This window comes from Endozoicomonas sp. OPT23, from assembly GCF_009653635.1.
In the GTDB taxonomy this organism is placed as follows: Bacteria; Pseudomonadota; Gammaproteobacteria; order Pseudomonadales; family Endozoicomonadaceae; genus Endozoicomonas_A.
The window spans coordinates 173,988-231,658 of record NZ_PPFD01000007.1 but is presented as its reverse complement, the minus strand read 5'-3'; the positions used below and the strand labels follow the sequence as shown (position 1 = coordinate 231,658).

The 57,671-nt window shown below is 48.5% G+C and carries 52 protein-coding genes and 1 other RNA gene (1 of these 53 only partly in view); 33 read left to right on the top strand and 20 right to left on the bottom strand.

Translation table 11 applies throughout. The features are described from left to right. The first annotated feature begins 355 nt into the window (after positions 1–355). The 13 genes from rpoE (at position 356) to acpS (ending at position 11,668) form a co-directional block, all read left to right on the top strand. Positions 356–940, top strand: coding sequence for an RNA polymerase sigma factor RpoE (gene rpoE / locus EOPP23_RS17970; RefSeq protein ID WP_153767382.1), 585 nt, complete (start codon positions 356–358; stop codon positions 938–940). A gap of 61 nt (positions 941–1,001) precedes the next feature. Beyond that, positions 1,002–1,688: a sigma-E factor negative regulatory protein gene (locus EOPP23_RS17965; RefSeq protein WP_194842666.1), complete on the top strand. Its 687-nt coding sequence runs from the start codon at positions 1,002–1,004 to the stop codon at positions 1,686–1,688. Positions 1,689–1,693: 5 nt separating this feature from the next. Then, positions 1,694–2,728, top strand: a complete 1,035-nt coding sequence (locus tag EOPP23_RS17960) for a MucB/RseB C-terminal domain-containing protein (protein ID WP_153767380.1) — start codon at positions 1,694–1,696, stop codon at positions 2,726–2,728. Next, on the top strand, positions 2,725–3,201 hold the full coding sequence (locus EOPP23_RS17955) for a SoxR reducing system RseC family protein (RefSeq protein WP_153767379.1): 477 nt from the start codon (positions 2,725–2,727) through the stop codon (positions 3,199–3,201). Before EOPP23_RS17960 ends, EOPP23_RS17955 begins: the two co-directional genes overlap by 4 nt. 101 nt (positions 3,202–3,302) lie before the next feature. Further along, positions 3,303–4,727 (top strand): DegQ family serine endoprotease, encoded by a 1,425-nt coding sequence (locus EOPP23_RS17950; protein ID WP_153767378.1) that lies wholly within the window; start codon positions 3,303–3,305, stop codon positions 4,725–4,727. 283 nt (positions 4,728–5,010) lie between these two features. Next, positions 5,011–6,810, top strand: a complete 1,800-nt coding sequence (lepA, locus tag EOPP23_RS17945; protein ID WP_370514814.1) for a translation elongation factor 4 — start codon at positions 5,011–5,013, stop codon at positions 6,808–6,810. 101 nt (positions 6,811–6,911) lie between these two features. Then, the gene (gene lepB / locus EOPP23_RS17940; protein WP_153767376.1) at positions 6,912–7,730 is read left to right on the top strand and encodes a signal peptidase I; all 819 of its coding nucleotides are present in this window, start codon (positions 6,912–6,914) and stop codon (positions 7,728–7,730) included. 121 nt (positions 7,731–7,851) lie between these two features. Next, positions 7,852–8,223, top strand: coding sequence for a DUF4845 domain-containing protein (locus tag EOPP23_RS17935; RefSeq protein ID WP_153767375.1), 372 nt, complete (start codon positions 7,852–7,854; stop codon positions 8,221–8,223). Then, complete coding sequence (gene rnc, locus EOPP23_RS17930) at positions 8,220–8,909, top strand: ribonuclease III (protein WP_370514813.1); 690 nt, start codon at positions 8,220–8,222, stop codon at positions 8,907–8,909. The genes EOPP23_RS17935 and rnc overlap by 4 nt, the downstream gene beginning before the upstream one ends. Continuing rightward, a complete protein-coding gene (gene era / locus EOPP23_RS17925) occupies positions 8,906–9,835 on the top strand; it encodes a GTPase Era (protein ID WP_153767374.1) in 930 nt (309 codons plus the stop codon). Before rnc ends, era begins: the two co-directional genes overlap by 4 nt. Further along, positions 9,835–10,551: a DNA repair protein RecO gene (gene recO, locus EOPP23_RS17920; RefSeq protein ID WP_153767373.1), complete on the top strand. Its 717-nt coding sequence runs from the start codon at positions 9,835–9,837 to the stop codon at positions 10,549–10,551. Before era ends, recO begins: the two co-directional genes overlap by 1 nt. Beyond that, complete coding sequence (pdxJ, locus tag EOPP23_RS17915) at positions 10,548–11,294, top strand: pyridoxine 5'-phosphate synthase (RefSeq protein ID WP_153767372.1); 747 nt, start codon at positions 10,548–10,550, stop codon at positions 11,292–11,294. Before recO ends, pdxJ begins: the two co-directional genes overlap by 4 nt. Continuing rightward, positions 11,291–11,668 (top strand): holo-ACP synthase, encoded by a 378-nt coding sequence (acpS, locus tag EOPP23_RS17910; RefSeq protein ID WP_153767371.1) that lies wholly within the window; start codon positions 11,291–11,293, stop codon positions 11,666–11,668. The genes pdxJ and acpS overlap by 4 nt, the downstream gene beginning before the upstream one ends. An 82-nt stretch (positions 11,669–11,750) precedes the next feature. Here the strand turns inward: acpS and EOPP23_RS17905 are convergent, their stop codons facing one another. Beyond that, complete coding sequence (locus EOPP23_RS17905; RefSeq protein WP_153767370.1) at positions 11,751–14,510, bottom strand: response regulator; 2,760 nt, start codon at positions 14,508–14,510, stop codon at positions 11,751–11,753. Between the two features lie 90 nt (positions 14,511–14,600). On the opposite strand from EOPP23_RS17905, the gene cysM reads away from it, so the two are divergent. From cysM to mazG, 4 genes are all read left to right on the top strand, one after another. Beyond that, positions 14,601–15,494 (top strand): cysteine synthase CysM, encoded by an 894-nt coding sequence (gene cysM / locus EOPP23_RS17900; RefSeq protein ID WP_153767369.1) that lies wholly within the window; start codon positions 14,601–14,603, stop codon positions 15,492–15,494. Between the two features lie 128 nt (positions 15,495–15,622). Further along, positions 15,623–16,984: a 23S rRNA (uracil(1939)-C(5))-methyltransferase RlmD gene (rlmD, locus tag EOPP23_RS17895; RefSeq protein ID WP_153767368.1), complete on the top strand. Its 1,362-nt coding sequence runs from the start codon at positions 15,623–15,625 to the stop codon at positions 16,982–16,984. Between the two features lie 193 nt (positions 16,985–17,177). Beyond that, positions 17,178–19,424: a GTP diphosphokinase gene (relA, locus tag EOPP23_RS17890; RefSeq protein WP_153767367.1), complete on the top strand. Its 2,247-nt coding sequence runs from the start codon at positions 17,178–17,180 to the stop codon at positions 19,422–19,424. After that, a complete protein-coding gene (gene mazG, locus EOPP23_RS17885; RefSeq protein ID WP_153767366.1) occupies positions 19,421–20,272 on the top strand; it encodes a nucleoside triphosphate pyrophosphohydrolase in 852 nt (283 codons plus the stop codon). Before relA ends, mazG begins: the two co-directional genes overlap by 4 nt. Positions 20,273–20,322: 50 nt before the next feature. Here the strand turns inward: mazG and EOPP23_RS17880 are convergent, their stop codons facing one another. The 5 genes from EOPP23_RS17880 to EOPP23_RS17860 form a co-directional block, all read right to left on the bottom strand. Next, a complete protein-coding gene (locus tag EOPP23_RS17880; RefSeq protein WP_370514812.1) occupies positions 20,323–21,495 on the bottom strand; it encodes a glutathionylspermidine synthase family protein in 1,173 nt (390 codons plus the stop codon). A gap of 3 nt (positions 21,496–21,498) precedes the next feature. Then, complete coding sequence (locus tag EOPP23_RS17875; protein ID WP_153767365.1) at positions 21,499–22,029, bottom strand: DUF1190 domain-containing protein; 531 nt, start codon at positions 22,027–22,029, stop codon at positions 21,499–21,501. 16 nt (positions 22,030–22,045) lie between these two features. Further along, entirely contained in the window at positions 22,046–22,495 is a 450-nt protein-coding gene (locus EOPP23_RS17870; protein ID WP_228550774.1) for a DUF350 domain-containing protein, read from the bottom strand. Between the two features lie 65 nt (positions 22,496–22,560). Beyond that, positions 22,561–23,469 (bottom strand): EamA family transporter RarD, encoded by a 909-nt coding sequence (gene rarD, locus EOPP23_RS17865; protein ID WP_370514810.1) that lies wholly within the window; start codon positions 23,467–23,469, stop codon positions 22,561–22,563. A 135-nt stretch (positions 23,470–23,604) separates the two neighbouring features. Further along, on the bottom strand, positions 23,605–24,135 hold the full coding sequence (locus EOPP23_RS17860) for a hypothetical protein (protein WP_153767364.1): 531 nt from the start codon (positions 24,133–24,135) through the stop codon (positions 23,605–23,607). Between the two features lie 197 nt (positions 24,136–24,332). On the opposite strand from EOPP23_RS17860, the gene EOPP23_RS17855 reads away from it, so the two are divergent. Beyond that, a complete protein-coding gene (locus tag EOPP23_RS17855; protein WP_153767363.1) occupies positions 24,333–25,229 on the top strand; it encodes a hypothetical protein in 897 nt (298 codons plus the stop codon). Here the strand turns inward: EOPP23_RS17855 and EOPP23_RS17850 are convergent. Continuing rightward, a complete protein-coding gene (locus EOPP23_RS17850) occupies positions 25,203–25,619 on the bottom strand; it encodes a GNAT family N-acetyltransferase (RefSeq protein ID WP_153767362.1) in 417 nt (138 codons plus the stop codon). The genes EOPP23_RS17855 and EOPP23_RS17850 overlap by 27 nt on opposite strands. Continuing rightward, positions 25,609–26,346 (bottom strand): tRNA (cytosine(32)/uridine(32)-2'-O)-methyltransferase TrmJ, encoded by a 738-nt coding sequence (gene trmJ, locus EOPP23_RS17845; RefSeq protein WP_153767361.1) that lies wholly within the window; start codon positions 26,344–26,346, stop codon positions 25,609–25,611. Before trmJ ends, EOPP23_RS17850 begins: the two co-directional genes overlap by 11 nt. Before the next feature lie 192 nt (positions 26,347–26,538). Between trmJ and cydD the strand changes: the two genes are divergently transcribed. Together cydD and cydC are read left to right on the top strand one after the other, a co-directional pair. Next, on the top strand, positions 26,539–28,323 hold the full coding sequence (gene cydD / locus EOPP23_RS17840; RefSeq protein WP_153767360.1) for a cysteine/glutathione ABC transporter permease/ATP-binding protein CydD: 1,785 nt from the start codon (positions 26,539–26,541) through the stop codon (positions 28,321–28,323). Then, positions 28,316–29,989 (top strand): cysteine/glutathione ABC transporter ATP-binding protein/permease CydC, encoded by a 1,674-nt coding sequence (gene cydC / locus EOPP23_RS17835; RefSeq protein ID WP_153767359.1) that lies wholly within the window; start codon positions 28,316–28,318, stop codon positions 29,987–29,989. The genes cydD and cydC overlap by 8 nt, the downstream gene beginning before the upstream one ends. A 72-nt stretch (positions 29,990–30,061) precedes the next feature. Here the strand turns inward: cydC and EOPP23_RS17830 are convergent, their stop codons facing one another. The 6 genes from EOPP23_RS17830 to EOPP23_RS17805 form a co-directional block, all read right to left on the bottom strand. Further along, a complete protein-coding gene (locus tag EOPP23_RS17830) occupies positions 30,062–30,991 on the bottom strand; it encodes a hypothetical protein (protein ID WP_153767358.1) in 930 nt (309 codons plus the stop codon). Positions 30,992–31,050: 59 nt separating this feature from the next. Beyond that, the gene (gene maiA, locus EOPP23_RS17825; protein ID WP_153767357.1) at positions 31,051–31,695 is read right to left on the bottom strand and encodes a maleylacetoacetate isomerase; all 645 of its coding nucleotides are present in this window, start codon (positions 31,693–31,695) and stop codon (positions 31,051–31,053) included. After that, on the bottom strand, positions 31,692–33,020 hold the full coding sequence (gene fahA, locus EOPP23_RS17820; RefSeq protein ID WP_153767356.1) for a fumarylacetoacetase: 1,329 nt from the start codon (positions 33,018–33,020) through the stop codon (positions 31,692–31,694). Before fahA ends, maiA begins: the two co-directional genes overlap by 4 nt. Positions 33,021–33,036: 16 nt before the next feature. Further along, positions 33,037–34,362, bottom strand: coding sequence for a homogentisate 1,2-dioxygenase (gene hmgA, locus EOPP23_RS17815; RefSeq protein ID WP_153767355.1), 1,326 nt, complete (start codon positions 34,360–34,362; stop codon positions 33,037–33,039). Between the two features lie 175 nt (positions 34,363–34,537). Beyond that, positions 34,538–35,854 (bottom strand): aspartate aminotransferase family protein, encoded by a 1,317-nt coding sequence (locus EOPP23_RS17810; protein WP_153767354.1) that lies wholly within the window; start codon positions 35,852–35,854, stop codon positions 34,538–34,540. A 186-nt stretch (positions 35,855–36,040) separates the two neighbouring features. Further along, the gene (locus EOPP23_RS17805) at positions 36,041–36,931 is read right to left on the bottom strand and encodes a LysR family transcriptional regulator (protein WP_153767353.1); all 891 of its coding nucleotides are present in this window, start codon (positions 36,929–36,931) and stop codon (positions 36,041–36,043) included. Positions 36,932–37,095: 164 nt separating this feature from the next. Here EOPP23_RS17805 and glaH point away from each other — a divergent pair, with 164 nt between their 5' ends. Both glaH and lhgO read left to right on the top strand, forming a co-directional pair. Next, complete coding sequence (gene glaH, locus EOPP23_RS17800) at positions 37,096–38,043, top strand: glutarate dioxygenase GlaH (protein WP_153767352.1); 948 nt, start codon at positions 37,096–37,098, stop codon at positions 38,041–38,043. A gap of 94 nt (positions 38,044–38,137) precedes the next feature. Next, positions 38,138–39,382: an L-2-hydroxyglutarate oxidase gene (gene lhgO / locus EOPP23_RS17795; protein WP_370514809.1), complete on the top strand. Its 1,245-nt coding sequence runs from the start codon at positions 38,138–38,140 to the stop codon at positions 39,380–39,382. A gap of 57 nt (positions 39,383–39,439) precedes the next feature. Here the strand turns inward: lhgO and EOPP23_RS17790 are convergent, their stop codons facing one another. Together EOPP23_RS17790 and EOPP23_RS17785 are read right to left on the bottom strand one after the other, a co-directional pair. Continuing rightward, positions 39,440–39,889: a hypothetical protein gene (locus tag EOPP23_RS17790; protein ID WP_153767351.1), complete on the bottom strand. Its 450-nt coding sequence runs from the start codon at positions 39,887–39,889 to the stop codon at positions 39,440–39,442. 36 nt (positions 39,890–39,925) lie between these two features. Beyond that, positions 39,926–40,843, bottom strand: coding sequence for a LysR family transcriptional regulator (locus EOPP23_RS17785; protein ID WP_153767350.1), 918 nt, complete (start codon positions 40,841–40,843; stop codon positions 39,926–39,928). 114 nt (positions 40,844–40,957) lie between these two features. On the opposite strand from EOPP23_RS17785, the gene EOPP23_RS17780 reads away from it, so the two are divergent. Beyond that, positions 40,958–42,409, top strand: a complete 1,452-nt coding sequence (locus EOPP23_RS17780) for an NAD-dependent succinate-semialdehyde dehydrogenase (protein WP_153767349.1) — start codon at positions 40,958–40,960, stop codon at positions 42,407–42,409. A gap of 63 nt (positions 42,410–42,472) precedes the next feature. On the opposite strand, the gene EOPP23_RS17775 is transcribed toward EOPP23_RS17780, so the two are convergent. From EOPP23_RS17775 to EOPP23_RS17765, 3 genes are read right to left on the bottom strand one after another with little or no spacing between them, the layout of a single operon-like run. Next, positions 42,473–43,075, bottom strand: coding sequence for a membrane integrity-associated transporter subunit PqiC (locus EOPP23_RS17775; protein ID WP_153767348.1), 603 nt, complete (start codon positions 43,073–43,075; stop codon positions 42,473–42,475). Further along, complete coding sequence (gene pqiB / locus EOPP23_RS17770) at positions 43,075–44,748, bottom strand: intermembrane transport protein PqiB (protein WP_153767347.1); 1,674 nt, start codon at positions 44,746–44,748, stop codon at positions 43,075–43,077. Before pqiB ends, EOPP23_RS17775 begins: the two co-directional genes overlap by 1 nt. Continuing rightward, positions 44,745–46,061, bottom strand: a complete 1,317-nt coding sequence (locus tag EOPP23_RS17765) for a PqiA/YebS family transporter subunit (RefSeq protein WP_370514807.1) — start codon at positions 46,059–46,061, stop codon at positions 44,745–44,747. Before EOPP23_RS17765 ends, pqiB begins: the two co-directional genes overlap by 4 nt. A gap of 465 nt (positions 46,062–46,526) precedes the next feature. On the opposite strand from EOPP23_RS17765, the gene EOPP23_RS17760 reads away from it, so the two are divergent. The 4 genes from EOPP23_RS17760 to EOPP23_RS17745 all read left to right on the top strand — a co-directional run bounded on the left by EOPP23_RS17760 (position 46,527) and on the right by EOPP23_RS17745 (position 51,282). Continuing rightward, positions 46,527–47,552, top strand: coding sequence for a TRAP transporter substrate-binding protein (locus EOPP23_RS17760; RefSeq protein WP_153767345.1), 1,026 nt, complete (start codon positions 46,527–46,529; stop codon positions 47,550–47,552). A 182-nt stretch (positions 47,553–47,734) separates the two neighbouring features. Next, a complete protein-coding gene (locus tag EOPP23_RS17755) occupies positions 47,735–48,361 on the top strand; it encodes a TRAP transporter small permease subunit (protein ID WP_153767344.1) in 627 nt (208 codons plus the stop codon). Then, positions 48,358–49,680 (top strand): TRAP transporter large permease subunit, encoded by a 1,323-nt coding sequence (locus EOPP23_RS17750; RefSeq protein WP_153767343.1) that lies wholly within the window; start codon positions 48,358–48,360, stop codon positions 49,678–49,680. Before EOPP23_RS17755 ends, EOPP23_RS17750 begins: the two co-directional genes overlap by 4 nt. A gap of 243 nt (positions 49,681–49,923) precedes the next feature. Continuing rightward, entirely contained in the window at positions 49,924–51,282 is a 1,359-nt protein-coding gene (locus tag EOPP23_RS17745; protein WP_153767342.1) for a L,D-transpeptidase family protein, read from the top strand. A 15-nt stretch (positions 51,283–51,297) separates the two neighbouring features. Here the strand turns inward: EOPP23_RS17745 and EOPP23_RS17740 are convergent, their stop codons facing one another. Next, complete coding sequence (locus tag EOPP23_RS17740) at positions 51,298–51,960, bottom strand: NUDIX hydrolase (RefSeq protein ID WP_153767341.1); 663 nt, start codon at positions 51,958–51,960, stop codon at positions 51,298–51,300. A 138-nt stretch (positions 51,961–52,098) separates the two neighbouring features. On the opposite strand from EOPP23_RS17740, the gene EOPP23_RS17735 reads away from it, so the two are divergent. The 6 genes from EOPP23_RS17735 to EOPP23_RS17710 form a co-directional block, all read left to right on the top strand. Then, positions 52,099–52,809, top strand: coding sequence for an isochorismatase family protein (locus EOPP23_RS17735; RefSeq protein ID WP_153767340.1), 711 nt, complete (start codon positions 52,099–52,101; stop codon positions 52,807–52,809). Positions 52,810–52,811: 2 nt separating this feature from the next. Continuing rightward, positions 52,812–53,978, top strand: a complete 1,167-nt coding sequence (gene pncB, locus EOPP23_RS17730; protein WP_153767339.1) for a nicotinate phosphoribosyltransferase — start codon at positions 52,812–52,814, stop codon at positions 53,976–53,978. A gap of 63 nt (positions 53,979–54,041) precedes the next feature. After that, complete coding sequence (locus tag EOPP23_RS17725) at positions 54,042–54,752, top strand: hypothetical protein (protein ID WP_153767338.1); 711 nt, start codon at positions 54,042–54,044, stop codon at positions 54,750–54,752. Positions 54,753–54,920: 168 nt separating this feature from the next. Continuing rightward, an RNA gene (gene ffs, locus EOPP23_RS17720) (signal recognition particle sRNA small type) lies at positions 54,921–55,017 on the top strand. Positions 55,018–55,204: 187 nt separating this feature from the next. After that, the gene (gene dnaX, locus EOPP23_RS17715) at positions 55,205–57,367 is read left to right on the top strand and encodes a DNA polymerase III subunit gamma/tau (protein ID WP_153767337.1); all 2,163 of its coding nucleotides are present in this window, start codon (positions 55,205–55,207) and stop codon (positions 57,365–57,367) included. Between the two features lie 73 nt (positions 57,368–57,440). Next, positions 57,441–57,671, top strand: partial view of a YbaB/EbfC family nucleoid-associated protein gene (locus EOPP23_RS17710; protein WP_153767336.1) — the 5' portion only. 102 nt of this gene lie beyond the right edge of the window; 231 of the gene's 333 nt are visible here — the first part of the coding sequence; it begins with the start codon at positions 57,441–57,443; the stop codon falls past the right edge of the window.

Genomic DNA, 57,671 nt, shown 5'->3' with positions numbered 1-57,671 from the left:
GCTACACTGCTAAAGCCATACAATGGTTTGCCGATGGTTGCTACGAAGATCGTTCTTCACAGGTGATCCAAACATCGGGAAATGCGGCCAAGTATATAGAATTTATGGCCAGCACTATAGTACGCTGTGATGATCCGAATCAGTTTTCAGTAAGGCTGTAATAATTTTTTCAAAACGTTCGGGAACTTTTTGGCCAAGACATGGTCTATATAAATGCAGAAAGAATTTGCGCCGCTGACAAAAGCTGTCAGGAGAGCATTGTAAGCTGTAACGGAGGCATCAAGCGCCGTAACAGTCTAGCAGCTGCTCATTCCGAGGTGGGTTTGCGTGCCAGTAGTGAGGGGAGGGAGCTCCCATGGTAGAGCATCCACAGTCGGACCAGCATCTTGTTGAGCGCGTGCAGAAAGGTGACAAGCAAGCCTTTGATCTGCTGGTGATCAAGTACCAACATCGCATTCTTGGTCTGGTAGGCAGTTATGTATCTGACTATCAGGAAGTACAGGATGTCGCTCAGGAAGCTTTTATTAAGGCTTTCAGAGCCATAGAGAAGTTTAGGGGAGACAGTTCATTCTATACCTGGTTGTATCGAATCGCTGTCAATACTGCCAAGAACCACCTGGTATCAAAGGGCAGAAAGCTTCCAGAGTCTGACATAGATGTACACGATGCCGATTTTCTGGATTCCGCTGCCTCATTGAGAGTGGTCGACACCCCTGAACGTAATCTGTACCGCGATGAAATCGAGCGCGTCATTCACGATGTTATTCGACGCCTGCCCGATGAACTGCGTACTGCGGTCATGCTGAGAGAGTTTGATGGGCTCAGCTACGACGAGATTGCCAATGTGATGGATTGCCCGGTGGGTACCGTAAGATCGCGAATCTTCCGTGCCAGGGAAGCTATCGACAAAGAGGTTGAGCCACTGTTGCGTCGTGGCTGATCAGTTTTCAATAACCGGTATCTTTATATAAGCCGGACGAATAGAAACCAGAGGTATGCCTATGAGTGAGAAGTCATCTCACAATCATGCCGAAGAACGGCTCAGGGAATCTCTATCCGCTGCAATGGATGGAGAGGCCAGTGAGCTGGAAATGAGGCGTGTGCTCGACAGGCTCGGTAACGATGACGAGTTGAGAGATACAGCAAGGCGATACCAGATGGCAGGCGATATGATTCGCCATGAAGCTACTGGCTTTATGAGTATCGATCTCTCCGCAGGTATTCGTGAACAGCTGAAAGATGAGACTGTCAGCACGGACACCAATCATTCGACTGTGTCAGAAAAAGCGGACAGTAAAGTTGTCACCCTGTTTAACCGTTTCTGGGAACGTACCGGACAGGTAGCTGTAGCTGCATCTGTTACCTTTGCGGTAATTCTGGGGGTTAAGCAATACAATGCGGAACCTGGCGCTGAATACCTGGCCGATGCTGGCAGTCAGTCAACACTGTATCAGCCCTTTCAGGTTAAGCCTGGCGGTTATGGAGCGTCCTCTATTCAGGCCGGTTATAACTCCAAACAGCATTCCAGTATTTCTTCTGAGCAGTTAGCGCAAGCTCAGGACGTAGCAACCCGGGCGATTAGAGAACGGTTCAGAGCTTATGCACTTCAGCACGCTGAACTCAGTACCATGTACTCGGGGCAGGCCAGTTTACCATTTGCACGACTGACTACTTTTGAGACCCAGTGATTTTTATGAAGGGAATACCCAAAGCCGGAAGGACTCTCGCATCTATCTTTTTCAGTTTTTTTCTGGTTGCCGGTCAGGCATCGGCAACCAGTCAGGCTGATACGCCCGAGCAGTGGCTTGAAGCCATGTCTGATGCCACCAGAAATCTTACCTATCGTGGACACTTTGTTTACCAACAAGGTGCTAATCTGGAAACCCTGAACATTATTCATACCCGTGAAACTGAGAAAGACTCTCAGCGGGAGCTTGAACGTATTCGCTATCAGGACGGTTTACCCAGAGAAATGATTCGTCGTGGTAAAGAAATTGTCTTTGCCACTGCAGGCAGAGAACCAACCCGTTTCGAACACGAATCCTTGATGCCCATGGTGGGGCGTTTCACGGGTAAAGAGTTCAGAAAGTTTTATGATCTGAAACCAGCCTCTCTGGATCGAATTGCCAATCGTGAAGCAGTGCAGTTACTGGTCATTCCTACAGACAGACATCGTCATGGTTACCAGTTATGGCTGGATCGTCGTACAGGGTTAATGCTTAAGTCGGTGATGGTCGATAGTGATGGTCGAATCATGGAACGAATTCAATTTACGGATCTGGAGTTTCCAGAGAAGCTTTCTGAAACTGAATTAACCCAGATGAAAGCGGTCAAGGCTGCTTCGGTCAATGAAAAGCTGGTAAAATTGACCGATGAGGATAACAGGAAACCGGCAGGGTGGAGCTGGAAATCCGGTTGGATTCCTGATGGCTTTAGCTTAAGAAGCCAGAGTCGTAGAAAATCACCGGTCAGTGACCAGACTGTTGATGCAGTAAACTACTCGGATGGACTGGCCAGCTTTTCAATATTTGTCGAGCCCGATGAAACCAGAGTGTTGAGTCAGGCGACCGAGCAAATTGGCAGTATGGCAGCGGTTTCAAAAGTGTTCAGGAGTGACAATAGTTTCTTTCATGTAACTGTTGTTGGTGAGATTCCTCTGGGAACGGCCGAGCGTATTGCAGTTTCAGTACGGCCAGAAGAGCAGAAGCAAACACAGGCAACTAAATGATAGAAGAGCAGGGCCGGGTAGTGGCTGTTGAAGAGGGTACGGTCTGGATTGAAACTGAACGTAAATCCACTTGTTCCAGCTGCAGTGCTAAAAATGGTTGTGGTCAACATCTGGCTGATAAGTATCGCACCAAAAACACACATTCCTATATCAGAGCAACCAGTGCACTGAATCTTGTTGAAGGTTCTTCCGTCGTTGTTGGTATTCCCGAAGCTGCTCTGATGAAAGCGTCGGTGCTTGCCTATCTTTTGCCGCTGCTGTTTATGATGGCGGCAATCTGGGGTGTTAACCTATCTGGAATGCATGAGTTGGTGGCTATCCCTGCTGCCCTTGCTGGACTGACTCTTGGTTTTGTACCTGCAAAAATCCTGGGTGGCAAAGCCAGTGATATCTGTAAAGTGAAAGTCATCAGACAGGTGGTTCAGCAACATGAGCCTGAGTTGATTCCGGTTCATCAGTCCTGGTCTGTCTGACGATTAATTAATAATTCCAACAATCCGCTAAACCTATTATTTTCATTCATAGTTCGATCTATTCGTGCACATGTTGAGGAATGTAAGGAGAAGTCACTTTTATGAACAGAATTAACTTTCTCTTCAGAAGCTTTTTTAGCTTACTGGCGATGTCGTTTATGACCCTTCAGCTGGCCAGTGCCGCCAGTGAGCTGCCCAATTTTGCTCAGCTGTTTGAAGATAACTCACCGGCTGTGGTGAACATCAGTACTTTGGCGTCCCCCAAAAGCAGGGGGGCTCAGATGTATGGTCCTGGTGGTGAAGAAATTCCTGAAATTTTCCGCCGCTATTTTGGTATCCCAATGCCGGATGCGCCTTCCGGTAAACCGCAACCAGCGTCTTTAGGTTCCGGTTTTATTGTTTCAAAAGACGGTTATATCCTGACCAATAATCATGTGGTGGAAGGTGCGGATAAAATTATTGTTCGCCTTCACGATCGCAGTGAGAAGGTGGCAGAGTTGATTGGTTCTGACAAGCGCTCTGATCTTGCGCTGCTGAAGATTGAAACTAAAAACAGCCTGCCTGTCGTTAAAATGGGAAACTCGGAAAAGATCAAACCTGGTGAATGGGTTGCAGCGATCGGTTCACCCTTTAACTTCGAGTACTCCATCACCAAAGGTATTGTCAGCGCGCTGAACAGAAGTCTGCCAAGCGATGCTTATGTGCCTTTTATTCAGACTGATGTCCCCATCAATCCCGGTAACAGTGGTGGGCCACTGTTTAATATGAAGGGCGAAGTGATTGGTATTAATTCCCAGATCTTTACCCGTTCCGGCGGCTTTATGGGGCTTTCCTTTGCAATTCCGGCCGAGCATGTTGAGTGGGCAGTCGCACAGCTGAAAGAAAAAGGTCATGTGACTCGTGGTTGGCTGGGTGTGGGTATTCAGGAAGTCGATCGTGATCTGGCAGAATCCTTTGATCTTGGCAAGCCTATGGGTGCCCTGGTTACTCAAATTGTACCTGGTGGTCCGGCTGACAAATCCAAGCTTCAGCCTGGTGATATTATCGTGAAGGTTGATGGTCGCGAGATCATCCGCTCCAGCACTCTGCCTATGGCCATCGGTACTATTACTCCAGGTGATAAAGCCGAGATCGTGCTGATTCGTCAGGGCAAGAAAAAAACTATTAACGTTGAAGTCGGTGAGCTGCCGGATGAAATGGGTCAGACTCCAGAGCGCCCCCAGCAGAAGACCAAGGGTAAAAACCGCTTAGGTATTCAGGCTGAAGACCTGAACGACGATTATCGTAACAAGCTGCGTTTGACTGAAAATGTCAAAGGTGTGGTTGTAACAGGTATTACCTCCGGTGTTGGACGAAATATTGGCTTGCGCCAGGGTGATGTTATTACTGATCTTAACAATACCCGTGTCGATAGCATCAAAGAATTCGGCAAGGTTGTAGCTGACCTACCGAAGAATCGCTCGATTTCCATGCGGGTGATTCGAGGTGGTCAGTCCGGTTATATCTCGTTTCGACTGAGTGAGTAACCAGACCAGTACCCGGACATACGAATTTATGGGCTGTTTGGCCACCGTAGGCGTCAAACAGTCATTTACTATTCAAGTATGTATGTCTTATACACTTATTCAGGCGATGGGCTGCCGGCAGGGGTGAAGTGATGCGATGAATGCTGTAGAATTTCTTTTATTTACAGCAGGTTCTCAGCGATTTTGACCAGATAATCGACCTACCTGCCAATTGAACCTATGTCCCCGCAACTGAGATTGATCTCTGAGCGGGGACTACTTTTTTGTAGTGAAGCAAATAATTGTGAGCGACTTAAGTCATATCCGTAACTTTTCGATCATTGCCCATATCGACCATGGCAAATCGACTATTGCTGACCGCTTTATCCAGACCTGCGAAGGTCTGAGTGATCGTGAGATGCAGGCTCAGGTTCTGGATTCCATGGACATTGAGCGTGAGCGCGGCATTACCATCAAGGCTCAGAGCGTTACTCTGGACTATAAAGCCAATGACGGTAAAATCTACCAGCTGAACTTTATCGATACTCCGGGACACGTAGACTTTTCCTATGAAGTGTCTCGTTCCCTGTCTGCCTGTGAAGGCGCACTGCTGGTGGTGGATGCGGCTCAGGGTGTTGAAGCCCAATCCGTAGCCAACTGCTATACCGCCATCGAACAGGGTCTGGAAGTAATGCCTGTGCTCAACAAGATGGATCTGCCGCAGGCAGAGCCGGAGCGCGTTGCCCAGGAAATTGAAGAAATTATTGGTATTGATGCCCATGATGCGGTTCGCTGTTCAGCAAAGAGCGGTCTCGGTATTGAGGATGTTCTGAACCGACTGATTGAAACCATACCGGCACCGGAAGGTGATATTGAAGGTGATCTTCAGGCGCTGATCATCGACTCCTGGTTTGATAACTACCTTGGCATTGTTTCCCTGGTTCGTGTCAAGAATGGTTCTCTGCGTAAGGGTGACAAGATTCTGGTGAAATCCACCGGCCTGACCTATGGCGTCGATAATGTGGGTATCTTTACCCCAAAAATGAATGCTACCGGTGAGCTGAAAGCGGGTGAAGTGGGTTATGTTATCGCTGGTATCAAGGACATTCATGGTGCTCCAGTCGGTGATACGCTGACTCGCGCAAAGACGCCTGATGTTGATGTGCTGCCAGGATTTCAAAAGGTTAAACCGCAGGTTTATGCCGGTCTGTTCCCGGTAAGTTCCGATGACTTCGAGAACTTCCGTGAAGCGCTGGAAAAGCTTAGCCTGAACGATGCTTCCCTGTTCTATGAACCAGAAAGTAGTGATGCGCTGGGCTTTGGTTTCCGCTGTGGTTTCCTTGGTATGCTGCACATGGAGATCATTCAGGAACGACTGGAGCGTGAGTACGACCTTGATCTGATTACTACAGCTCCAACGGTAATTTACGAAGTCGAATTGAAGAACGGTGATGTGATTGAGGTGGATAACCCGTCACGCCTGCCAGATCCATCGACCTATGAAGAAGTTCGTGAGCCGATTGTTCAGGCTAACATTCTGGTACCTCAGGAATATCTGGGTAATGTTATTACCCTGTGTGTTGAGCGGCGTGGTGTTCAGAAGGATATGCAGTTTACTGGCAGTCAGGTGGCTATCACCTATGATATGCCAATGAACGAAGTAGTACTGGATTTCTTTGATCGCCTGAAGTCGGTTAGCCGTGGTTTTGCTTCTCTGGATTACAGTTTTGATCGTTTTCAGGCAGCCAATATGGCGAAGCTGGATGTACTGATCAACGGTGAAAAGGTCGATGCTCTGGCACTGATTACTCACCGTGATCACGCGATCAGCCGTGGCCGTTCACTGGCAGAGAAAATGAAAGAGATTATTCCACGTCAGATGTTTGATGTTGCCATTCAGGCGGCCATTGGTGGACAGATCTGTGCCCGTACCACAGTTAAAGCCCTTCGTAAGAATGTAACTGCGAAGTGTTACGGTGGTGATGCTTCCCGTAAACGTAAACTGCTGGAAAAGCAGAAAGCGGGTAAGAAGCGTATGAAACAGGTGGGTCGTGTGGAAATTCCACAGGAAGCTTTCCTGGCTGTACTGAAGGTTGATAAGTAATTCAACAGGTGAATGGATTTACCCTTTGACTGCGGGCTGGTATCAACCGGCTCGTAATCTAATAACAGGTAAACTGAAAACAGATTCGAGAACAAACAACTATGGATATTAATTTTCCTTTGCTGTTGGTGCTTGCGGTATTGATTACCGGCCTGATAGCACTGTTTGACCGACTGGTACTGAAGCCAAAGCGTCGTGCGGCGGTTGCTACCTATAAGTCAGGTGCCGGACAGTCATTTGATCAGGGTGCTGCCGACAGTCTTGAACGTGAGCTAGGTATTGTTGAAACCGCCAAGTCGGTTTTTCCTGTATTAGCGCTGGTGCTGGTGCTGCGTTCTTTCCTGTTTGAACCTTTCCAGATTCCATCCGGTTCGATGATTCCAACCTTGCAGATTGGCGATTTTATTCTGGTGAATAAATACGACTACGGTCTTCGTCTGCCAGTGCTGGGTACCAAGGTTGTATCGGTGAATGACCCGAAGCCTGGTGATGTTATGGTGTTCAAGGAACCAAGAAATCCGAACATCAATTTCATCAAGCGGGTTATTGGTGTGCCAGGTGATCGCATCAGCTACAAGAACAAGCAGCTGGTGATTAATGGTGAGCCTGTTAAAGAAGAGTTTACTGCCCAGCTAAGAGACAGTTCGGGCAGCTACAAGCTGTTTAATGAAACCATCGATGGCAAGGTTCATACCATCCGCAAGGATAATGGTTTGCTGCGTCGTGATGCTGAAGGCAGCTGGATGATTCCTGAAGGTTACTACTTTATGATGGGTGATAACCGTGATCATTCCAATGACAGCCGTTATTGGGGCTTAGTCCCTGAGAAAAATATTGTTGGTAAAGCGGTTTATATCTGGATGCACTGGCCAAGCTGGAAACAGATTCCCAACTTTAAAAATAATGGCACAATAGAGTAACCTGATAACGAGACGTTGCCCGTATGGTTTCGGGCAATCAGAAAACCACTTTCAGCTCTATCCACAGAGCAGTAAGTGGTTTTGCTGTTTAAGATACAGAGCGAATAAAGGGAGCAGGCAAATGGCTTTGCGAAAACAGAAAGGATTATCCACTCTGGGTTTGCTGGTAACTATACTGGTACTCGGTTTTGTCGTAATGCTGGGCATGAAAATGAGCCCTGTTTATCTTGATGATTACGCAGTAGCCAAGGTGCTTAAATCCCTGGATAACCGCCCCGGCATCTCTGAGGCTTCCCGCTCGGAAGTGCGTGAGTGGGTGCAGAAGGGTTTGAGCACCAATCGAATTGATTTAAGCCGGGATGAACTGAAAATAACCCGGGACCGTAAGGACGGTGTGAGCGTCGATATCAACTACGAACGTCGTATGCACCTGATGTACAACGTAGATCTTGTTTTAACTTTTAAACATTACTGGAATGCTGAATCTCAGTGAAGACTGATGAACTTGCCCGCCTCGAAAAGCGGCTGGGCTACACCTTTAAAGATCGCAGCCGGCTTGAGCTGGCTCTGACCCATCGCAGCTGCGGCAGTCGCAATAATGAACGTCTGGAATTTCTCGGCGATTCGATTGTGAACTTTGTGATTGCCGAAGCTCTGTTTGAGCAATTTCCTGAAGCCCGAGAAGGCCAGTTGAGTCGCTTGCGAGCCCGTATGGTACGCGGTGTTACTCTGGCTGAAATTGGTCGTGAGTTTGTATTGAGCGATTGCCTGCGCCTTGGTTCTGGTGAACTCAAGAGCGGTGGTTTTCGTCGTGAATCCATACTTGCCGACGCAGTAGAAGCCATTATTGGTGCTATCTACCTTGATGCCGGAATGGAAGTTTGCCGCGAACGAATTCGCAGCTGGTTTACCGATCGCTTGGCTGGTTTGTCTGCAACCGACAACCAGAACAAGGATCCGAAAACCCGCTTGCAGGAGTTCCTGCAGTCGAGGCAGAACCCATTACCCAAGTATCAGGTCACCCATATTGAAGGTGATGCCCATGATCAGGTGTTTACCGTCATCTGTGAATTGGAAAGCCCTGAACTGAATGCTGAAGGCAAAGGTTCAAGTCGTCGTGGCGCCGAACAACAGGCCGCCCGTTTTGCTTTGGAAAAGCTCGGAGTAGAGAGTGCATGAACGCAGAAGTATCTGAAACCTCCGATGTTACCCGTTGTGGCTATGTCGCGATTGTCGGCCGTCCTAATGTCGGCAAATCGACCCTGCTGAACCATATTCTGGGTCAGAAGCTGTCGATCACTTCACGACGTCCGCAGACTACCCGCCACCAGGTGCTGGGTATCAAGACTGAAAACAATACCCAGACGATCTTTGTAGATACTCCGGGTATGCACAAGGTCGAAAAGCGTGCCATTAACCGCTACATGAACCGTGCTGCCACCAGTGCCCTGACCGGTATTGATGCAGTGGTCTTTGTGATTGATCGTCTGCAGTGGACGGAAGAAGATCAGCTGGTTCTGAATAAACTCAGTCATTTGAAATGCCCGGTTATTCTGGCACTGAACAAGGTAGACCGTGTTCAGGACAAAGCTGAAATGATGCCGTTTCTGCAGGAAATTGCCGCCAAACGTGACTTTAAAGCTATCATGCCTCTGTCTGCTCTGAATGGTCACAATCTGAAAGAATTGGAAGTTCTGATTGATGATCTGATGCCGGAAGGTATTCACTTCTTCCCGGAAGATCAGATCACTGACCGCAGCTCCCGCTTTATGGCGGCTGAACTGGTGCGTGAGAAAATCATGCGTCAGCTGGGTGATGAGCTGCCTTATGAAATGACCGTTGAAGTGGAAGAGTTCCAGCACGAAATGCGTCCGAAAGGTCCATTGCTGACCATCAGTGCAGTGATTCTGGTTGAACGTCCAAGTCAGAAAGCTATTGTGATTGGAGATAAAGGCTCTCGCTTGAGACAGATTGGTCAGGATGCCCGTCTTGATATGGAGAAGATGTTTGATTCCAAGATCATGCTGAATCTCTGGGTCAAGGTTAAAGGTGGCTGGTCTGATGATGATCGTGCCCTGAAAAGCCTGGGATACGATTTCAGCTGATGACTACACTGAGCGCAGCCTGGTTGCTGCACAGCAGACCTTACAAGGAGCGCTCAGTGATTGCAGAATATCTGGTGAAAGATCATGGTCGTGTGGCGATGGTCGTTCAGGGTGTTCGCAAAACACGTTCCCGTTCCGCTCATTTAATTCAACCTTTTACCTCCTCACTGGTCAGCTGGCGGGGCAGGGGAGAGTTGAAGTCACAAACTTCCAGTGAATTATCCCGCTCAGTTCAACTAACAGGTAAAGCGCTTTATTGTGGTTTTTATCTTAATGAGCTGATGTTAAGAGCGGTTCTTCCTGGCCAGCAGCTTGATGGTTTATTTGAGCTTTATGAGTGGATTCTCGATAAGCTCTCGCAAGCCAGTCAGCTGGAACCTGTGTTGAGGCTTTTTGAGCTGGAACTACTTGAGGTTACTGGTTATCTGCCAGACCTTGGGCATAGCGCTGCCGATGGCGTTCCATTGGCTGCGGATTGCTTTTACAGATTCAGTCCTAATCGGGGACTGTTGCCAGTGTATAAAAATGCAGCTACAGAAAGTTGTTTTTCTGGTGCATTATTGCTGGCTCTGGCTAACAGGGACTTTAGCCAGCCTGAATACTTTCAGGGCTATAAACAATTTACCCGTCGGGCTTTGCTGCCTTTGGTGGGCAATAAACCATTCAAAAGCCGGGAGCTATTCCGGGCGAGCTCCAAGGAGAAGTCAGCGTCATGATTCCTCATAAAAGAATCCTGCTGGGTGTGAACATCGACCATATTGCTACGGTACGACAGGCTCGTGGCATTGATTATCCTGATCCGGTGCAGGCGGCTATTGAAGCTGAGCAGGCGGGTGCGGATGGTATTACTCTGCACTTGCGGGAAGATCGCCGTCATATTCAGGATCGTGATGTCATCATATTGAGTGATGTTCTGCAGACTCGAATGAATCTCGAAATGGCGGTCACTGAAGAAATGCTGGCCATTGCTGAAGAAGTAAAACCTCATGCAGTCTGTCTGGTGCCGGAAAAGCGTGAAGAGCTGACCACAGAGGGCGGTCTTAATGTTGCAGGTCAACTGCCTTCTATCAAGAACGCCTGTGAGCGTTTAGCGGAAGCGGGCTCTGAAGTATCGCTGTTTATTGATCCTGATCAGGAGCAGATTGCAGCAGCAGTTGAGGCAGGTGCTCCCGTTATTGAACTACACACCGGTGCTTATGCTGAAGCGGAGACCGCAGAGCAATATCAGTACGAGCTGGATCGCCTTAAACAAGCCACAGAGTTTGCCCTGTCAAAAGGTTTAATTGTGAATGCAGGTCATGGCCTGAATTATCAAAACGTTGAACCTATTGCAGCTATTTCTGGTATTAATGAATTGAATATCGGTCATTCAATTATTGCGCGAGCACTCTTTACTGGCTTGAAAGACGCGGTAAAAGAGATGAAAGCTCTGATGCTTGGAGCTGCCGAGAAGCGATGATTGCGGGCATTGGTACTGATATCGTCAGGATTGATCGTATCCAGAAAGCGCTGGATCGATCCGGCGAGCGTTTTGCTCGTCGAATTCTGACAGAAACAGAAATGCAGACGTTTGAACAGTCAGGTTTAAAAGCCTCATGGCTGGCCAAGCGATTCGCTGCCAAAGAGGCCGCTTCAAAAGCATTGGGGACTGGGATCGGTAAGGTAAGCTTTCAGGATCTGGAGGTGAGCAATAATGAAGCGGGTGCTCCTTTGATGACTTTTCTTGGTAATGCTGGAGCTTTGCAGGAAGAGCGTGGGATCTCAGCGATTCACTTGAGTCTTTCTGATGAGGTTGACTCTGCTGTCGCTTTTGTCGTGCTTGAAATAAACTGATCACGCTGTAAAAAAACGGGTATTTATAGTCCAGCTCATTCGTTTAAATGAAGCAGGTTGAAATAAATACCCGTCGCTACCTTTATCCAGTCAGTTCTGGCTGATCTTTTCTGGCTTTGTCGCTGCGCTTTTTTTGCCATTCGATGAGTCGAATTATGGCTTTAGCCACCTTTTTTACCTGTTGCTGAAGTGCAGGTGAGTTAAGGCTATCGACCTTCTTGAGACTGTTTTCCAGCGTGTAACAGGCCTGCTTTAATTCAGGAGCTGCACAATATTGGCAGGCTCCATGCAATCGATGAACCCGCTCTAATAATGCTTTTTGATCTCCCTCCTGAAAACTTCCGGTAATGATTCGTAAGTCATCAGGCAAAGCACTGAGCATCATACCCAGCATTTCTTCTGCCAGTTCACGATTGCCTCCTGTCAGCTTAATGCTTGCGGCAAGATCAATAGGACTCGATTTATCCGTTGAAAGGTTTTTTATCTGGGACTGATTCTGATTTTCAATCCGGCTGCCTGTCCAGTGGCTGATGGTATTGATCAGTTGTTTTTTGTTAACCGGCTTGGTCATATAGTCATCCATGCCACTTTGCAGAATCTGCTTGCGCTCTTCGGGCAGTGCGTGGGCAGTAATGGCTATAACCGGGGTTTTGGCGTAAACATTGTTGATCTGGCGTATTTCCTGAGTGGTTTTCAGACCATCTTTGCCCGGCATCTGTACGTCCATCAGAATCAGGTCAAACTGTTTTGATTTACACAGTTCCAGTGCCTGGAAACCATCGCTGGCGGTACTGACGGATAATTCCAGGTTGTTGAGAATGGTTGCCAGCAGTTTAAGGTTTACCGGGTGGTCGTCTACTGCCAGTATCTCCAGTTTTTTGGTGAACTGATAGTTAACCGGGAGATTGGCAGCGACTGTCTGAACCTGCTTGTGACTGGATAGCTGTTCGAGAGTTCTCTTCAGTTTATTAAACGACAGTGGTTTTAATAATGGGTGAACATTGTCTGGCAGGCTTTCCGGGTAATGATTGTGCTCGTGGGCAAGAGCTAAAACAAGGATTGGGCACGCCTGACTCATGCTCTTTGCCTGGCTTAAGGTCTGGATCAGGTTTTCCTCACCCTGGCCTAACAAGATCAGCTGAGGCGTCGTGTTCTTCTGAACGTGGCTTTCAAGGCTGGTGAAATGATCAAACTGGTTGATTTGTAAACCCAGGTGCTGGAGCTGATGACCGATAGAGAGACGTGTCAGTTCCTGGGGTTCGCAGAGCAGTACTTGCTTGAAGGGGGCCTTTAATTGCTTGTGCTCGGAACTGCTGTCGGCCAGTCGTGTACGTATGGTAAACCAGAATACCGAGCCTCTTCCCAGGTCAGAATCCAGACCGATTTCGCCGTTCATCTGTTCAACGAGGCTTTTACTGATAGCCAGCCCCAGACCTGTACCGCCAGCTTGACGAGTACGACTTGAGTCAGCTTGAGAAAACGCTTTGAAAATACGGGAGTGTTGTTCGGGGGTTAGACCCGTGCCGGTATCGGTAACGGTAAACTTCAGTGTGTGAATACCATGCTCGTCAGTATTCTCGAGCATAACCCTGACGGCAACACTGCCTGTGCTGGTGAACTTGACGGCATTGCTGACCAGGTTGATCAGAATCTGGGAAAGACGCTGCTTATCCGCAAGAATCTCTTCCGGGGTTTCTTCGTAGAAAAAACTGACCAGTTCCAGAGATTTTTGATGAGCAGCGGGTGCCATAATCGCCAGTGAATCATCAATCACTTCCCGCAGGCAGACTCGTTGATTATCAAGTTCCAGCTTGCCGGCTTCGATACGGGAAAAATCAAGAATATCATTGAGCATGGTCATCAGCCCCTGGGCTGATTTCTCGATGGTACTCATATAATCCCGCTGCTGAGGTTTTAAATCAGACTCAAGCAGTAAGTTGGTGTAACCGGATATACCATTCAGTGGTGTTCTGATTTCGTGGCTCATATTGGCCAGAAATTCACTCTTGCTTCGACTGGCCTCCTGAGCCTCTTTTCTGGCAAGGTCCAGTTCTACGTTCTGAACTTCAATGGTTTCCAGTGTTTCCTGAAGTTCTTCTGTCGAAAGATCAATGTTGCGTTGCAGGTCGTACCAGGATTGTGAGATTCGTGCCAGCATCAGGTTAATCGCGTTTTCGAGGCCTGAGTAAAGCTGCTCGGAATTGCTGTTGAGCTGAGTGCTTTCAAGTCCGGACAGATCTATTTCCCGAATATTCTGGGTAATGTCTGCCAGTGGCGAGAGAATATAACGACAGAGTTTCAGGCAGAGGGAATAGGCCAGGACCAGAGTAAAGGTTAATGCGAGAATTGCCAGCAACATGGCACGGTACTTTTGCAGCCTTATTTCAGCATAAGTCAGCTCTACCTGCACCCAGCCAGTAATATTGACAGAGCCTGAACTGGTGTTGATGACAGGCGCAATAGCTCGTAACGAGTTTTCACCGGAGTAAATGCTAATTCGTTCCGGCAGTGGTTGGTCACCAGTAATAGACAGCATTTTAGGGCCAGCATGCAGGCACTCAAGCCCTTTTTCATCCAGCAGGTTAACAGCGCGAATTTCACTGTCTTCCAGTAGTTGGCTGGCAAGATCCTGAGTACTGTCTTTAAAGCCGGTTTCCATGGTGAAAACGACCAGAGTCGCCATTCGCTGGGCAGTATCTTCTGCCTTGCTGGCAAGGTTCTGATCCAGTTCGGCAAAACGGGCGCACAGATACAAGCTGCACATCATAATCGAGATCAATGCGCCAGGCAGGTAGGCCAGTAACATGATCCGGCGCTTAACCGCCTGTGTGGTGTTTTTCATAGTATTAACTGTGCAGAGAAGAGGGCAATCCTTTATCCTTGGAGATAATAAGAGTTAAACACGTCTTTTGGAAGTTCTGGTTATAAGTACATGACGGATTACCCTACTATTGAAGCCCTGATCGGTAACACTCCGGTTGTGCGGTTGCAGCGTCTTGCCTCGAACAGCAGTAATACCATTCTTCTGAAGCTGGAAGGTAATAACCCGGCAGGTTCTGTCAAAGACCGGCCCGCCTTGTCCATGATAATTGAAGCGGAAGCCAGTGGTCGTATTCAGCCCGGAGATACCCTGATCGAAGCCACTTCCGGCAATACCGGTATTGCTTTGGCCATGGCGGCTGCGATCAAAGGCTATCGCATGATTTTGATCATGCCTGATCACATGAGTGAAGAGCGTCGTGCGGCTATGACAGCCTATGGTGCAGAGCTAAAACTGGTGACCAAGGAATCCGGTATGGAAGGCGCGAGAGATCTGGCTCTTGAACTGCAGGAAGCCGGTGAAGGTAAGGTGCTTAATCAGTTCGCCAATCAGGATAACCCTCTTTCACATTATAAAGGCACAGGGCCTGAAATCTGGCAACAGACGAAAGGTCGTGTGACGCATTTTGTCAGTTCCATGGGGACGACAGGTACTATTATGGGCACGTCCCGGTACCTCAAAGAGCAGAATTCGGATATCGAGATTGTCGGACTTCAGCCCGCTGATGGTGCCAGTATTCCGGGCATACGTCGTTGGCCGAAAGAATACCTGCCGGAGATTTTCGATAGCAGTCGTGTTGATCGTGTCCTGGACATCGGTCAGGAAGAAGCGGAAGAGACCATGAAAGCTCTGGCGCGACAGGAAGGTATTTTCTGTGGTGTCTCTTCTGGTGGTGCTGTAGCTGGAGCCCTGAGGCTGTCTGAAGAAGTAGAGAATGCGACCATCGTCTGCATTATCTGTGATCGTGGTGATCGCTATCTGTCTACAGGTGTTTTTAACGGTTAAGTCACAGTCAGAGTCCAGTTAAAGAACGCTGGATTCTGAACTTCTGCAGGTTATAATTCCCCGCCATATTTTTCACTGTTGTCAGAGAGCTTCTGGCAACAGCGCTTTCCAGTAAAGGACACATCTGCATGCGATCCAGAAGAACTTCTCCAGGCAAGAGCCGCGTAGTAGGAGGGGTAGTAAAAGGAGTCGTTGGAGGAGTTGAAGTGCATGGGCTCTCCCACGACGGTCGTGGACTGGCTAAACAGCACGGTAAAACCATTTTTATCAGTGGTGCTCTGCCTCAGGAAAAAGTGTCGATTCGAGTCACTGAAGATAAACGCCGCTTTACCAGTGCCGAAGTTGTTTCGGTCGAGCAACCTTCAACTGACAGGGTTGAGCCTCCGTGTCCCCATTTTAAGCAGTGTGGCGGTTGCAGCCTTCAATACTGGAGTCACGAGGGACAGCTGCAGGGTAAACAGAGCATTGTTCTCGATCAGTTGCGCCGTTTCTCAAGTCTGACACCGGCAACCTTGTCTGATCCTCTGGTTTCCACGCCTTATGGCTATCGTCATCGTTGTCGACTCTCCATGATCTGGCGTAATAATCAGCTGCAATTCGGTTTCCGACAGCAGCAGAGCAAGCAGATTATTGATATCAGGGAATGTCCGGTACTGGTGGAACCTTTACAGCCATTACTGCCTCTAATTAAGAGTTTATTGCAGACACTGGATAAGAAAACAGCCGTCAGTCATGTAGAGCTGATACAGGCAGACAGTGGCAGAGCGGTACTGTTCAGGCATATAAAGCCTCTTTCTGCTGAGGATCAGGGTAAGCTGGCTACCTTCGCTAAGGATCAGCAGCTGCCGTTCTATCTTCAGCCACAACCTGATCACATCAGCTGCCTTTACTCACCGTCTGATGATCCCTGGCTCTATAACACCCTGCCTGAATTTGATTTAAAACTTCAGTTCCGCCCTGTGGACTTCACTCAAGTTAACTGGCAAATCAACCGTCAGATGATTCTTCAGGCCGTTGACTGGCTGGAGCTGAAAGCGTCTGACAAGGTATTGGACCTGTTCTGCGGGCTGGGCAACTTCACACTGGCTATGGCTCGTAAAGCGGGTCATGTAGTGGGTGTAGAAGGCAGCACTGCCTCGGTTGAGCGAGCAGCCTTTAATGCCAGCCTGAATGCTATCGAAAACACAGCGTTTTATCAGGCTGACCTGGCTGCACTGATTGAGGGCAGTAAAAAAGGCAATGACTGGTTGCTGAACCAATATGATGCACTGGTACTGGATCCACCAAGGGCGGGTGCTAAAGAGATCATAGAGCAGATGGCCGATCGGATACCCGATAAAGTACTCTATATCTCTTGTAACCCTGCCACTCTGGCTCGGGATGCAGGTGTACTGGCAGAGCAGGGCTACAAACTGCAAAGGCTGGGGGTGATGGATATGTTTCCCCAGACCGGTCACGTTGAGTCCATGGCACTGTTCATTAAAGGCTGAAGGTATTAACCTAACCGTTTTACCCATTATCAGCTCAGGTTGTTTTTTGATCATGACTGGCTTCTAAACCGAGAGTGATGGAGCTGTCATGATTTTTGCAAGTTACAGGATCTCGATCAGCGCTCATTGTTGGTTGCTGACATGGTTATCAGCCGGAATGGATGCTAAAGGTATTTGAGAATGGAAAGCTTACATGGTTAAGGTAAGAGAAGATCACCCCATACGTTACGACGGTTCCGTCGATCTGAAGGCCTGGTTACAGCGGCTTTCGGACTCTTTTGGTGTCACTGATACCGACCGTCTGCGTAAAGCCTGTGAATTGAGCCAGCATGTAGAAGATGAAGCCAGGCTGCAGGCTGAAACCGTCTGGCCAACCGGGCCTGGCTGTTTCCGTACCGGTTTGGAGATGGTTGAGATACTGGCTGAGCTGAAGTTGGACTCTGATTCACTGGTGGCTGCGGCGCTTTATCGCGCTGTGCGTGAACGCAAGCTGCCCATGAAAACTGTAGAAGAGCAGTTTGGCGGTACCGTTGCTCACCTGATCAAAGACGTTCAGGGCATGGCTGCCATCAGTACCCTGCTGAACCCGGCCCGCACCAATGTATTGGATCAGTCACAGGATCAGCTGGAAAAAGTCCGTAAGATGCTGGTGTCCATTATCGACGATGTTCGAGTAGCACTGTTGAAACTGGCAGAGCGTACCTGCGCTATTCGTGCCTTGAAAGATGCGGATAAAGACAAGCGTCGTCGTGTTGCGCGGGAAGTCTTTGAAATCTATGCGCCATTGGCACACCGTCTGGGCATTGGTTATATCAAGTGGGAACTGGAAGATCTGTCTTTCCGCTACCTGAACCCTCAGGACTATAAAAAGATAGCCCGCCTGCTCGACGAAAAGCGGACAGACCGAACCCAATATATCGATGGCGTGGTGGAGCAGCTTAAGGCCTCAATGGCAGAAGCCAATATTGACGGTCAGGTCTACGGTCGCGCCAAGCACATCTACAGTATCTGGCGCAAAATGAAGCGCAAGGGGCTGGATTTTCGTGACCTTTATGATATCCGAGCTTTTCGGGTTATCACCAAAGAAGTCCGTGATTGTTATGCGGCGCTGGGTGTTGTTCATTCGCTCTACAATCATATTCCCCAGGAATTTGATGACTATGTAGCGACCCCAAAAGAAAACGGCTATCGCTCTCTTCACACTGCCGTGTTTGGCCCTGAGGGTAAAACGCTGGAAGTGCAGATTCGTACTGAGAATATGCACGAAGAAGCCGAGCTGGGTGTTTGTGCGCACTGGAAGTACAAGGGCACTGACGTTAATACCAAGAGTGACAGCTACGAAGAGAAACTGAACTGGCTTCGTAACGTCATGGAATGGCATGAAGAGCTGGGCGATCTTGGTGGTATTGCCGAAGAGTGGCGTACCGATATTGAGCCGGATCGTATTTATGTCTTTACCAAGGCTGGTCACGTTGTCGATCTGGCTGTGGGCGCAACGCCGATTGATTTTGCTTTCCGTATTCACTCGGAAGTTGGGCAGAAGTGTCGCGGAGCCAAGGTTGCAGGCCGTATCGTTCCGCTGAACCATACCCTTAAAACCGGTGATCAGGTGGAAATTCTTACTTCACCTAATGCTCATCCAAGCCGTGACTGGTTGAACCCGGATCTGGGTTATGTCACGACGAACAGAGCAAGAGCCAAGATTACCAGCTGGCTGAAAAAGCAGGATCGTGACTCCAATATTATTGATGGTAAAGCTCAGCTGGACGCAGAGCTGAAACGTCTGGCGCTGGTTGGCGTTGATTTCCCTGTGCTCCTGCCTAACACGCCGTTCAAGGAAATGGACGACATGTACGCTGCTATCGGTGCGGGCGACTATCGTGTAACTCAGGCGATCTCTCTGGCTCAACGTCAGATGGAACCGGAGGAAGAGGAAGAGTTCAAGGTTCGGACTCGTCCTCGTCAGGAAAAACAGTCGGATAGCACTATTACTATTGATGGTGTTGGTAATCTGTTGACGCAAATGGCGGGTTGCTGTCATCCGGTGCCGGGTGATTCCATTATCGGCTATATCACTGTTGGTCGTGGCGTTACTATTCACCGGGAAGACTGCAGTAATGCGCTGAATCTTCAGGAAACAGAACCGGAACGTCTGATTGAGGTTAGCTGGGGACATTCTCCCGAATACGCCTATCCGGTTGAAGTGCGGGTTACCGCTTATGATCGTTCAGGTCTGATTCGTGATATCACTACGGTGTTAGCCAACGAAAAAGTGAATGTGGTGTCTCTGCTGACCCGTACCAGCAAGGAAGAAAACACGGCGACCATGGTGCTTACTGTGGAAGTGACCAGTTTGCAGCAGTTAAGTACGACACTGACAAAAATTGATCAGCTGTCCAATGTTATTCAGGCCGTTCGTAACCGCAAGGAGCGGACATGACTGATCCGACGTCGGCTGAACATTCATTAAACGATAAGAGCAGTATGGATAAGCTGCTCTATATGATGAATCGCCTCAGGGATCCGGAAACCGGTTGCCCCTGGGATGTGAAACAGGACTTCAGAACCATTGCACCTTTCACCCTGGAAGAAACCTGTGAGGTGCTTGAAGCCATTGCCAATAACGATATGGATAATCTGCGTGAAGAGCTGGGTGACCTGCTGTTTCAGGTGGTTTTTCACGCACAGATGGCCAATGAAGAAGATCTGTTTGATTTCGATCAGGTGGCTAATGGCTTGCTTGAAAAAATGATCAGACGACACCCTCATGTTTTCCCGGATGGTACCCTTGAATCAGTACGCTCAAAGGATGATGCTACAACGTCTGATCAGGTAATCGACAGCTGGCAGGCGATCAAACAGAAAGAAAAACAGGATAAAGGGCAGACGCAGTCTGTTTCTGCGATGCCTGACAAACTTCCGGACTCTCTGCCATCGCTCTCTCGCGCCTACAAACTGCAAAAAGCAGCCACAAAGGTCGGATTTGACTGGGGCGAGTTACTGCCTGTTATTGACAAAATTCAGGAAGAGATTCAGGAAGTAAGAGACGCTGTCGCTGATCAGGAAAGCCAGCAGCGCATTTCAGAAGAAATTGGCGACCTGTTGTTCTCCTGCGTCAATCTGGCGCGACACTTAAAAGTTGATCCGGATATGGCTATGCGACAGGCTAACAATAAGTTTGAAGGCCGGTTCCGGGTCATGGAAACGCTGGCTGAAGCTAACGGAGAAAGCTTTCAGCAGCTGACTCTGGATGAGATGGAAGCTTACTGGCAGCAAAGCAAACAGTAAAAAGGAAATGGTTTACCCGTTTTTATTGTTCCAGACGAGTAAACCATTTTTTAATCCAGAATAATATGAGGTAGAAAACGAGAGCTGTCTTTCGTGATAACACTGCTGTCTTCCCTGATACCAATACCTGCTGAACGATCACCAATGACCCAACTGCCAACCAGTGTGTGGTTACCTCTGAATACCGGTACCGGATGATAAGCCTGCAATATATAACCGCAGTCGCTGTAAGGTCCATCGACAAACTCTGTCTTCTGTCCATGCTGGTAGACAGAAATATTGGCACCTTCCCGGGAAAAGACGGGCTTTTTCACATAGCTGCTGCCAAGTTCGCTGCACTCACTGTCATCTTCAAAATAACTGGGCAACAGGTTGGGGTGGCCTTTGTGCTCTTTCCAAAGCAGTGGCAACATAGCTTTATTGGACAGGATGGATTTCCAGGCGGGTTCTACAAACAGGGTTTCTGAGCTTGTCAGGCTGTTGCCGTATTCTTCCTCAAACATGGATTCCCATGGATAGAGTTTGAACAGGGCAGGAATGCTGTTGCTGTCCAGATCGGTAAACTGGCAACCATCACTTAAACCAATATCTTCGATATGGATAAATCGAGCATCTATACCCGCCTGCACCGCACAGTCACGGAAATATTCAACGGTGCCAAAATCTTCTGCACTGTCACGGCAACTGGCCAGATACAGAGGTTGCTCTTTCAGATGGCGTTTCTTTAAACACACCAGAGTTTCAATCAACATTTCCTGAATGATATTGAACTGGTCGGCAGCAACTGGCAGCTTTCCGCGACTGATCATTTGTTCCAGCCATAACCACTGAAAGAAAGCTGACTCGTAGAGTGAAGTTGGCGTGTCGGCATTGTACTCATAGAGCTTTGCAGCAGAGTGACCGTCGTAAGCAAAGTCCATTCGGCCATATAAGTGTTGGTCTTTTCTCTGCCAGGAGTCACGAACCAGGTCCCACTGTTGTCTCGGGATGCGCAACTGAGTCAGCATCTGCTCGGACTGTATGGCTTTCGCCACAAGCTCGAGACACATCTGGTGAAGTTCTTCCGTGGGTGACTCAATATCCCGTTCGATCTGTTTCAGGCTGAATTGATAGTAAGCAGACTCATCCCAATAAGCAGCACCGTCAATAGTATGAAAGTGAAAGCCAAGGGACTCTGCGGTCTTTTTCCAGCCCGCTCTGGGTATTGCTGTCACCCGTTTCACTGATCAGCCACCCCAACTGCTTCGGGATGATGATTTACTGCCAAAGCCACCGCGACTCATGGTGCGGGTTTTGGTCGAAGGCTCGGTGGTTCTATATTTGGGTACTTTCCTGCGTCCGTAACTGGAGTAGCCATTACCGCCTACATCTTCGTAGTCACCAGTGACATAGTCGCCATCGTCGCTGAGGTAGAGTGGCACAACAGTGAAGGCCATGCCGCTGTTTCTGGCTTCCTGGGTCGCCAGCATATAGCCTTCCATGGTGGGAATGTATTCTTCATTGGTCTGCCACTGACAGGTGGAACCAAAATCATCAAAACAATCAGCGTAATATTTGTATTTGGGGGCTGTCGTCTGATGAATATTGACGGCTGTTTTGTAGTCAGAAACACAGATCTCTTTACTGAGTTGGCTATCCATTGAACACTGATTATCATCACGATACACCAGTACATCTTCCTTGGGACCGCCACAGCCGATCAGAGCCAGAGGTGTTATACCCAGCAGGCTCAGCTGGAGCTTTTTGGAACGTTTCATATCACTGTGCTCCCAATCAGTAAGTCAGACTGGCAGCATTAAGCAGACCGGCAGCAATGGAGACAGCGCCCAGCCAGATACCGGAAGCTATTTCATCGTTGCTGATACGTTCGGAAATCTTCGGCATAAACAGGCGCAGGGTAAAGAATGCAGAGAGCTGTACTACTAGAGCAACGGCACCCCAAATAGCCATATCCGCCAGATCAACCGAGTTTTCAATAACACTGGCCAGTGGCAGGACAAAACCAATCAGGCTGCCAGCAAAGGCAATAGCCGCCGCTGATTTGTTTTCCTTGATCAGTTGCAGTTCTTTATGGGGCGTAATAGTGGTGTAGATCAGGATATAAAGCCCGGACAGTGCCAGAGCAGTGGCAAAATAAGCCAGGAAAAGAGGCACTCCGGCCAAGTATTCAGTGATTTCCAGCATGACAGGATCCGTTTCAGCCAGAATGATGTCAGGAAACATCACTCTGTCGTTTTTATTGGAGTGCGCAAGGATACTGGAAATTCCTTAAGCACTGAATAAAAAAATCAGCTGCCAGCTGCTTGTGTAGATGTTTTTGCTTTTAATGTTCGATAGCTGTCCCAGGTGAAAATAGCCAGTGCCAGCCAGATCAGACCAAAGGTGATGATACGAGCCTGATTCACCTCTTCGCCGAAAATAAAGACACCCACCAGAAATGAGATGGAAGGGCCAAGATATTGCAGAATACCCACAGAGGTTAGGGTTAAACGTTTAGCAGCAACGTTGAACAGAACCAGCGGCACAGTCGTCACCAGTCCTGCCAGTGCCAGCAACAGGCTCAGCTGAGGGGTATCAAAACTGAAGCTGTAGTCTCCGGTTTGATAGAGCCAGAAGAAATAGCCCAGTGTTGCCGGTAGTAATAAGATAGTTTCTACGGTCAAACCTGTAGCGGCAGCCACAGGAATATGTTTTCTCAGCAAACCGTAAAAACCAAAGGTGCCAGCTACCGCAAAAGCAACCCAGGGAATGCTGCCCAGCAGCCAGATTTGTAGAACAACGGCAAAAGCGGCTATACCAACAGCGATCATTTTTAAAGGACTGAGCTTTTCACTGAGAAACAGATAACCCAGGAAAATATTCAACAGTGGATTAATGAAATAGCCAAGACTGGTTTCCAGAATACGGTCGTTGGCGACCCCCCAGATAAAGGTCAGCCAGTTTCCAGCAATCAGAATGGACGACAGCATCAGTAAGCCTAAAACCTTTGGGTTGGTAAAGACGGTTTTAAGTTGTGACAACTGGCCGGTAAATTTCAGCAGTGGCAGCAGTAGCAGCACTGACCAGAATACCCTGTGACCCAGTACTTCCAGTGAAGGTACAGAATCCAGCAGCTTAAAATAGATGGGTACCAGACCCCAGATGGAAAAAGCCAGTACTCCAGGCAACAGGCCTGAAGGCTCCTTGGTTGTTGTCACAAACACTCCATTAATACGAATATGAGTTTGCCAATGGCAAAACGGTCAATAATGCCTGACTTTTCTGAAGAGAGAAATCTAAGTTTGAAAAACCGGGCAGCTAATTGTTTGTGCCCGGTGGTAGGGGAGAAACGCTTATAAAATAGTGCAGAAACCTGTGATTCTTTCGCATACATTTTGTTGGCGCGGCAAGGGTTGCTGTGCCTGTTGCAGTCTTCTTTCTTCTGCCTGACTTCTTTTATGCTCATCTTTGTTCATAAAATCCAACAGGTTTTTTTCTGCGACGGTGTATAGCCTCACAACTTGTTGTTTATAAAGCTCAATATTGTCTCCGGCCCCAGTTTTAATCATTTGGATGAGGTCATCTGCCGATGTGCCTGGCATGTCTTGATCATCATCACAGGCCGAGTTCAGGTAAGCAGGCAGATAGTTTTTAATAGCTGCCTCACGACTTCTTATCGTTCTTGCTTCATCATCGGTAAAGGGCGCTCTGGTTACAGGATTGTGTTGCAATTGTTTTGCTGCGTTACTCATACAGTAAACATGAAAGCAATGACTGCCAGTGTAAAATTCAGCGGGTCCATTATAAATAAAATCGTTCTCATCCCACTGAGCACTGGGTTTGAGGTTAAGTAGACAAATATCGCAAGTTTTATCCGTTAACATTTTTTCCTATCTCCATAGATGTTGATTCACCTTGGAGTTTTTATGTTTAAAAGGGTTCACTTTTACGACTGACAGAGTGGTTAGGGTGACTAACTGCGGCGAGAGATTTATGACATTACTGTGACAATAAAGTCATTTTTCTGAAGAACCAGTACCTTCAGTCGAAGCAAATATCTATGTAATACAGGTATTTGTAAATGTTGAAGTATCTTTGCTTTTTCTTTTTATCGTTCTCTCTTAGTGCTGCGGCTGAAAAACAGTCTGTCTATAAAGTGGCCATTATTGATCGGTTTTTTCCTGTTTCTCTCAGTTTTGATAATGAAGAAGATAAAGCAGAAAAAGGCTGGATGTACGGACTGCTGGACCTTGATAATGATGATCATAAAGAACCGATCTATCATGGCGATCTGGTTCGGCTGATTGCTGCTCACCCGGGTATTACCTTTATCAGTTATCCGATTCTGGATGGCTGGAACCCCATGAAAGCGATTCGATCAAACCTGCAAATTATTCTTGATCGTTACCCCAAGCAGACACTTGATGCTCTGATTTTGTCCTGGGAATCTTCCACGCTGATCAGTGCTTTTGAAAAGCCGCTAAGACTTGAACGTGCGGATTATTATAAATCTGTCGTTGAAACCATGGGCAGACAATATCCAGTCTGGCAGACCACCTACGACATTATTCTGCTGTTGCAGCAGCTGTCAGCAAAAGGTGTCAGGGTTTACACCATTGCTGGCAATGGCGGTCGCAATATGGTGAATACGTTTTCTTTTGCCAAAGGTGTGACAACGGTCGGTGCAGCTGAGCCGGAGCTCAGCCACTTTGTTGCCAATAACCCGTTTGTTGATGTTTATGCCCAGGCGGCCTGGCAGCCCGTTCGAGTGAATAACGCTAAGGGCAAGGCTATTGGTTATGATTTGAATGGTGACAAGTGCGTGGATATTCCCTTATCCAAGCTGACCGGCCTTGGTAAAGAGGGGGAGTTGCCCAACCGACCATGGCCGATGCTGAAAGGCTCTTCTTTTGCGGCACCGGCCGCCCTAAGAAAAGCACTGTTCAAAGGACTAGCGCTGACTGAATGCCATCAGTAGAAAGCTTTCGCCTTTGTTTCGGTAATTCTCAAAGGGAACGGCGATATCTTCTGGCACCTGATCAGTTTCTTGCAGTGAGAAGCCGGTATTTTCATAAAAGCTTTGCAGGTGCGGGTAGGGATAACACCAGCAGTCACTGTTCAGTCGTTTCAGGGCCTTCTCAGTCAAGAGACTGCCAAGACCTTCACCTCTCCGGTTAATAGCTACCCAGACACTGCGTAACAGATAACCCTGTTTTTTTGGGCAGGCTCGCAGGGCGGCAACAATATTGCCATTGTCCCTGAGTATCAGAACCCGCTCATCAGAGCGGGCTTTACCCTTGTGGCCATTGGCTTTAAAGAAGCGGTTAGCCAGAGGGAACTGAACGCTGTCCAGTTCTTCAAGGATCATTTCTGGCCTTCTTCTGGACGGCACCAAGAATGCCTCTGAGCATATTTAGCTCTTTGGTATCCGGTCTGGCTTTATTAAACAGTTTTCGCAGTCGGGTCATCACCAGACCGGGATGAGTCTTGATGATGAAGTCGATATCGTTAAGTGTCTCTTCCAGATGCTCGTAGAAGTACTCCAGCTCCCGTGTCAGCGGGTATTCCTGTTCCTCATCTTCATTCACAGCTTTGCTGTCAGTGCGAAGACTGCTTTTACGAATCTCGTAACAGAGGATCTGAATGGCAGAAGCCACATTGAGAACCGGGTACTCAGGGTTAGCATCGATGGAGACATGATAGTGACACTTCTCCAGTTCCTGATTCGTCAGCCCCATGGTTTCCTGGCCAAACACCAGCGCTACCGGACAGTTTTCAGCTTCAGCGACCAGCTTGTCGGTTGCGGCTTCAGCCTCCAGCATCGGGCGGGTAAAGGTATGAGAGCGACTGCGGGCACTGGTGCCAATAACCATGGAACAGTCGGCAATGGCATCATCCAGTGTTGCAAAGACTCTAGCGCTTTCCAGAACATCCTGAGCACCTGCGGCCATGGATTCCGCTTCTGGTGCCGGGAATCGTTGCGGAGTCACCAGGCAGAGATCGTTCAGCCCCATGGTTTTCATGGCTCTGGCTGCGGAACCGATATTGCCCGGATGGAAGGTATTAATCAGAATGATGCGAATATTGGTTAACATCTTGCTCGCACGATACCTTGAATGCTAAAAACCACCCATTATACGGCGAGATAACGGCGCTGAATATGTTTGTTTAATCGCCAGCAGCTACAGGTTAAAGCCTCTGCAATCTAATGGGGGCGTAAAGGCCATAGAGTAGAGCTGGCACCGCTGCTAGAATGCCGTTTTTATCGTCGTATTCATCTCTTCTCTATGAGTCAATCTTCTGAAAAGCAGGCCTATCGCTGGATAATGGCGCAGACTGCACCTGCCCGAAAGTGGCTGATGGCTGCAGTCGCACTGGGTTTTTGTACCGGACTGCTGTTTATTGCCCAGGCTGCGGTGCTGGCCAGTATTATCTATAAGCTGGTGATGCTTTCTGTGCCTTTGTCGGAGCTGACGCTCTTTTTTGTTGCTGCCGGAATACTGATTGTCGCCAGAGCTTTATGCCAATGGGGGCGAGAGCAGGTAGCCTGCAGGGCTGGTATTGAAGTGCGACAGATCATTCGCGCAGCCATTCTTACTCGGCTACAGCAGATGGGGCCGGTCACCATTGCTTCCAGACCTGCCGGCAGCTGGTCCACCATGCTGGTGGAACAGGTCGATGAGCTTCACGACTTTGTTGCCCGTTATCTTCCCCAGATGGCGCTGGCGGTTGTGATTCCTCTGGCTATTTTGCTGGTGGCCCTTCCTCTGAACTGGGCGGCGGCGGTTATCTTTTTGGTGACAGCGCCGCTGGTGCCCATCTTTATGGCAATGGTTGGACTGAAAGCGGCCAGTGCCAATAGAAAGAATTTTCAGGCGCTGGAACGACTCGGCGGTTTTTTTCTTGATCGCTTAAAAGGTATGGAAACGTTGCGACTGTTTCAGCGTGGTCAGTACGAACACGAGTCGTTGAAATACGCCAGCGAAGACTTCCGGATCAAAACCATGCAGGTGCTGAAGCTGGCTTTTCTGTCATCAACGGTTCTGGAATTTTTTGCCTCTGTCTCCATCGCAGTGCTGGCCGTCTATCTGGGTATGAGTTTTCTGGGGTATCTGGAATTCGGCAGTTATGGTGAAGGCGTCACCCTGTTTACCGGATTGTTTTTACTGTTGCTGGCGCCTGAGTTCTATCAGCCTCTGCGTGACTTGGGTACTCATTACCACGCCAAAGCGAAAGCGGTGGGAGCCAGTGAGTTGATACTGGAGTTTCTTGAATCGACGGAAAACACTGAGACTGTAAGCCGTTCTACCGGCTCGGAATCTCTTAACTCTAAAATCATCAGTATTGAAGCTCATAAGCTGAGCGTTACAACATGTGCAGATAGTAAACAGCTACTGTCTGATATCAGCTTCGCGATTCAACCCGGGCAGAAGGTTGCGATTATCGGCTCGAGTGGTGCCGGTAAAACCACGCTGTTGAATACTCTTGTGGGTTTTCACCCTTATCAAGGACAGTTGTCTATTGATGGACAAGAATTAAGCGCTATCCAGCCAAACCTGTGGCGCAAACAGATAGCCTGGCTGGGGCAGCAGCCTTTGATTATCCATGGCACCCTGTTTGAAAACGTAGCCTTTGGCCGTGACCTGACTGAACAGCAGGTGATGGCAGCGCTGGAAAAGGCTCAGGCTCTGGATATTGTTGAACGATTGCCTGAGGGTTTGAACAGCCCGTTACAGGAACAGGGGGGCAATCTGTCGGTGGGACAGGCTCAGCGTGTAGCTCTGGCGAGAGCTATTGCTGAACCGGTAGCCCTGTTGATTCTTGATGAGCCAACCGCCAGTCTCGACAGAGAAAGCGAGCGTCAGGTGCTTTCGGCTCTTGATCGCATTTCGAAAAACTGTACGACCATCACGGTGACTCACCGGTTGCACCAGATCAGCGACATGGATCAGATACTGATGCTGGAGCAGGGACGTCTTGTTGCGGCAGGTTCTCCAAAGGAACTGGCAGAGAACTCTTCGGTCTACCAGAACTTTGTCAGAGAGCTGGCAGGGAGTTTTGACAATGCGTGAGCTTCTGCCGTTTATACGACTATTTCCCCGCCATGCTGGTGGTTTGACGGCAGGCATACTGCTGGCCTTTGTCACTATTCTATTCAGCCTCTCTTTGCTGGCGCTGTCAGGCTGGTTTATTACTGCGACTGCTCTGGCAGGAATGACGCTCGCTACTGCCCAGATGTTTGACTTTTTTTCACCGGGAGCGGGTGTTCGGGGCTTTGCCATTGGTCGAACAGCTGCCCGTTATTTTGAAAGACTGGTCAGTCACGATGCAACGTTTAAACTGCTGGCACATTTACGAAGCTGGCTTTTTAAGCGGCTATTGCCGTTACCGTTGAGCCGGCTGAAGAGTTACCGAAAGGCAGACTTGCTGAATCGGCTGGTGGCAGACGTGGATGCGCTGGATCAACTTTACCTGCGCATGCTCAGCCCTGTCGTGTCGGCATTGCTGGTAACAGGATTATTGCCGTTAGGGCTGTCATTGTTTAGTCCGATACTGGCTAAAGCCGCATTTATCCTGCTGGTCTTCTGGCTGGTTTTGCTCCCCATTCTCTTTTATCGAAAAGGTTACCGTGCTGCCCGACAGTCTGGCTTGATGACAGCCCGGTTGCGACAGCGGGTACTGGATTACCTTCAGGCCATGGCGGATCTGGAGATATACGGCAGCGAGGCCAGTATCAGACAGGGTATTCTCGACGCGGAATCAGAGCTTTATAAAAACCAGCAGCAGCTGGCCAGGCTGGATGGTCTTGCTTCCGCGCTGTTAGCACTGGCTGCAGGCGTCAGCAGTCTGATTATGCTCTATCTGGCAGCTGGCGAGTTTCAGCAAGAGTCGGTCACTGCCCCTGTGATGGTATTAAGTGTGTTTGCTGTACTGGCCGCTTTTGAAGCGATTATGCCGTTACCTGCTGCTTTTCAGTTTCTGGGGCATACCCGTTTAGCCGCGAGTCGCCTGAATGAAGTACTGGAGGAACAGCCTGTTCAATACGGTCAGGCAATGCAGGAATCGGTATCTGCGCCAGAAATCAGTTTTGCGAATGTGTCGTTCAGTTATGGGCAAGATCTGCCGGACATTCTGAACCGGTTTAATCTCACGATTCCTGCGGGTCACCATGTAGCGGTTGTGGGTAGGACAGGGTCGGGTAAATCAACACTGATTAACCTGCTGTTGCGACAGTTAGAGCCTGCAGCGGGCTCGATTTCACTGGCGGGTGTACCGGTATCCGAATTTACCGAGTCATCCCTCTATTCGACAATTGCCGTCATTCCCCAGAAGACCCATGTCTTCAGTGACACCTTGAGAAATAACCTGTTACTGGCCAGACCGGGAGCCAGCGATCGACAGTTGCTGGATGTCATCGATGCTACTGGGCTGAATGCTCTCAATGTGGAAGAGGGGGGAACGCTACTGGATCTCTGGCTGGGAGAGGCTGGTGTGCCTTTGTCAGGCGGTGAGCAGCGACGGTTGGCCGTAGCCAGAGCGTTGTTGAAAGACAGTCCGGTACTGGTAATGGATGAAGCCAGTGAAGGGTTGGATCCGATCAGTGAAGAACAACTTATCAGTCAGGTTCTTGAACAGTACCGGAAACGTACGTTGATTATGATCAGTCACCAAAAGCAATTTCTTGATCAGATGGATCAGGTTGTTAATATTGATCAGTCAGTGCATAGGTACACGTGATCGAATGTTAGATTGTCATTTTCCCGCCGTAGGCGGGAAAATGACAGATGAATTCATCTATCCGGGTATTTATCAGGGCGTGGGTTCTTCACTGTCGTAGATTTCAGGTGGAGTGCTTGGCTCCGGGTTTTGAGGGTCAAAATGTATCAGCCAGTCAGTGTCAGCGACTTCCGTCTTTGGCTGGTGCTGCTGAGAGACGGCAGTAAGCAACTCAAAGGCATTGACCGGTTTTTTGAACAGTTTGCCAACGGGAAGTCTGCTGTCGGGTACTTTTGCTATGCAGCTCTTCAGAAGGTCAAGCTTCTCGCTGGTGGTGTATTTGCCAATATGACTTCTTAGATAATCCTGGTTGTTTTCTGTCAGGCTTTTGAGTTGGTCCTGTATCTGGTTCAGCGACCACTCGGGGTGTTCGGAGATTTTAGTGTGAAGAAATCCTGCCAGGGCTTCATCCTCCGGATTGCCACTGTCCCAGTTTCCCAGTATATCCAGTGCCTGATTACGGTTATCAGGCGATGGGACTTCATAAAAGTTAAGTAACTGGATCAGTTCAATGGCTAATTCTGCAGCCTGATTTCTATTAATTCCCCGGTCGCTAAAAGACTCCATCAGCCAGGGCAGCATTTCTGACATCAGAAAGTCCTCCTGAATAGGAAGGTCGTTACTCAGACACCATTGGGCAAATTGCAGCGGGTCCAGCTTCCAGAGATCCAGTGCCAGACGCTCGCGGCCTGCCAATTCTGAATCAGACACTGGCCGGTCAAGGCCAGAGGCTTTTACACATCGAACCAGTTTACAGGCTCTGATACTTCGGTCATGAATAGGTTTAGAGCTCAATACGCCCAGGCTTCGTAGATAGTTAACGAGCTGCTTGAAAGATCTGATACTGCGGCCAAAGACTGTTGCAGGGGGAGATTCTGCAGCCGTTTGCGCACCTTCCATGGAAATATCAGGAATTGTCTGTTGGCGAATATGTTCAAGACAGCTTTGCTGAGCAGGAGTCACAGAAGTCCCCATTCCTGTTTTAATGCCATAGAGTCAATATCGTTCAAGTACCAGCGGACTCAAGCGGGTGTTGATAAAACTGGTTTATCTGGCTGTTGATCGGGGTGAGCTTTTATAAACGCTGTCCGCTGGTTACAGTGCTCATAGATAGCCATGATCTTCGGGAATCCGGACATATCAAGGTCAAACCTGAGTGCGTTATACACCTGAGGAATCAGGCATATATCGGCCAGAGTCGGTGATGTGCCGAGACAAAACTGTCTTCCTTGTAATTGCTTTTCGAGAACCTGAAAACTGGTTTCAAGCCAGTGGTGATACCAGTTCTTTTTCACCTCATCACTCAGTTGAGCAGGGTCGGTTAAATAGTTGAGAACTCTCAGGTTATTAAGAGGGTGAGTATCGCAGGCCAGCAGGTAAGCAAGGCTTCGGCATTTTGCTCTCAGGACAGGCGCTTCGGGCAACAGAGAGACAGATGGATGCTCTTCTTCAAGGTATTCGATGATCGCCAGGCTCTGGATCAGTATCTGATTATCTATCTCCAGTGCTGGTACCAGCATCTGAGGGTTGATGCGCTGATATTGTTCTGAGGTTTGCTGGCCGTGAAGCAGGTCAATTCCTTCAATCTCGTAATCGAGTTTTTTAAGGTTCAGTGCGATTCGTACACGATAAGCCGCAGAAGAGCGATAGTAGCTGTACAGCTTCATTGTGCCGCTCCACTGATGATCTGAGCCGGAAGCACCGTTGCCCTGACTTCGCCAAAACCTATTCTTGCCCTTCCGGCCGTTTCACACCAGCCGCGCATAATGATGGTATCGCCATCGTTCAGGAATCTGCGTTCCTCGCCATTACCCAGATTAATAGACTGCTTGCCGCCTTTGGTCAGCTCTAGCAGGGAACCAGCCTCTTCAAACTCCGGGCCGGACTGTGTGCCTGTTCCCAGCAGGTCACCGGTTTGAAGATTGCAGCCGTTACTGGCGTGATGGGTCACCATTTGTGCCGCGGTCCAGTAGGAATGTCTGAAGCTGGATTGAGAAAGCTGTTCAGTTTCAGAGTCTTTCATCTGCGATGTTTGCAGAGCTACCGCTAACTGAATATCCAGACTGCCCTGAGCAGAGTTTTTATCCGAAGACAGGTAAGGAAGCGGTGAAGGATCATCAGTCGGCCTGGTGTATCTGGTTCTGAACGGTGCCAGAGCTTCCATAGTGACTATCCAGGGCGAAATGGTTGAGGCAAAACTCTTGGCCAGAAAGGGTCCCAGAGGCTGGTACTCCCAGGCCTGCATATCTCTTGCTGACCAGTCGTTTAGAAGGCATAGACCGAAGATATGTTGCTCGGATGAATCAATAGCAATGGTTGAGCCAGCGTTGTTTTCAGGACCAATAAAAATACCCATTTCCAACTCATAATCCAGTCGCTGGCAGGGGCCGAAAGAAGGCACTTCCGCATCCGGCTTTTTAGTTTGTCCTGTCGGGCGATGGAAATCTGTGCCGCTGATGGCTATGGATGATGCACGACCATGATAGCCAATAGGCAGCCATTTATAGTTAGGCAGCAAAGGGTTATCCGGTCTGAACAGTGAGCCAACAGCGGTAGCGTGGTGAATGGAAGAGTAGAAGTCGGTGTAATCACCAATAGAACATGGCAGTTTGAATTCTGCTTTTGACTGAGGTGACAGGCAGTTCTCTAGCAGCTTTTCATGGCCTGAACCCTTAGTGAATAGTTCAGATAATGCTTGTCTTAAAGCGGACCAGTTGTTTTGTCCGGCCGCCATAAAAGGGTGCAGTGAGTCGCTCTGACACAGAGATAAAGCGTCGGCGGCTTTTCTGGTCACCAGATTAGTGACTTTTAGTTTCTGAAGATCAATAATCTGATCACCAAGAGCGACACCGCAGCGGAAATATTCAGCACTGTCTGCCTCCCTGAAAACAGCAAAAGGCAGGTTTTGAATTGGGAAGTCGGTAGACTTGTCATTGGCAGACGAAAGCCAGCTTTTCAGGTCTGGATTATGGGTATTGTTTAATTCCATCATTATTCATCCAGTGTCTTTATTTGTTAATGGAAAACTGGCGCGCTAAACTCTGCCAGCAATCATTGTAATCTTTCTGTCGGTTGGGGCTGTTCAATGCAGAACGAGTCACCGAATAGGGATAACGGGACTCAAACATAAATGCCATGGTGTCTTTGTACTGCACCGGTTTGAGTTCAGCATTACTGGCTTTGGTAAATACCCCGGCTTCTGGTCCGTGAGGCGTAAAGGCATTATGGAGGCTGGCTCCGCCCGGCAGAAAACCTTGCTCTTTGGCGTCGTACTGCCCCTGAATCAGCCCCATAAATTCGCTCATGATATTGCGATGGAACCAGGGCGGGCGAAAGGTGTTTTCAGCCACCATCCAGCGAGGCGGGAAAATAACGAAATCGAGATTGGCGACACCAGGGGTATCCGATTTTGATGTGAGTACCGTAAAGATGGAGGGATCCGGGTGATCGTAGCTCACCGTATTGATGACATTAAAGCGAGAGAGATCGTATTTATAGGGAGCTGAGTTACCCACCCATGCCACCACATCCATAGGAGAGTGGCTCATTTCACTGCGAAAAAACTGGCCATTGAATTTGGTAATACATTCAAACTGACCAGAGACGTCTTCATAACAGGCGACGGGGTATTGAAAATCACGATCGTTGGCGAAACCATTGGCACCTACGGGGCCACGCTCGGGCAGTGTCAGTGGCGAACCGTGATTTTCGCAGATGTAACCTGAAGCAGGCTTATCAGCAGTGTCACCAGACATACCAATAGAAAGGTTAATGCTGAATTTTACACCTCTTGGAATAACCAGAATTTCACCCGGCACTGCTTCAAGCTTGCCCATTTCGGTTGTGGTGTTCAGTTGCCCTTGTTGGGGAACAATGACCATTTCAGCATCAGCATTGCTGAAGCTTTGTTTGTTCATGCTTTTTGTGGCGCAATATCGGTGGATAGCGGTGCCGGATAGGCCCGTCTGCCCGTTGATGGCATAGGTAGTGATGCTCTCGATAAAGTTGAGAGGGTTTTCGGTTTCAGGGTAAGGATTCCAGCGTAAAGCCTGAGGCGTGATGACCGTATCGGCATGGATGGCTGATTGAAAATGAGGGAAATCGGCGGGCTGATAGTCGCTCTGTTTTACTGACGGCTGAATTCGATAGAGCCAGGTTCTGCGGTTATCTGCCCTTGGTGCAGTAAACGCTGTGCTGGAAAACTGTTCGGCATAAAGCCCGTAGGCTACTTTTTGTGGGCTGAAACAACCTTTCGGTAGCGCGCCGTCAATGGCTTCTGTTTCATGCTCATTACCAAAACCATTCAGGTAATCGAGTTGAGTTGTGTCCGTCATAGAGGTAGTCCGCTGGCTGACACCTCCCATACTGCCGGGGCGGTTAAATAGGATACTGGTTAATTATTAGTTCAGAAGCGGGTGTGATGTCTAGCGATAGGTTTAAATCAAAGAAGGCAGGGGGTATGGAAGTAGTAGTCCAAAGCCGCTTATAACGGCTTTGGACTTAAGAGCATCAGGTAGGAATATCTTTAGCGACTTCAGACAGGCAATCCACTATCTGGTCAATATGTTGTTTCTCGATAATCAGCGGAGGAGACAGGGCTATGGTATTACCCATGCTTCTGACCATGACGCCCTTGTCATAGCACTGCTTGAGAATATCAAAGCCGATAGGCTTGCCATGACTTTGTTCGGCAAACTGAACGGCACCAATCAAACCATAGTTGCGAACATCAACAATGCTGGAGTGGTCTTTCAATGAGTGCAGAGCGTCCTGCCAGTAGGCACCAATTTCACCACTGCCGCGAGTCAACAGGCCTTCTTTTTCGTAGATATCCAGCGTCGCCAAACCTGCTGCGCAGGCGACCGGATGAGCTGAGTAAGTGTAGCCGTGATAAAACTCTACAGCACCGTCAGCCGCCGCATCGTTAATGGTGTTGTAGATCTCGGTTTTGGCAAAGACTGCGCCCAGAGGAACAATGCCACTGGTGATCCCTTTGGCCGATGTCATCAGGTCAGGTTGAACATCAAAGGTGTCAGCGGCAAAGTTGGCACCCAGACGACCCCAGCCAGTAATAACTTCATCAAAGATCAGCAGGATATCGTGCTGGTCACAGATATCTCGCAGGCGACGCAGGTAACCTTTTGGCGGCATGATAACACCGCCTGCGCCAGCAACAGGTTCAACAATGACGGCAGCAATGCTGTCAGCACCATGAAAACTGATCAGGCGCGCCAGTTGTTCGGCCTTTTCAACACCGTCTTCCGGCAGACCTTTGCTGAAGGCACTGGTAGCGACATCCAGAGTATGATCCAGATGATCCACTGGCAACAGTGGACCAAAGCCTTTACGGTTAGGTGTCAGGCCACCGACAGAGATACCGCCGAAATTCACACCGTGATAACCCAGTTCGCGGCCGATCATCTTAAACTTGCCTTTGTGACCGCGAGCCTGCTGATAGGCTAAAGCGATTTTCAGAGCTGTTTCTACCGCTTCAGAACCCGAGTTGGTAAAGAAAACCTTATCCAGACCTTTCGGTGTGAACTCCACTAGACGTTCAGCAAATTCAAAACCGATATCATGACCAAAGTTAAATGGAGATGTGTAATCCAGTTCGGCCACCTGGCGGGACATGGCCTCGCCAATTTCTTTACGACCATGACCGGCATTAACACACCAGAGACCGGCAGTGGCATCCAGTAGCTGTCGTCCGTCGTCACCGTAAAGGTGCATACCTTCAGCACGGTTGATGATTCTCGGGTTAGCCTTGAAGTCGCGATTGGCGGTGAAAGGCATCCAGAAAGCGTCATAGCCAGGTTTTTTATTCATTATCAGCACTGCTTCTGTTGTTATTTTATAAGTGTGAAGACATACGCAATCGAATATTAACTGCTGTTTTCCCGCCTGCAGCGAGCAAACAGCTTATGAATTGGTATATCCGGGTACTAACAAGCAGATTAGTGTTGTAGGTTAGTCAGGACAATTTCATCGATTCAATATAAAGTTTTAGTGGGCTCAAACTATCTCTTTTCGTTCACTGACTTCTGCTTTGATAAATTCAACAAAAACCCTTGCTGCACTGGATAGGTAATGGCTCGACTTCCAGCCAAGCCCCAGCTCCAGAGGAATAGCGGGCTCGAACGAAACCGTAGTCAAGGCATCGTCTTCGTTGAGAATCAATGACAGGCAGGTACTCACTCCCACTTCCTGTTTAACCAGTGATTTCAATAGCTCGGTCAGATTGGTCTCAAACTGGATGTTGGCTTCAATCTGATGTTGTCGACAATGTCTGCTGACCGCTTCCCGAAGAAAATATCCCTCTCGAAACAGTACCAGTGGTTGCTGACAGAATTCAGACAGAGTGATGCTGTCACGATTGGCAAAAGGATGCTGCTCTGGCACGCAAGCAACAATCTCTTCCTGCAACAAAGTAATAGAACGTATCTGTTCATGACTGCGGTCAGTGCGAATCAGCGCCAGATCCAGTTGGCCTTCCAACAGCATTTTTTCCAGTGTGGCAGTGCCAGCTTCATGAATATTGATCTGTATGCCCGGATAGGTCTGTTTGAATCGAGCCAGTGCGTCGGGCAGAAAATAGGAGCCCAGCATCGCAGAGACACCAAAGTTGATGACTCCCGACGTCAGTCCTTTTAACTCCTGCAGCTCTTTTTGCGCCTGCTCGACATTTTCCAGAATGTTGCGAGCGTGTTTTCGCAATACTTCACCATCGGCGGTCAGACTCATTTTTCGTTCAAGACGATTAATCAGTTTCAGTTCCAGCTGATCTTCCAGCTTTTTCATGCTGATACTGAGGGCTGATTGGGCAATACCCAACTGCTCTGCAGCACGAGTGAAATTACCGGTATCAGCCAGTACGGTAAAATACTGAAGTCGTTTAATATCCATGCAGTTCTGCTATTGGTATATAAAAAATATATGGAAACTATATTGTTAATATATTTTTAATTGCAAGTTTTCGCTCTTATAGTTCCGTCACAACAACAAATAACAGCAGTCAGAGCTATTTATCATCTGTATCTGACTGAACGAATGCGACAAGGGACATAGTCATGACTGCAGCAGCCAGCGTTGTACGCTACGAAGGTTTTTCCGTAAGTAACCACCCTGAGAATGCCAGAGTTCAAGTAGTGACTCTGGACAAGGCAACCATTGATCGTTTTGAAGAACTGTCCAGCAAGTGGCAAGTACAAGCGTTGGAATACAAACCATTTAACCGTTTTGCTGTGGCTGATGCCCTGGATAAATGTTGTGAAGGTCAGTTGGGCAAGTTTCTGGTTAAAACCATGGAAGACCGTGATGCCGGAGCCTTCCTGCTCGAAGCGGACGAGGCGGCCCAGAAAGCTTATGTGAACACTGAAGAACAGCGTGAAGCTTTTGTAAAACTGGCCACTGCAATTTCTCATCTGATTGGCCTGCCTAACTTCGACTCCATGGCCGGTAAATACTACGCACGCTTTACCGTTCGTAACGAAGACAATAGCGACAGTTATCTGCGTCAGGCTCATCGTCGTATGGAGCTCCATAATGATGGAACTTATGTCAATGAACGCACCGATTTCGTGCTGATGATGAAGATGGCCGAAGAAAACATGGAAATGGGTGACTCTCTGCTGCTTCACGTTGATGACTGGCAGGATCTGGACAAGTTTTATAATCATCCAATGGCCAAGCAGAACATTCGCTGGACTGCGCCCCCGAGCAAAAACATCGGTTACTCTATTGAGCACCCGATCTTCTTCGAAGAAGATAAAAACGGTAAGCCGCACATGCTGTTCATTGATCAGTTTGCCCAGCCGGAAAACATGCAGCAGGGTCTCTACCTGTATGAAATGGGTGAATCTCTGGAAAATGAAAGTAACTGCAGCAACATCCGTGTAAACACCGGCTCAATGCTGGTGGTTCAGAACCATTGCTGGCTACACGGTCGTGACAAGTTTGTTGCTCATCCGGGTCTCAAACGTGAGTTGATGCGCCAGCGCGGACATTTCACCCGCTAATGATTGTTGTCAAATAAGTCTTAGAACCTGCAGTCATTCTGGCTGCGGGTTTTTGTGTTTTAAAGCAGAACTGTTGATCTCGGGGAGTAGGGCAGTGAAAAAAGTATACGACTACATCATAGTGGGCGGTGGCATTGTCGGCATTTCAACCGCCTGGCAGCTGCAGCAGCGTCACCCTGATAAATCCATTCTGGTTCTGGAAAAAGAAGCAGGCCTGTCGCTGCATCAGACTGGCCATAACAGTGGTGTCATTCATGCCGGTGTTTATTACGCTCCAGGCAGCCTGAAAGCAGAGTTCTGCAGAGAAGGCGTGGACGCCACAATTAACTTCTGCAAGAAGCATGAGATTCCTGTCGAGAACTGCGGCAAACTACTGGTAGCCACCAGCGCTCTGGAAATGGAACGTATGCAGGCACTCTATGAGCGCTGCGGCACGAATGGTATTGAAGTTGATCTGCTTGATGCAGAACAGCTGAAAGAAGCTGAGCCCAATATTGTAGGTCTTGGTGCTATTCGAGTTAAAACCACCAGTATCGTTAACTACCGTCTGGTCACCGAAAAAATGGCGGAAGAGTTTGTTGCTGCGGGTGGTGAACTGAGTATGCAGACTGAAGTGGTTGATATGGCAGAGTCACCGCTGACCATAACCGTTAAGGCTATAAAAAATAATCAGCCTGTCAGCTTGGAAGGGCGCTTTTTGGTGTCCTGCTCGGGTCTGATGGCTGATCGTGTAACGAAAATGCTGGATATAGAAACTGACTTTCAGATCATTCCTTACCGTGGTGAATATTATCGTTTGTCGTCAAAACATAATCAGGTGGTCAACCATCTGATCTACCCGATTCCTGATCCTGAATTACCGTTTCTTGGCGTTCACCTGACTCGAATGATCGATGGTTCAGTGACAGTTGGACCCAATGCTGTACAGGGCTGGAAGCGGGAAGGATATGGCAGGATTAATATCAGTTTGAAGGATATCTGGGACATGGTTCGATTCCCCGGCTTCTGGAAGGCCAGCTTTGCCAATTTGAAAACAGGCCTGATTGAAACCAAAAATTCCTGGTGGAAGCCGGGCTACCTGAAGCTGGTTAATAAATACTGTCCGATGATTAAACTGGAAGACCTTAAGGCGTATCCGGCCGGTATTCGTGCTCAGGCCGTGATGAAAGACGGTAGTCTGGTACATGACTTCCTGTTTGCCGAGAGCAAGCGAAGTCTTCATGTCTGCAATGCACCTTCTCCGGCGGCGACTTCAGCGATTCCTATTGGGAACTATATCTGTGACAAGATTGATGAACGTCAGCCAGTGACGGAGTCAAAGGTTCCTGTAGCGGCTTAACTATCATTTGACTAGGTTGCAGGTCTTTGTGATCGATCAACAACCTAGTTGAGTTACTTATTTAGTTTGCTTGCATAGGGGAGAAACGGTGTAAATTGTTGGACTTGTTTTCCACGCTGCACCCGAAATCATATCAACAGGTATAGTGATTAGGCCAAAATCAATAAAAATACCCAGTAAAGAAGTTGAGTCGAATGTTTCACCAGTTTCAATTATAAGATCTTCGCAACCGTCTTTTGTTACTTTGATAGTATGAACCTTGCCTCTCTTCACTTGTGCAATAGCGTCATCGTATCCCCGTTTTACACCATCTACATAGATAAGTGTGCCTTTCTCTAAAGAGTTAATTGTGACTGTGTCTTGCGTGCCCTTGATGGTAGTTGCACAGCCAGTAAGGAAAATTGAAGTTGCCAAAGCAGCAGTAATGAAATACTTCTTCAAGTGTGTCGCCTTATATATAAAAAATATTGATATGTAGAAAGCGAGAAGCTTAGCCTTGGCTGTCATTTGGTTCTATCGTGGGTTGCCGAATAGTACCCCTATTCAAAAAATACTCTGTAATACCTGCATAAACCGATCTCTGATTTTTGACGTTGCTGAAGTATTTCGAGTAATGGCCATAATATCCAGCTTGTAAAAACGGTTGCCTTTATCAATCACTTTTAGTTGTCCTGAATCTACGTAATTTTGAGCATAGTGCTCTGGCAGAAAGCCAATAAGCCGCGAAGACAGAATTAGCGCCAGTCGGGATTCATAGTTGTAGGCTGTGGCCTTTTGATTCATCTGAGCCAGATGAATATTGATATTGTCGTGGGCTTTGAAGCCAGCATGAACCGCAGGTGTGCTGTTAATAATTTCGTCAGTCAGTTCATCGCTGTTCAAAGGAAACAGCGGATTGCCTTCGGCACAGTAGAGGTAACAGGCATCACTGTACAGGTGTCGATAGTTCAGACCATCCAGACTGCGATGGTAGGGAATAAAACCAATATCGGCTTCCTCGTTCATGACCATGCGTTCAATCTCGGTCATTCGAGCGACTTCCGCCGTGATATGAACTTCGCTGGCCAGCTTTGAAAAGCGCTCGATAGTTCTTGGTATTTTGGCGCGATGATCAAGACTGATGGTATCACTGAAAGCAAGATTCAATTTTCCTGTCATACTGCTGTCAAGGTTGTTGATCGTACCTCGAAAATCTTCCAGTTCCCCCAGCAGTTTAATGGTTGCGTCATAAACCACAGCACCTTCGTCTGTCAGTGAAAAACCGGCACGACCGCGACGGCAGAGTGTCAGGTTTAAGCGGGCTTCCAAATTGGAAATATGAATGCTGATGGTCGATCGGCTGATATTCAGCTCGGTTTCGGCCGCTGAAAAACCACCGCAGTCCACCACGGTTTTAAAGATTTTCAGCTGTTTGATCTCGTAATCCCCGATCTGTCCAATCGGAATAGAGATTCCAGTCATTGTTTAGCGTCCATAAAACTAAAGATTTGTGCGAAATCATATAATCGACGGGCTGCACTCTGCTAGGATTTCAGATCAAATCAACAATAAAATTTCTCTATCAGGCAGTTCATCATGCACCTCTCTGATCTTACTCTCTCTAAAGCTTATATTGATGGCCAATGGATTCAGGCCGATTCTGGAAAGACTGCGATTGTCGTTAATCCGGCCAGTGGCGAACAGGTTGCCACTGTTCCTGATATGGGACAGGCTGAAGCGGAAAGAGCCGTCATAGCTGCCGATGTCGCTTTCAAAAGCTGGAAAAAAACCACCGCCAAGCACCGTGCCACTTTAATGAAAAAGTGGTTTGACCTGATGGTGCAGCATGCTGACCAGCTGGCAACCTTGCTGACCACTGAACAGGGTAAACCTTACAAGGAAGCCTTTGGTGAGGTTATGTACGGTGCGTCGTTTATTGAATGGTTTGCCGAAGAAGCCAAACGTGCCTATGGTGACCAGATCCCTTCCGCGTCGCCATCCACACGATTTCTGACCCTTAAGCAGCCGGTGGGTGTTGTAACGGCTATCACACCATGGAACTTCCCTGTCGCCATGATTACCCGTAAGGCTGGCCCGGCTCTGGCTGCTGGTTGCACTGTAGTGATTAAACCGGGTGAAGATACACCGCTCTGTGCGCTGGCCATGGCGAAACTGGCTGAAATGGCGGGTATCCCTGCCGGTGTTATTAACGTGATTACAACCTCTAAACCAGCGGAGGTAGGTGAAGTGCTCTGTACTCACCCATTGGTACGCAAGGTGTCGTTCACTGGCTCTACCCCGGTCGGCAAACATATCCTTCGTCAGGCGGCAGACACGGTTAAAAAGGTCTCTATGGAGCTGGGCGGAAATGCACCTTTTATCGTCTTTGATGATGCAGATATCGACAAGGCCGTTCAGGGAGCAATGATCTCCAAGTATCGTAATGCCGGGCAAACTTGTGTCTGCACCAATCGCCTCTATGTTCATAATGACGTTTACGATCAGTTTATCGAGAAGTATGTAGCGGCGGTTAAAGCTTTGAAAGTAGCGCCGGGGCTGGAAGAGGGTTCTGAAATAGGGCCACTGATTAACCAGAAAGCCATCGATAAGGTTCAATCATTGATTACTGTTGCTGTGGATCAGGGTGCAAAACTGATTGAAGGTGGTCAACAGTCTGCTCAGGGAGATCTTTTCTTCCAGCCGACGATTCTTACCGAGGTGACAGATAAAATGGATATCGCCCATCAGGAGCTGTTCGGACCTGTGACGACGGTCTTCCGTTTTGAATCCGAAGACGACGTAATCGAGCGAGCCAATGATACGCCCTACGGTTTGGCGGCTTACTTCTACAGCCAGAACCTGAGTCGTGTATGGCGGGTCAGTGAAGCGCTGGAATACGGCATCGTAGGTATTAACGAAGGCATTATCTCTACCGAAGTTGCCCCCTTTGGTGGTGTTAAAGAGTCCGGCTGTGGTCGTGAAGGGTCGAAGTACGGTATTGAGGATTATATGGAAATTAAATACCTGTGCATGGGTATTGATGTTTAAGAGACTGTCTGTGTATTGGGCACTGCTTTATTGAGGCAGTGCCCAAGCTATCTTTAGTGGCTATTATTTCAGTGCTGAAGCTATTCCTGAAGTCATTTCATTGACCCCTTCTGACAGCGCCTTCACCAGTGCCGGGTAACCATCGTCTTTCAGCGGAACAGTTATGTTGAAAGATTCAATAATCGGAGGTTTCTTCGAATGAAAATTTATCTCCCAGTTTCCGGAGACCTCCGCATTACCGGTATAAGAACCATTAAAACGATTCAGTAGAATGGTGACTTCAGCTAGGACTTCCGACTGCTTTGATGGTTTTGGGTGTACCGGACGATAATGGATTTGACTGGTTTTCAGTTCAACAACCACTCGTTGAGTAATCTGTGCAGCAATATCACTGGCCCAGAGGTGTTTTTTTGCCTGCACGATCCGTGAGTCTGATACCTGATAAACCAGACTCTGGTCGTTAAGGTGATCAGGCAGTTGAACCGTTTTAACGACAATCAGCGGTCGTTGTGCATTATCCGTCGAGTTTGAATTCTGGATTGGCAGCAAATATAAACGGGTGGGTGTCTGGTTGGTGGTTCCGCAGCCAGTCAGTATCAGTGACACAGTAAGGAGTGCACTATGAAGGAATGCACTATGAAGGAATGCACTATAGACGAGTTTCATTATTGCACTCCTTTTATTGAGTTTGCACCCACTGGGCTTGCTTTAACAGGAGTCGGATCCTGAGCATTGCCGTTACCAAAGATTAATGAATCCGGCTTTTGGTTAAGCTGTCGAAGTACGGGTTTAAACTCACTCATTACCTGTTTCACTTCTTTTAACGTTGAGTCCAGTCTTCGGTACATTTCAGAATCAGGGCTTATGCCTTCCAGCGTCTGTTGCAATTGCTGCATGGTCTGATGTAGGTCGGCAGGTAGTGCCTGAGTATCCTGACTGGCGAGCAGTGTTTTCAGGCTGTTAGCTGTATCTTCAAAGGACTTGATGGTTTTTTGTGAGGTCGCCAGTGTCTTGTTTATTGACTCAAGGGTTTCTTCTATAGGTAACTGATTCAGCTTCTGCAGCAAATCGGTAACCTGCTTCTGAACCTCGGCAAAGCCACCCCGTTGAGTGGGGAAAACAGGGTAGCTGTCGAATTTTTCCGGGCCACTCATATCCTGATCCGAGTAGTAATCGGTATCAATATACAATGCACCAGTGATTAAATTACCTGTCTTCAGTTTTGCTTTCAGGCCGCGTTTAAACTCTCCATCCATTGCCGCTTTCAAGCCAGAAAGTTCTTTGGTGGTGATGGCACCATAAACACGACCTAATTCAATTCGAACCAATACAGGAATGCTGTGTGAACCCAGATTTATCACTTCACTTTGATTGCGTAAGAGCACTTTCATAACCGTACCGATTCTTATGCCTCGATACTCGACCGGAGCTTTTGGCTTAAGGCCGCGAATGGATTCGTCAAATAACAGGACAAACTCCAGATACTTGTCATACATCCCTTCCTTAACTTGATTGGCATCATCAAAGAGCCGGAATTGCTGCATTTGTTCAGCCGGTTCAGGCTTGGATCTACTGTCTGATAATGACGCAAAGGTAACACCGCCCTTCAGCAGGCTTTCCAGAGAATCGACTTTGACTTCTATTCCTTCTGTATCCAGCTTCATATCAATGCCGGAGCTTTGCCAGAAATAGCTTTCTGATGACACCAGACGGTCATAGGGTGCAAAGATAAAGAGCTGGTAGTGAGCCTGACGGTCTTCAATATCAAATGAAGTCTGCTCGACACGGCCAACAGTAAAACCTTCATAAAGAACCGGATCGCCGACACTGAGTTTTTCCGCTTCCCTATGGGTTAAGACCAGCCTGATGCCTTTGGTGTTGGGCGGCGCAATAGGAGGTTGATCAAGTACGGTATACCGGTCACGTTTGGCTTTTGAAGAGCCGGGTTGCAGCTCAAGATAAGCCCCGGATAAAAGTGTCTCCAGCCCGGAAATACCCTCGGCACCGATGCGAGGCTTAACGACCCAGAACAGCGTGTCTTCTTTCAGCATACGGGCGGCATCATGGTTCATCCGGGCTTTGGCAATGATATGATCGTAGTTCTTGCTGAGTGTGATGTTAGTGATAGTGCCGACAGTGACATTCAAGGCTTTAATCGGTGTTTTTCCTTCCTCGATACCTTCTGCAGTTGGCAGTTTAAGGATGATCTCGGGTCCCTGATTACTGATGTGTTGAAACAGCATCGAGGCACCAATAATCAACGCCACAATGGGTACCAGCCATATGGATGACCACTTTCTCTGGGGAACTGTTGTTGCCTGTGTACTTGTCTCACTCATACGTCGCTTTCCGGGTATTTATAAGGCGTGCTATCAAATCGTGTCTGCCAGAGCAGTCTGGAATCAAAGGTTATCGCTGACAGCATGGTTAAAATGACCACGCCAGCAAAGGACAGCGCGGCAGGCCCCGGATAGATGGCCATAACGTTTTGCAGCTGTACCAGCGCCACCAGAATGGCAACCACAAAGATATCGATCATGGACCAGCGACCAATAAACTCGGTGATGCGGTAGATTTTCAGTCTCGACTGGCGCTGTGATCCAGAGACCTCAACCTCTTTTCCGGCATGGCTAAACAGCCAGGCCAAGGCCATCATCTTTGCCAATGGAATCAATACGCTGGCGGTGAAAACGACGATTGCAACGGGGTAGGAGCCCAGATGCCAGAGCAGTATCACGCCTTCCATAATGGTCGAGCCCTGTGACTGGCCAAGGCTAACGGTATACATCATCGGATAAAGATTGGCAGGAATATAAAGAATGACTGAAGCAATCAGCAGAGCCCATGATCTCTGCAGATTATCTGACGGGTGGAATGGGTGCAGTTTTTTTCCGCATCTCAGGCAAAGAGCTTGGTGTTCAGCCGCTGGAACGGGGTTGAGTTGATGGCAGGTATGGCAGGCCAGATGGTTTTCTGATTCATGACAGTCACCGGCAGCGACACCGGTTATATTTCTGCACTGAAGAAACTGATTCCAGAGCCAGAACCGGTCAACCATGGAGAGGCATTTCACCATCAGTATTGCAAACGCACAGAAGGCCCAAAAGGAGCTGCCCAGTGCGACATCAGCCAGTGAAGCAATTTTAATCAGGCTGACCAATACGCCGACCAGAAATACGTCAACCATCAGCCAGGGCTGAATAAAGAACAGCCATCGGCACATGATAATACAGCGGTGAAGGGCTCGTTTTTTTAGGCCCGACTTTGCGGATTGGGCCGCTTTCCCATACAGGTAACCCAGGGTTGAAAGGTAGATGGCGGGTAATACAACCACCGTAATAAATAACAAGCTGCCCAGTAGCGCATTCTGATTGAGGGATAATATTTCTGCTGCGTGCAGGAGTTTTATTTGTTGCGAAAGTCCCTGAACGCTGAACGACAGAAAGGAAAAACTTAAACTTAATACCAGCATGATCAGGCTGGCGATAACACAGGCCATCATGGTGTGAAACTGATTGTAGGAAACTTTGGTCAAGGTGTGACGGCAGCGCGGGCAAACGGCTTTTTGACCGGGCTCCACTACAGGGACTTCTACAACTATGCCGCACTCTTCACAGGCGATCAGGGGTGCTGTTTCTCTATCAGATAACACGATCAAATCCTGCTGGTGCTGTATGAGAGCTGAAAAGATGACTGGGGATCCTGATTTTAGCTCATATTATCAACTGCGAGTTGTTACGAAAAATAGACGACAGATTGTACTTTGCTGAACAGTCGCTTACTACGTGGGAAGCAATAAAATCAGGTCGGTTTCATTAAGATTAGCTACTGTTTTTTTCTGGCCATCTTGCCGTTTAAAGAAAGGTTAGTGTGTTGAAACAAGAATGTTTGATGAAATTTAACTTAAAGGTTTGATCACTTTAAAACTTTACTTGGACAGAGGGGCATTTATTAGCAATGTCTTAATTGTAATTATTCTGAGCAACCATGACGTAGATCAATTTTCCTGTTTCGATGGTGCTTGAGCCCCTATAGACGCTGGAAACATCTGGTTGCTCTCACAGCCTGTGATATTATAAAGACAGCAGGCGACGTATAAAAATAATGGAGTAAGATTATGCTCTCCTCTTCTACCAAGATGAAGAAAATGCTGAAAAAAGCCGTTGCCGGATGCACCTTGGCGGTTTCAGCATCCATGGCGATGGTCCCTAACGCTTTTTCTGCCGAACACAACTGGCGTTTTGCCAACCTCTATTCACGGGGCACAGCTTACGGTGAGGTTTATCAGAATTTTGCTGACAATATTGAAGCTATGTCCGGTGGTCGCATCAAGGTACAGATGATGTACGCCGGTGAAGGCGTAGGGCAGACTGGTATTCTGGGTTCTGTGAAGTCCGGTCTGATGACCATGGGCGCACCTTTCCAGGCTATGCACGCTGGTGAGTTTCCTCCAGGTGTGGTTGAAGTCGGTCTTCCTGGTACTACCTCTGATGTCGGTGAACTGAGTGCATTGTTCCACGAGAAAGGCTGGAATGAAGTGCTGACCGAAGCCTATGGCAAACAGAATATGGTTTATCTGGAGCCGTACATTCAGTTGCCGGTTTACGTGCTGACCAAAAAACCAATTAACACCATTGAAGACTTCAAAGGCATGAAGATTCGTGCACCTGGTGCTTACGGCAAGTTTCTGCGTAACCTTGGGGCTTCTCCTGCTTCTCTGTCCTGGAGTGAGATTTACACCAGTCTGGCGACTGGCGTTATCGACGGCTCCATCGGCAGTAACCTGATTGATCACCGCGACGGTAACCATGCGGAAGTTGCCAAATATATGTATCGCCTGCCTATTGCTGGTGCCCAGACTCTGCCTATCGTCGTAAACAACAATGCCTGGAAGAAGCTGTCTCCGGACCTGCAGGCGATTGTTCGCTCTGCCAGTGCTGCTCATGCCCGTGAACAGATGACCAAGTCCCGTGTCTGGGAATCTCAGGCCGTTGCGGATATGGAAAAGAAAGGAATGAAGTGGAGCCCTGAGCCAAGTAAGGAAGACGTTGCTGGATGGAATGGTGCTGCTGAATCTCTCTGGGTTGAATACGCTAATGCTGACAAGTACAGCAAGCAGCTGGTTCAAATTCTCCAGAAGTAAAAGACCTCCTTACAGGTAGCTGACTGGTAATCTCTGGTCAGTTTTCTGTCTTTTCAAAGTCGTTCAGTGTCGTGTGATAGCTTCAGGTTGTCATGCGGCGTTGCTTATCAGGCAGCCGGGAGCCGAAAGGACAGCAGTGTCTTTGACTGATCGGGCTCTCCAGAAAATCAGGACAAGCTGTTATGTTCAAGATGCTGTTGCGAACTTGCTGTGTGGCCATAAACCGGCTGGTGTACTGCACCGGTCTTTCCGCTTCCCTGTTAATGCCGTTTTTGGCGTTGACGGTCGCTTTCGAAGTTTTCTCCCGTTATGTGCTCAACGCCCCAACCATCTGGGCCTACGATGTATCCCTGTTTTTGTTCGGCTATATCGCGGCACTGACCGGCGCTCTAGCGCAGCAGAAGCGCTCTCACATTATTGTTGATGTGCTTTACCTGGCTGTGCCGGATCGAATTAAGGCGCTGTTTAACCTGTTGACCTATTCATTGGCGGTCTTTTTCCTGAGCGTTATTTTTTATATGAGTCTGGGCAAGTTCGAAGAAGCGATGGAATTTGACTACCGTCGTCAATCCGAATGGGCGCCGTCCATGGCGCACTTCTGGGTCATGATGATGGTGGCCTGCACCATGTTTGTTCTGCAGTTTGTCAGTGATATGTTGCAGAGCAGCTACTTTCTTTTCACGGGTCAGAGGCTGATGCCAGAAACAGATGGCAGCTCTTCTGAAAATGAAAAAGTCACTAATAATGAAAGCGCCATTAAAAATGGAAACGTCTCCACAGGGAATGAAGTAAAAGGAGAAAATGCATGAGTATTGAAGTTTTAACTCTGCTGTTGCTGGCTTGTATTCTGGTCAGTTTTGCCCTCGGGGCGCCGGTTGGATTGGCGCTCGGTGGTATTGCCATGGCCGTTGGTTATATGACCTGGGGGGAGGGGATCTTCACTCTTATTCCCACAACCATTGAGAGCAATTTCTTCAGTTTTATTCTGCTGGCGATTCCTTTGTATATTTATATGGGGCAGCTGTTGACCCGTTCCGGTATTGGTGACGCCATGTTTAATGCCAGTCAGATGTTGATTGGACGTATTCGCGGTTCTCTTGCTATCAGTGTTATCGGTGTCTGCTCCATGATTGGCGCGATGGTGGGTATTATCGGTGCCGGCATTATGACCTCTGGCAGTATTGCCCTGAAGCCGATGCTTGATCGTGGTTACGATAAACGACTGGCGTTGGGCGTGATTATGGCCGGTGGTGGTCTGGGTATTCTTATTCCGCCCAGCATTCCCATGATCATGTATTCCGCGACCACCCAGAACTCTGTGGGTCGTATGTTTATTGCCGCTATCGTTCCAGCGTTGATTTCCATCACTCTGCTGGTGGCTTATGTGGTGATCAGCTGCAAAATGAATCCGGAAAAGGCGCCATTGGATACGGGTGATGAACGACAAATGTCGAAGCCGGAAAAACTGCGCACAGCCCGTGACGGATTCTTCTCATTGCTGCTGATTGTTGCAGTACTGGGTTCCATTATTACTGGTATAGCGACGCCTACTGAGTCCGGAGCTATTGGTGTCGTAGGGGCGATTCTGCTGGCTGTTTTGTTCAAACGATTCCGTTTTAGAATGTTTCAGTCGGCAGGTTTTGAAACCGCTCTGCTGGTCAGTGCTTCCATGTGGATTATTCTGGGGGCTTCGGTGTTCAGTAACTTTCATATGCTCAGTGGTGTTCAGAACATGGTGGCGCAGTTTACTCAGGATCTGGGTTTGCCTCCCATAGGCGTTATTATCCTGATGCAGGTGATCATGCTGTTGCTGGGTTTCATTATTGATGAGCTGATCATCGTATTGATGTGTGCTCCGCTGTTTGCACCGATAGTGGTCTCGCTGGGCTATGATCCGATCTGGTTCGGTATTCTGATGATTCTGAATATCGAGATTGCGGTTCAGACACCACCCTATGGTTTCGCCCTGTTCTACCTGAAGGGAATAGCGCCACCGGGGGTCACCATGATGGATATCTACAAATCCATCACGCCTTTTATTCTGCTGAAACTGCTGGTGTTGATCATCTGTATGCTGTTTCCGGAAGTGGTGCTCTGGCTGCCTAATATGATCATGGGAGAGGGGTAAAGCTCTCCTTGCACCGGCAAGTGACAAGCTTGCTGGTGTCTATTTCGTTTTTATCGTTTTGATTTCAATTTTCCTTCTGAGTCGACATTTTTCTGTCAGCCTGCCTTACTGACCTAACCGTTTACCGTAGCGCCCTTCGTCTCTATCGACATTCCTTACCTGTTTATTGCCTGCCCGTAATTACTGATCTTCAGTAGCAAATGTGAGCTTTCTATTAACCCACGTTGTAAGAAAGAGGATGTCATGCGTCGTTGTATTGTTGTGATGCTGTTGTTACTCGCCACCCGTCTCTATGCCACTGAATATGCCTATATCGACTGGCTTTCAAACCTTGATAAACAAGGGATTGAACTGTCTACTGAAGACTGGCAGACCTTGGTTAAAAAGCCCTCCCGCAAGGAAGTTGATCAACTGGTGATGAAATACGCTCACTATGTTGAATCGGGCAGGCTGGACAGGAAATTGTTTCAGCCGGGCTGGTATATAGAAGAGCCGGACTCTTTGTTATCAGCAAAAAATCAGCTGTCCATCAGTGAACTCAAGGCGTTGCAATCATCAATGCCGCAATATCCAGCCCTTATCAAAAGTCTGGCGGTCATGGAAAAGTGGCAACAGACAGCCGTTACAGAATTTCCTGACCAGCTGATCTTTTTTGAGGGTGACCAGCACCCCACTGTGGCACGGCTTAATCAGTGGCTGCTTGATCTTGACCTGGTTGATGAACTCTCTGGAGACATTTATACCCAGACTCATAAGGATATTCTGACCCAGGTACAGTTGAAGTTTGATCTGGGGCCGGATGGCAGGTTGGGCGTTCTAACCCGCCAGGCGTTACTGGCCATCACCAATGACAGAATACGTACTCTGAAAGCAAACCTCGAACGCATGCGCTGGCTGCCAAACCAGCTGCCATACCCTCATATAAAAGTGGATATTACCGGTTATAAAGTGGACTGGGCTGAAAGTCGTAAAAAGTCGACATTATACCCCGCCATTGTCGGTACCCGTTTCAAGCAGACACCTATTTTTAATGATGAAATAAAAAGCATTACCTATAACCCGGTCTGGAAAGTGCCACATTCTATTGCTGCCAGAAGTATGCTGAGAGCCGAGAAAAAGCAGCCGGGTTTTTTTAAAAAGGAAGGCTTCGTCGTTTATGAAAACTGGGATGACAGAGCACCTGTCATTAATCCCGAAACAGTAAAATGGCAAAAGCTGACGCCACGAACGTTTCGGTATCGTCTGGAACAGCAGCCAGGCGCTGTGAATCGTCTGGGTAAGTTCAAGCTGGATTTGCCGAACAGCTTTGGTGTCTACCTGCATGACACAGATAAGCCTGAACTGTTTGATAAACAGCGTCGTTCATTCAGCTCAGGCTGTACTCGAGTTAAGGGTATTGACCAGTTGATTGCGCAAATACTGGCTCTGCAGGAAAGCTTCAAAGATAAGCACAAAGACGGCTCTCCTACGTTTACCCGGACACTGAGTCAGAAAATCCCCGTCTATTTTATGTACTTTACAGCCTGGCCGGATGTTACTGGCAGAGTGAGATTCAGAGAGGATATTTATCAGCTGGATAATGCCCTGACCAGCTGGTTCTAAAAAATCGGTAGTTAACTATTGAGTTGTAAGATAAAGGCGGTCAAACAAACAGGTAGGGGACTGCTCTCTGACCCGATACAAGGCTGCAGGGCGGTTTGAGCCTCTTCGCAGTTTGCCGGTATCAATCAACAGGTCTTCCCTCAGGAAGCGATTGCGAATAGAGCGCATGGGTGGCGCTCTCTCCAGCAGGGTTTCAAAGACCTTCTGGATATCCGACAGGGTGAACTCTGCAGGTAAAAGGTAGACCGGTAAAGAACTGTATTGAATCTTGTTTTTTAAACGCTCCAGAGCCTGAACAACCAGACGCTTATGGTCGTAGGCCAGTAAAACTTCCGGTTCCCCCTCGGAAATCGTTACCCATTCAGCATCATCTGACTGCCAGGGATTATCTTCATGGCTCATCAGCGCATAATACACCACAGTCATTGACCAGCCCCGGCTGTCCCGGTCCGGACTGCCAATGGTTTCTACCTGTTCGAGATACGCTGTGTGTTGATCAGTCAGCGTCGCCAGCTGGCGGCGAGCTGTATCATCCAGACAGTCGTCAACCTGTGGTTCAATACGTCCGGCTGGCAGCATATAAAGCTGATCAAGTTTCCGTGTCAGTAGTTGCAGTTGGCCGTCAGCCATTCGAAATGCCACAACGTCTATGGATATGAGCGCTGTATTCAGGCCCATCAGCAACCTCCGTAAAATTTGTTAATGCCCAGTGTACACAACAATGCCTGTCATTAGAGAAAAGCTTGTTGATCGGCATCTTAATGAACTATATTCATTATGTTAGTGAATATAGTTCATTATGTCATGGAGGTAGACATGGTCATAACTCATTTATCCGGCAAGCCCTCGGAAGAGTCTCCACAGAAGCTGGCAGCATTTGATGTAGATGCCCAGAATTGTTTTACGCCACTCTGTCCGGAAGAGTTGCCGGTGCCTGATGGTCACCGCATTGTTGAAGCGTTAAACCGACAGGCTGAATTGGCTGACTTCCGGGTAGGGTCCAAAGATGCTCATCCGGAAACCGCTGTCTGGGTAGCTTCAGAAGAAAAACCTCAGCTCTCTCCCGTTAATGGTTATGAAAATTCCGACTTGCACTGGAATGCTCATGCTATTCCAGGCACCTTCGGTTTTCAGTTGTTGGATGGATTACCAGCAGTCACCGATTATGATTTTTTTGTCTGGAAGGGCGTTGAACCTGACTTGCATCCATACGGTGCCTGTTATCACGATCATGCAGAAAAACGTTCGACGGGTGTCATAGAATTTCTGCGCTGTCAGAATATCAAAACAGTACTGGTCGGCGGACTGGCTCTCGATTATTGCGTCAAACTCACGGTTCTTCAGTTATTGGCAGCAGGCTTTAGAGTTGTTGTTAACTTGTCAGCAACTCGAAGTTTGCAATCGTCTACCGGTAAGCAGGCCATTACCGGGATGGCGGAGGCAGGCGCAATTATGGTTAACGACTATGATGAGCTGGTCAGTGTCGTTGATTTACCAGACAGTCATAAGAAGGTAGTTTCTCATTGAGTATGTCTAATCCCATCATAACCAGTCTGTTGGATACCGATCTCTACAAATACACCATGCAGCAGCTAATGGTTCTCAGGTACCCGACGGCTCAAGCCCGTATGGCATTTCGCTGCCGTTCCGGGCAGCTGGATATTGCTGTTGAAGAGCTGCAGGAACAGATTGAGTGGCTGGGCGAGCTTCGTCTTTCTGAAGATGAACTTAACTGGCTGGCTTCACTGCCCTATATAGAGCAGAAGTTTGTCGACTGGCTGTCTGACTTTCGATTGAAACCGGAATCTGTTTCAGTACGGGAACAAAACGGTGAGCTTGCCATAGAAGTAACGGGTAACTGGGCTGAAATTACTCATTTTGAAATCTTCCTGCTGGCCATTGTCAGTGAGTCACAGTGTCGCTCGCAGTCTGAACAAGAGAGTGAAACGGTTGGCATGGCGCGTTTGCAGTCAAAAATAGATTTTCTCAAGGCGAATCTGGCTGCTGATGGTGAGGGCTTCAGGCTGGTGGATTTTGGTACCCGTCGTCGTTTCTCCAGAGAGTGGCAGCAAACCGTTGTTGAAACGCTTCAGCTGCAGATACCTGAGTATTTTGTCGGAACCAGTAATCTCAGTGTGGCGATGAAAACCGGATTGACTCCGGTCGGTACCATGGCGCATGAATGGCTGCAGGCCCATCAGGCACTTTCTGATCAGCTTCACAGCAGTCAAAAGGATGCTCTGACGGTCTGGCTAAAAGAGTATGCCGGTCAGTTGGGTGTTGCACTGACAGACACTATCAGTATGAAAGCGTTTCTAAGGGACTTTGATACAACGCTGGCTGAAGCCTACGTAGGTATCCGGCATGACTCTGGTGATCCCATTGAGTGGGGTGAACAAGCACTGATGCATTATCAGCAGCTGGGAATCGATGCTTCACATAAGCAGTTTGTATTCAGCGACAAACTCGACTTTAAGCGCGCACTACAGATTCATCAGCACTTCTCTGGTCGGGCGCAGACCAGTTTTGGCATTGGCACATACCTGACTAACGATATGGGGTTTCCTGCTCCCAACATTGTTTTGAAACTGGTTGAGGTGAATGATAAACCGGTGGCTAAACTGTCGGACAATCCTGATAAAGTTATGTGTCAGGATGAGCGTTATGTTCAGACACTTAGAAAATTGTTTGGTTGAAGTACATTTTCACTGTTCTATTGCCACTATCACCCCCACTCCGAGTTGTTCAAAGAGGTTAAGTTGTCCCAACCGCAGACGAATGTCGTATTTTTTGATCTTGAATATTATGTGCCTGAGCAGAGCCGGAAAAAGCAGGGGCTGGCATACAATCCCTGGGATTCAGAATGCCGGTTTCTGGGTGGCTGTTTTATGGCAGCCTCTGCCAGCCAGGATCTCCATGACGGAATAGATAACTACAGTGGCAAAATGGATGCCTTCTGGTTATGGAATTACCCTTCCGAGGCTGAGCTGGTTGAAGCAGTCTTCTATTATTTGAGTAATATCGCAGAGCAGGGCAGCAGGAATGGTAACCGTCGGGTGTCGCCATTATTGTGTGGTATTGGCATAACTCACTCGGATTTGCCGGTGTTGCTGGATCTGTTCAGGCGCTATGGACTGCTTGATAATCCAAAGGCTTTCGTATTTCAGAACCAGTTTCGTTCTCTGGATCTGTCTCAGCTGGCTGTGGCCATGTTCAACAACAGCAATCGTCTTCTTTATCCGAAAGCTAAAAATACCATTCTGTCCAAATACACACCGGATACATTATTTGAAAGTGGTCGTGCAGTCTGGACGCTTTATGAACAGGAAAAATATCGCATTATCGAAGAGAGGGTTGTCGAAGAGATTGCCTGCACTCACCGCGGTTATGTGGGAATTCTGGATGACATTCGCTATCTCAAAGGTCTGGAGCAGGAAGATAAAGAGATGCGTCAGAAATATATGGTTTGAGCCATTGCTCCGAAAGGCGTGCTGGTTGTTTTTCCATAGCGTCACCTGAGCTTCTGTTATGCCAATAACTGCAGGAAAAACAATTTATTAAAGCTGATGGTTGACGCCCCCCCCGGTTTTATGGAGAATGCGCTGCATCCAGACGAGACGTCTGTTTGTGGTGGGCCCTGTCGGTCCCCTCGCAATGTTCACCTGTGAACTCCGCCAGGCCCGGAAGGGAGCAACGGTAGCAGGATGAACATGTGCCGGGGTGTGGCTGGCAGGGTTTGCCTCCATCACTTAAAGCATGACTTGATCAAGTCAGCCAAATGCTTAAAATCAAATTGTTGACTAATCTTTCCTCGAACTATCTCTATGCACTGCTTCTTATTATTGTGTAGCGAATCGTGCAATCTTCATTCTTCTTGGTTAGCATAGAGCTTTCTTCATTCTACTGGTGTTAACGCTTTTCAATGAGCTATCAGGTTCTTGCGCGCAAGTGGCGACCACGCTCTTTTAAAGAGCTGGTGGGCCAGACACACGTCCTACAGGCACTGGTCAATGCCCTTGATCAGGATCGCCTCCATCACGCTTATCTGTTTACCGGGACACGAGGTGTCGGTAAAACAACCATTGCCCGAATTCTTGCCAAGTGCCTGAACTGTGAGCAAGGTGTCAGCTCGACCCCTTGTGGTGAATGTGCAGCCTGTCATGAAATCAATGACGGTCGTTTTGTTGACCTGATTGAAGTGGATGCGGCTTCCCGAACCAAGGTGGAAGACACCCGGGAACTGCTGGATAACGTTCAGTACGCGCCCACGCGAGGCCGCTTCAAGGTGTACCTGATTGACGAGGTGCACATGCTGTCGGCCCACAGTTTTAATGCTCTGCTGAAAACACTGGAAGAGCCGCCTCCCCATGTGAAGTTCCTGCTGGCCACTACGGATCCTCAGAAACTGCCGGTTACTATTCTTTCTCGCTGTCTGCAGTTTGGTCTGAAGAATATGACGCCAGAGCGCATTGTTGGCCATCTGGAAAACGTTCTCGGTCAAGAAACCATTGGCTTTGAATCTCAGGCGCTCTGGCAGTTGGCCCGTGCTGCTGATGGCAGTATGCGTGATGCACTCAGTCTGACCGATCAGGCCATCGCTTTTGGTAACGGTCGGGTGAATGAGCTGGAAGTGAGTGTCATGCTCGGCACGATCGACCAGGGACAGGTGATGAAAATGATCACCGCTCTGGCGGCAGGGCAAGCGACTGATGTGCTGGCGGCTGTTGCGGAGCTGGCAGAACATGCGCCGGATTATGCAGCCGTGCTGGACGATATGCTGGCCATGTTGCACCGGATTGCCATTGCTCAGGCGGTACCTGATGCGGTGGATAACAGTCAGGGTGATCGTGAACAGGTGTTGCAGCTGGCTTCCGGCATGATGGCTGAAGACGTACAGCTTTATTATCAGGTGGGTCTGGTGGGCAAGCGTGATTTACCTCTGGCGCCTGATCCTCGCGGTGGCTTTGAAATGGCACTGCTGAGAATGCTGGCCTTTCGTCCTGAGCCGGTGCTGATTCAGGGTGCTGTCAGAAGAGAACAAAGTGAACCTGCGGCGATTGCTGCTGATCCTGTTCCTTCTTCAGACAGTGAACCAGAGCCTGCGATTGGCCAGATAACTCGTGAAGTATCGGTTGCACAGACGCATCTCTCTTCACAAGAGCCTTCTCAGGAGGGCCCTCAGCAACAGCCAGTTTCTTCTTTTCAGAGTGCGGTTTCTGCGCAGAAATCAGAGCAGGAGACGGTTGAACCTGTAGGAATGGTTTCATCATCAACCGTTGCTGAACAGCCTGTAACGTATGGCGAGACTCATAATCAATCAGCGGCTTCAGCGGTAACACCAAGGCATGAAAACCCTCTGCCTGAAGATTTTTCGCCGTCACCAGCTCCGATAGCAACAACAGAACCAGCACCTGAAGCGGTTGGCAGTATTGAGAATCAGCCTGTAGTGGTGGAGTCTCAGGCTAATATCCATGAGCTGCCTCCGGTCGATGCCTACCAGGATTCCTACGCTGATGCGTCTGAACCTGAGCAGCCAGAACAGGCACAGCCACTGACTTCAACCTACGAAACCTATGCCGCCAGGGCGCAGCAGGAAAACAGCAATAGAGTTTTTGCTGATGCCCCTTCAGTGGAGGTTGTAGAAGAGCCAGAGCCAGTCATAGAGAGTGAGAAGGTTTCTCTGGCTGATCTGGATTCGACCAGCTGGATACCGGTTTTCAGAAGTCTGCCTCTGGCAGGCGTAACCCGAACCATTGCTTCTCACTGTGAATATCTGTCGCACTCATCCGGTAGAATCAGTCTGCGACTGGATGGCCAGCGCAGTACACTTTACAACGATACTCATAGAGAGCGGGCTGAAAAAGCCCTGTCCGATTATTTTCAGCAACCACTGCGCCTCTCTGTTGAGGTGGGTGTGGTTGCAGGCGAAACACCGGCCGCCTGGCGTGAACGCAAGATCGGTGAACGGCTGCAGCAAGCCAGATACAGTATTTTTAACGACAGTCATGTTCAGTCGCTGGTAGAGCGATTTTCCGGTGTCGTGCTGGAAGACAGCATCCGACCCATTGGAAATGTAATCAAATAACGCTACCAGATATTGTTATTGTAAGTAGCGTTATTAAGTAGCACTGTCACCTTGAGAACCTAAAGGAGTTGTTATGTTTGGTGGTAAAGGCGGTATGGGCAACCTGATGAAACAGGCCCAGAAAATGCAAGAAGACATGCAGAAAATGCAGGAAGAGCTGGCCAATGCCGAAGTGACCGGTGAATCCGGTGCAGGCCTGGTGAAAATCACCATGACCGGTCGCCATGACGTTAAGCGTGTTGATATCGACAGCAGCCTGATGGAAGAAGATAAGGAAATGCTGGAAGATCTGCTGGCAGCCGCA

Excerpts from the sequence above, each read along its gene's own strand:
- rpoE (WP_153767382.1), top strand. The coding sequence starts at position 356 with ATGGTAGAGCATCCACAGTCGGACCAGCATCTTGTTGAGCGCGTGCAG.
- EOPP23_RS17810 (WP_153767354.1), bottom strand. The coding sequence starts at position 35,854 with ATGAATAAAAAACCTGGCTATGACGCTTTCTGGATGCCTTTCACCGCC.
- fahA (WP_153767356.1), bottom strand. The coding sequence starts at position 33,020 with ATGATGGAATTAAACAATACCCATAATCCAGACCTGAAAAGCTGGCTT.
- cysM (WP_153767369.1), top strand. The coding sequence starts at position 14,601 with ATGACGGATTACCCTACTATTGAAGCCCTGATCGGTAACACTCCGGTT.
- EOPP23_RS17785 (WP_153767350.1), bottom strand. The coding sequence starts at position 40,843 with ATGACTGGAATCTCTATTCCGATTGGACAGATCGGGGATTACGAGATC.
- EOPP23_RS17850 (WP_153767362.1), bottom strand. The coding sequence starts at position 25,619 with ATGATCCTTGAAGAACTGGACAGCGTTCAGTTCCCTCTGGCTAACCGC.
- EOPP23_RS17735 (WP_153767340.1), top strand. The coding sequence starts at position 52,099 with ATGGTCATAACTCATTTATCCGGCAAGCCCTCGGAAGAGTCTCCACAG.
- era (WP_153767374.1), top strand. The coding sequence starts at position 8,906 with ATGAACGCAGAAGTATCTGAAACCTCCGATGTTACCCGTTGTGGCTAT.
- acpS (WP_153767371.1), top strand. The coding sequence starts at position 11,291 with ATGATTGCGGGCATTGGTACTGATATCGTCAGGATTGATCGTATCCAG.
- maiA (WP_153767357.1), bottom strand. The coding sequence starts at position 31,695 with ATGAAGCTGTACAGCTACTATCGCTCTTCTGCGGCTTATCGTGTACGA.
- relA (WP_153767367.1), top strand. The coding sequence starts at position 17,178 with ATGGTTAAGGTAAGAGAAGATCACCCCATACGTTACGACGGTTCCGTC.
- EOPP23_RS17950 (WP_153767378.1), top strand. The coding sequence starts at position 3,303 with ATGAACAGAATTAACTTTCTCTTCAGAAGCTTTTTTAGCTTACTGGCG.
- cydD (WP_153767360.1), top strand. The coding sequence starts at position 26,539 with ATGAGTCAATCTTCTGAAAAGCAGGCCTATCGCTGGATAATGGCGCAG.
- EOPP23_RS17780 (WP_153767349.1), top strand. The coding sequence starts at position 40,958 with ATGCACCTCTCTGATCTTACTCTCTCTAAAGCTTATATTGATGGCCAA.
- pdxJ (WP_153767372.1), top strand. The coding sequence starts at position 10,548 with ATGATTCCTCATAAAAGAATCCTGCTGGGTGTGAACATCGACCATATT.
- EOPP23_RS17955 (WP_153767379.1), top strand. The coding sequence starts at position 2,725 with ATGATAGAAGAGCAGGGCCGGGTAGTGGCTGTTGAAGAGGGTACGGTC.
- EOPP23_RS17875 (WP_153767365.1), bottom strand. The coding sequence starts at position 22,029 with ATGAAACGTTCCAAAAAGCTCCAGCTGAGCCTGCTGGGTATAACACCT.
- EOPP23_RS17870 (WP_228550774.1), bottom strand. The coding sequence starts at position 22,495 with ATGTTTCCTGACATCATTCTGGCTGAAACGGATCCTGTCATGCTGGAA.
- recO (WP_153767373.1), top strand. The coding sequence starts at position 9,835 with ATGACTACACTGAGCGCAGCCTGGTTGCTGCACAGCAGACCTTACAAG.
- EOPP23_RS17805 (WP_153767353.1), bottom strand. The coding sequence starts at position 36,931 with ATGGATATTAAACGACTTCAGTATTTTACCGTACTGGCTGATACCGGT.
- EOPP23_RS17905 (WP_153767370.1), bottom strand. The coding sequence starts at position 14,510 with ATGAAAAACACCACACAGGCGGTTAAGCGCCGGATCATGTTACTGGCC.
- EOPP23_RS17740 (WP_153767341.1), bottom strand. The coding sequence starts at position 51,960 with ATGGGCCTGAATACAGCGCTCATATCCATAGACGTTGTGGCATTTCGA.
- EOPP23_RS17750 (WP_153767343.1), top strand. The coding sequence starts at position 48,358 with ATGAGTATTGAAGTTTTAACTCTGCTGTTGCTGGCTTGTATTCTGGTC.
- pncB (WP_153767339.1), top strand. The coding sequence starts at position 52,812 with ATGTCTAATCCCATCATAACCAGTCTGTTGGATACCGATCTCTACAAA.
- EOPP23_RS17860 (WP_153767364.1), bottom strand. The coding sequence starts at position 24,135 with ATGTTAACGGATAAAACTTGCGATATTTGTCTACTTAACCTCAAACCC.
- EOPP23_RS17965 (WP_194842666.1), top strand. The coding sequence starts at position 1,002 with ATGAGTGAGAAGTCATCTCACAATCATGCCGAAGAACGGCTCAGGGAA.
- dnaX (WP_153767337.1), top strand. The coding sequence starts at position 55,205 with ATGAGCTATCAGGTTCTTGCGCGCAAGTGGCGACCACGCTCTTTTAAA.
- EOPP23_RS17775 (WP_153767348.1), bottom strand. The coding sequence starts at position 43,075 with ATGAAACTCGTCTATAGTGCATTCCTTCATAGTGCATTCCTTCATAGT.
- EOPP23_RS17935 (WP_153767375.1), top strand. The coding sequence starts at position 7,852 with ATGGCTTTGCGAAAACAGAAAGGATTATCCACTCTGGGTTTGCTGGTA.
- mazG (WP_153767366.1), top strand. The coding sequence starts at position 19,421 with ATGACTGATCCGACGTCGGCTGAACATTCATTAAACGATAAGAGCAGT.
- hmgA (WP_153767355.1), bottom strand. The coding sequence starts at position 34,362 with ATGACGGACACAACTCAACTCGATTACCTGAATGGTTTTGGTAATGAG.
- EOPP23_RS17960 (WP_153767380.1), top strand. The coding sequence starts at position 1,694 with ATGAAGGGAATACCCAAAGCCGGAAGGACTCTCGCATCTATCTTTTTC.
- EOPP23_RS17760 (WP_153767345.1), top strand. The coding sequence starts at position 46,527 with ATGCTCTCCTCTTCTACCAAGATGAAGAAAATGCTGAAAAAAGCCGTT.
- rlmD (WP_153767368.1), top strand. The coding sequence starts at position 15,623 with ATGCGATCCAGAAGAACTTCTCCAGGCAAGAGCCGCGTAGTAGGAGGG.
- EOPP23_RS17745 (WP_153767342.1), top strand. The coding sequence starts at position 49,924 with ATGCGTCGTTGTATTGTTGTGATGCTGTTGTTACTCGCCACCCGTCTC.
- lepB (WP_153767376.1), top strand. The coding sequence starts at position 6,912 with ATGGATATTAATTTTCCTTTGCTGTTGGTGCTTGCGGTATTGATTACC.
- trmJ (WP_153767361.1), bottom strand. The coding sequence starts at position 26,346 with ATGTTAACCAATATTCGCATCATTCTGATTAATACCTTCCATCCGGGC.
- cydC (WP_153767359.1), top strand. The coding sequence starts at position 28,316 with ATGCGTGAGCTTCTGCCGTTTATACGACTATTTCCCCGCCATGCTGGT.
- EOPP23_RS17790 (WP_153767351.1), bottom strand. The coding sequence starts at position 39,889 with ATGACAGCCAAGGCTAAGCTTCTCGCTTTCTACATATCAATATTTTTT.
- glaH (WP_153767352.1), top strand. The coding sequence starts at position 37,096 with ATGACTGCAGCAGCCAGCGTTGTACGCTACGAAGGTTTTTCCGTAAGT.
- pqiB (WP_153767347.1), bottom strand. The coding sequence starts at position 44,748 with ATGAGTGAGACAAGTACACAGGCAACAACAGTTCCCCAGAGAAAGTGG.
- EOPP23_RS17855 (WP_153767363.1), top strand. The coding sequence starts at position 24,333 with ATGTTGAAGTATCTTTGCTTTTTCTTTTTATCGTTCTCTCTTAGTGCT.
- EOPP23_RS17755 (WP_153767344.1), top strand. The coding sequence starts at position 47,735 with ATGTTCAAGATGCTGTTGCGAACTTGCTGTGTGGCCATAAACCGGCTG.